General features: G+C 50.5%; 41 protein-coding genes. 21 read left to right on the forward strand and 20 right to left on the reverse strand.

Features of this window, described 5'->3' with window-relative positions; all coding sequences use genetic code 11:
* Positions 1-381: 381 nt before the first annotated feature.
* From AC4QZR_RS19465 to AC4QZR_RS19480, 4 genes are all read left to right on the forward strand, one after another.
* Positions 382-1,395 carry a Fic family protein gene (locus tag AC4QZR_RS19465; protein ID WP_494482406.1) on the forward strand — a complete coding sequence of 338 codons (1,014 nt, stop codon included), beginning with the start codon at positions 382-384 and terminating at the stop codon, positions 1,393-1,395.
* A 291-nt stretch (positions 1,396-1,686) separates the two neighbouring features.
* A complete protein-coding gene (locus AC4QZR_RS19470) occupies positions 1,687-2,925 on the forward strand; it encodes a gluzincin family metallopeptidase (RefSeq protein WP_494482407.1) in 1,239 nt (412 codons plus the stop codon).
* 46 nt (positions 2,926-2,971) lie between these two features.
* Entirely contained in the window at positions 2,972-4,000 is a 1,029-nt protein-coding gene (locus AC4QZR_RS19475; protein ID WP_494482408.1) for an OmpA family protein, read from the forward strand.
* A 15-nt stretch (positions 4,001-4,015) separates the two neighbouring features.
* Positions 4,016-4,468 (forward strand): GNAT family N-acetyltransferase, encoded by a 453-nt coding sequence (locus AC4QZR_RS19480; RefSeq protein WP_494482409.1) that lies wholly within the window; start codon positions 4,016-4,018, stop codon positions 4,466-4,468.
* Between the two features lie 8 nt (positions 4,469-4,476).
* Here AC4QZR_RS19480 and AC4QZR_RS19485 read toward each other — a convergent pair whose 3' ends face one another.
* The 3 genes from AC4QZR_RS19485 to AC4QZR_RS19495 form a co-directional block, all read right to left on the reverse strand.
* Positions 4,477-5,076, reverse strand: a complete 600-nt coding sequence (locus AC4QZR_RS19485; protein ID WP_494482410.1) for an NADH-quinone oxidoreductase subunit C — start codon at positions 5,074-5,076, stop codon at positions 4,477-4,479.
* 59 nt (positions 5,077-5,135) lie between these two features.
* Positions 5,136-5,759, reverse strand: coding sequence for an NADH-quinone oxidoreductase subunit NuoB (nuoB, locus tag AC4QZR_RS19490; RefSeq protein ID WP_494482411.1), 624 nt, complete (start codon positions 5,757-5,759; stop codon positions 5,136-5,138).
* Positions 5,760-5,894: 135 nt separating this feature from the next.
* On the reverse strand, positions 5,895-6,383 hold the full coding sequence (locus AC4QZR_RS19495) for an NADH-quinone oxidoreductase subunit A (protein ID WP_494482412.1): 489 nt from the start codon (positions 6,381-6,383) through the stop codon (positions 5,895-5,897).
* A 199-nt stretch (positions 6,384-6,582) separates the two neighbouring features.
* Between AC4QZR_RS19495 and AC4QZR_RS19500 the strand changes: the two genes are divergently transcribed.
* The gene (locus tag AC4QZR_RS19500) at positions 6,583-8,007 is read left to right on the forward strand and encodes a thioredoxin-like domain-containing protein (protein WP_494482413.1); all 1,425 of its coding nucleotides are present in this window, start codon (positions 6,583-6,585) and stop codon (positions 8,005-8,007) included.
* A gap of 4 nt (positions 8,008-8,011) precedes the next feature.
* On the opposite strand, the gene AC4QZR_RS19505 is transcribed toward AC4QZR_RS19500, so the two are convergent.
* Entirely contained in the window at positions 8,012-8,638 is a 627-nt protein-coding gene (locus tag AC4QZR_RS19505; RefSeq protein ID WP_494482414.1) for a YczE/YyaS/YitT family protein, read from the reverse strand.
* Between the two features lie 278 nt (positions 8,639-8,916).
* Between AC4QZR_RS19505 and AC4QZR_RS19510 the strand changes: the two genes are divergently transcribed.
* Positions 8,917-9,597 (forward strand): hypothetical protein, encoded by a 681-nt coding sequence (locus AC4QZR_RS19510; RefSeq protein WP_494482415.1) that lies wholly within the window; start codon positions 8,917-8,919, stop codon positions 9,595-9,597.
* A gap of 26 nt (positions 9,598-9,623) precedes the next feature.
* Here the strand turns inward: AC4QZR_RS19510 and AC4QZR_RS19515 are convergent, their stop codons facing one another.
* From AC4QZR_RS19515 to AC4QZR_RS19530, 4 genes are all read right to left on the reverse strand, one after another.
* The gene (locus tag AC4QZR_RS19515) at positions 9,624-10,181 is read right to left on the reverse strand and encodes a DinB family protein (RefSeq protein WP_494482416.1); all 558 of its coding nucleotides are present in this window, start codon (positions 10,179-10,181) and stop codon (positions 9,624-9,626) included.
* 86 nt (positions 10,182-10,267) lie between these two features.
* Positions 10,268-10,819 (reverse strand): Crp/Fnr family transcriptional regulator, encoded by a 552-nt coding sequence (locus AC4QZR_RS19520; RefSeq protein WP_494482417.1) that lies wholly within the window; start codon positions 10,817-10,819, stop codon positions 10,268-10,270.
* 7 nt (positions 10,820-10,826) lie between these two features.
* Complete coding sequence (locus AC4QZR_RS19525) at positions 10,827-11,840, reverse strand: type II restriction enzyme NmeDI-related protein (RefSeq protein WP_494482418.1); 1,014 nt, start codon at positions 11,838-11,840, stop codon at positions 10,827-10,829.
* A gap of 66 nt (positions 11,841-11,906) precedes the next feature.
* Positions 11,907-12,194: an acylphosphatase gene (locus AC4QZR_RS19530; protein WP_494482419.1), complete on the reverse strand. Its 288-nt coding sequence runs from the start codon at positions 12,192-12,194 to the stop codon at positions 11,907-11,909.
* Positions 12,195-12,396: 202 nt separating this feature from the next.
* Here AC4QZR_RS19530 and sdaAA point away from each other — a divergent pair, with 202 nt between their 5' ends.
* The 3 genes from sdaAA to AC4QZR_RS19545 all read left to right on the forward strand — a co-directional run bounded on the left by sdaAA (position 12,397) and on the right by AC4QZR_RS19545 (position 16,548).
* Positions 12,397-13,305: an L-serine ammonia-lyase, iron-sulfur-dependent, subunit alpha gene (gene sdaAA / locus AC4QZR_RS19535; RefSeq protein ID WP_494482420.1), complete on the forward strand. Its 909-nt coding sequence runs from the start codon at positions 12,397-12,399 to the stop codon at positions 13,303-13,305.
* Between the two features lie 281 nt (positions 13,306-13,586).
* The gene (locus AC4QZR_RS19540) at positions 13,587-14,762 is read left to right on the forward strand and encodes a DUF4407 domain-containing protein (protein WP_494482421.1); all 1,176 of its coding nucleotides are present in this window, start codon (positions 13,587-13,589) and stop codon (positions 14,760-14,762) included.
* Positions 14,763-15,291: 529 nt separating this feature from the next.
* Entirely contained in the window at positions 15,292-16,548 is a 1,257-nt protein-coding gene (locus AC4QZR_RS19545; protein ID WP_494482422.1) for a pyridoxal phosphate-dependent aminotransferase, read from the forward strand.
* A 76-nt stretch (positions 16,549-16,624) separates the two neighbouring features.
* On the opposite strand, the gene AC4QZR_RS19550 is transcribed toward AC4QZR_RS19545, so the two are convergent.
* The gene (locus tag AC4QZR_RS19550; RefSeq protein ID WP_253401882.1) at positions 16,625-17,089 is read right to left on the reverse strand and encodes an Lrp/AsnC ligand binding domain-containing protein; all 465 of its coding nucleotides are present in this window, start codon (positions 17,087-17,089) and stop codon (positions 16,625-16,627) included.
* A gap of 154 nt (positions 17,090-17,243) precedes the next feature.
* On the opposite strand from AC4QZR_RS19550, the gene AC4QZR_RS19555 reads away from it, so the two are divergent.
* Positions 17,244-18,197: an asparagine synthetase A gene (locus AC4QZR_RS19555; RefSeq protein ID WP_494482423.1), complete on the forward strand. Its 954-nt coding sequence runs from the start codon at positions 17,244-17,246 to the stop codon at positions 18,195-18,197.
* 99 nt (positions 18,198-18,296) lie between these two features.
* Here the strand turns inward: AC4QZR_RS19555 and AC4QZR_RS19560 are convergent, their stop codons facing one another.
* The 9 genes from AC4QZR_RS19560 to AC4QZR_RS19600 all read right to left on the reverse strand — a co-directional run bounded on the left by AC4QZR_RS19560 (position 18,297) and on the right by AC4QZR_RS19600 (position 27,584).
* Positions 18,297-19,673: a LutB/LldF family L-lactate oxidation iron-sulfur protein gene (locus tag AC4QZR_RS19560; RefSeq protein WP_494482424.1), complete on the reverse strand. Its 1,377-nt coding sequence runs from the start codon at positions 19,671-19,673 to the stop codon at positions 18,297-18,299.
* A 149-nt stretch (positions 19,674-19,822) separates the two neighbouring features.
* Entirely contained in the window at positions 19,823-21,478 is a 1,656-nt protein-coding gene (locus AC4QZR_RS19565) for a M28 family peptidase (RefSeq protein WP_494482425.1), read from the reverse strand.
* Between the two features lie 34 nt (positions 21,479-21,512).
* Positions 21,513-21,998, reverse strand: a complete 486-nt coding sequence (gene ispF / locus AC4QZR_RS19570) for a 2-C-methyl-D-erythritol 2,4-cyclodiphosphate synthase (protein WP_494482426.1) — start codon at positions 21,996-21,998, stop codon at positions 21,513-21,515.
* Positions 21,999-22,181: 183 nt separating this feature from the next.
* Entirely contained in the window at positions 22,182-23,297 is a 1,116-nt protein-coding gene (locus tag AC4QZR_RS19575; protein ID WP_494482427.1) for an alkene reductase, read from the reverse strand.
* Positions 23,298-23,574: 277 nt separating this feature from the next.
* Positions 23,575-24,402, reverse strand: a complete 828-nt coding sequence (locus AC4QZR_RS19580; protein ID WP_494482428.1) for an aldo/keto reductase — start codon at positions 24,400-24,402, stop codon at positions 23,575-23,577.
* A gap of 59 nt (positions 24,403-24,461) precedes the next feature.
* Complete coding sequence (locus AC4QZR_RS19585) at positions 24,462-24,911, reverse strand: MarR family winged helix-turn-helix transcriptional regulator (protein ID WP_253401897.1); 450 nt, start codon at positions 24,909-24,911, stop codon at positions 24,462-24,464.
* Between the two features lie 110 nt (positions 24,912-25,021).
* Positions 25,022-25,462, reverse strand: a complete 441-nt coding sequence (locus AC4QZR_RS19590; protein ID WP_494482429.1) for a PepSY-like domain-containing protein — start codon at positions 25,460-25,462, stop codon at positions 25,022-25,024.
* A 238-nt stretch (positions 25,463-25,700) separates the two neighbouring features.
* Entirely contained in the window at positions 25,701-26,153 is a 453-nt protein-coding gene (locus tag AC4QZR_RS19595; RefSeq protein WP_494482430.1) for a PepSY-like domain-containing protein, read from the reverse strand.
* Between the two features lie 165 nt (positions 26,154-26,318).
* On the reverse strand, positions 26,319-27,584 hold the full coding sequence (locus tag AC4QZR_RS19600; protein WP_494482431.1) for a M16 family metallopeptidase: 1,266 nt from the start codon (positions 27,582-27,584) through the stop codon (positions 26,319-26,321).
* A 297-nt stretch (positions 27,585-27,881) separates the two neighbouring features.
* Between AC4QZR_RS19600 and AC4QZR_RS19605 the strand changes: the two genes are divergently transcribed.
* From AC4QZR_RS19605 to AC4QZR_RS19650, 10 genes are all read left to right on the forward strand, one after another.
* Positions 27,882-29,861, forward strand: a complete 1,980-nt coding sequence (locus tag AC4QZR_RS19605; RefSeq protein WP_494482432.1) for an alpha-ketoacid dehydrogenase subunit alpha/beta — start codon at positions 27,882-27,884, stop codon at positions 29,859-29,861.
* Between the two features lie 35 nt (positions 29,862-29,896).
* Positions 29,897-30,100, forward strand: coding sequence for a hypothetical protein (locus tag AC4QZR_RS19610; protein WP_253401906.1), 204 nt, complete (start codon positions 29,897-29,899; stop codon positions 30,098-30,100).
* Positions 30,101-30,154: 54 nt separating this feature from the next.
* Positions 30,155-30,505, forward strand: coding sequence for a hypothetical protein (locus AC4QZR_RS19615; protein WP_494482433.1), 351 nt, complete (start codon positions 30,155-30,157; stop codon positions 30,503-30,505).
* A gap of 16 nt (positions 30,506-30,521) precedes the next feature.
* Positions 30,522-30,863, forward strand: a complete 342-nt coding sequence (gene ytxJ / locus AC4QZR_RS19620; protein WP_494482434.1) for a bacillithiol system redox-active protein YtxJ — start codon at positions 30,522-30,524, stop codon at positions 30,861-30,863.
* A 157-nt stretch (positions 30,864-31,020) separates the two neighbouring features.
* Complete coding sequence (locus tag AC4QZR_RS19625; RefSeq protein ID WP_253401912.1) at positions 31,021-31,749, forward strand: hypothetical protein; 729 nt, start codon at positions 31,021-31,023, stop codon at positions 31,747-31,749.
* Positions 31,750-31,883: 134 nt separating this feature from the next.
* A complete protein-coding gene (gene lipA / locus AC4QZR_RS19630; protein ID WP_229733858.1) occupies positions 31,884-32,786 on the forward strand; it encodes a lipoyl synthase in 903 nt (300 codons plus the stop codon).
* A gap of 495 nt (positions 32,787-33,281) precedes the next feature.
* A complete protein-coding gene (locus AC4QZR_RS19635) occupies positions 33,282-37,388 on the forward strand; it encodes an ice-binding family protein (protein WP_494482435.1) in 4,107 nt (1,368 codons plus the stop codon).
* Positions 37,389-37,419: 31 nt separating this feature from the next.
* Positions 37,420-38,355 (forward strand): PorP/SprF family type IX secretion system membrane protein, encoded by a 936-nt coding sequence (locus tag AC4QZR_RS19640; RefSeq protein WP_494482436.1) that lies wholly within the window; start codon positions 37,420-37,422, stop codon positions 38,353-38,355.
* A gap of 18 nt (positions 38,356-38,373) precedes the next feature.
* The gene (locus AC4QZR_RS19645) at positions 38,374-40,356 is read left to right on the forward strand and encodes an OmpA family protein (protein ID WP_494482437.1); all 1,983 of its coding nucleotides are present in this window, start codon (positions 38,374-38,376) and stop codon (positions 40,354-40,356) included.
* Positions 40,357-40,730: 374 nt separating this feature from the next.
* Positions 40,731-43,031: a TonB-dependent receptor domain-containing protein gene (locus AC4QZR_RS19650; protein ID WP_494482438.1), complete on the forward strand. Its 2,301-nt coding sequence runs from the start codon at positions 40,731-40,733 to the stop codon at positions 43,029-43,031.
* A 1-nt stretch (position 43,032) separates the two neighbouring features.
* Here the strand turns inward: AC4QZR_RS19650 and AC4QZR_RS19655 are convergent, their stop codons facing one another.
* Together AC4QZR_RS19655 and gcvP are read right to left on the reverse strand one after the other, a co-directional pair.
* Positions 43,033-43,620 (reverse strand): DUF4136 domain-containing protein, encoded by a 588-nt coding sequence (locus AC4QZR_RS19655; protein ID WP_494482439.1) that lies wholly within the window; start codon positions 43,618-43,620, stop codon positions 43,033-43,035.
* 147 nt (positions 43,621-43,767) lie between these two features.
* Positions 43,768-46,686 carry an aminomethyl-transferring glycine dehydrogenase gene (gcvP, locus tag AC4QZR_RS19660; RefSeq protein WP_494482440.1) on the reverse strand — a complete coding sequence of 973 codons (2,919 nt, stop codon included), beginning with the start codon at positions 46,684-46,686 and terminating at the stop codon, positions 43,768-43,770.
* A 255-nt stretch (positions 46,687-46,941) separates the two neighbouring features.
* On the opposite strand from gcvP, the gene AC4QZR_RS19665 reads away from it, so the two are divergent.
* Entirely contained in the window at positions 46,942-48,162 is a 1,221-nt protein-coding gene (locus AC4QZR_RS19665; protein WP_494482441.1) for an NAD(P)-dependent oxidoreductase, read from the forward strand.
* The last annotated feature ends 467 nt before the right edge of the window (positions 48,163-48,629 follow it).

The following is a 48,629-nucleotide window of genomic DNA, read 5'->3' on the forward strand; positions in this document are numbered from 1 at the left end:
AGAGCAGGCAGTCTGGATAAGGGTAGGCTCTTTTTTTTCATCTTAATTAGAAGTTAAATGTGAATCCAAAAGATAGCCCTTATCCGCTGCTTTTTAAAACCAGCTACCGAAGGTTTAGTGCAACCCTGCACAGGCTCCATCCTCGGCTGCGCCTCGTTCGCAGCCTGTACTAAGCCGTTGTTCTTCAGGCAATGTATGAATGCCCTACAGGAGTAATAGTTACCTCTGAACGAACAATAGGTGTAATAAGTCACTATTTTTACCTTCGTTTTTATAATAAGAGTAATTGTTGCCTTCATTATGCCCAAATTTCACACAGAAATACCTTATAATAATTTACCTCTGCTTCCTCCTAAGACAGATCTGGAAACAAGGGAAGTTATGCGAAAGACCGTAAAAGCGAGCAGGGCCCTGGCGCAGCTGAACGGAGCCATCATCAACCTGCCCAACCCAAGTCTTTTCCTGGACACAATTCATCTGCAGGAAGCCAAGGCGAGTTCTGAGATAGAAAACATTATCACCACGAATGATGACCTCTACAAATCCGTTGTGGCTGAAAAGAGGTATGAATCCACGGCAGCAAAAGAGGTTATAAGCTACAAAGAGGCGTTATGGTACGGCTTGGAAAAGCTCAAAGAGCGGCCATTCATCACAACGAACCTTTGTGTAGAGATCATGCAATGCATCAAGCAGAACACATCGGGTATCAGGGCTACTCCGGGTACGACTTTATCCAATACGCAGGGCGAAGTGATCTATACCCCGCCGTCGGGGGAAGCAATAATACGCGAGAAACTGGCTAACCTGGAGCGCTTTATTAACGAGGAAAGTACCCTGGACCCGCTCATCAAAATGGCCGTAATGCACTACCAGTTCGAAGCTATACACCCATTCGTAGACGGCAACGGACGTACCGGAAGAATCCTGCTTCTACTCTACCTGAAAATGGAGAAACTCTTAGATGTGCCTGCGCTATACTTGAGCGAGTATATTATCCAGAATAAGTCGGCTTACTACCAGAAGCTAAGGGGCGTCACAGAAACCGGAGATTGGGAAGGCTGGGTGCTGTACATGCTGGACATGATAGAAAAAACAGCTATCAGCGGACTAATAAAGTTGGAGGAGATCATGGCTGTCATGGAGACCACTTCGGAAGAAATAAGAGAGAAACTCCCCAAAGTATACTCGAAGGAGTTAATAGAGATACTATTCAGGCTGCCCTATACAAAGCGTCAGTTTCTGATTGACGCAAATATGGGAACACCAAAGACGGTAGGCAATTACCTGATAGCGCTTGAGCAGGAAGGTTTCTTAAAAGCAAGCAAGGTAGGAAAAGAAAAACTATACCTAAACCAGCGATTAATGGAAGTACTGGAGAATAAAAGAAATGCATGAAAGCACAACACTAGTTATGGTGCATAAACGCACCATAGCCCAGTCTATTAAACCCGACATTGGGAATATTATCTATCCAAAGCATGACTTTTTCTCACAAACAGCATCACTGCCACTTATCCAGCCAGTAAACTAACTATGAAATTTTACCGCAGTATAGTATTTACGACAGCTTTCCTCTTTGTTTTAATAGCTCCCCTTCTGGCACAGCCTCATATCAAAGGACATGTAGAAATAGAGATGAAAACAGGTTTGATTAACTGCCGCTTTAGGTTGACTAATGTTCCCGCGTTGGAGAAGTATAGCATCTTGCTTAATAAGGGCATGAATGTGAAGTATTTTAAAGACAATGAGGATAAACTGATGGATTATGCCGGGCACTTTGGCGGCAAAACTAACGGTGAGGCCATTGCTTATGCCTTTACAAATGCAGCTAACGATACCGTGGCGCTACCTTCGGCTTTTAAGGTAGAGTACAAAGGTGCTTTTCCGGTATATGCCAAAAACGACCTGAATATTTTTGACTACAAAGGTATAATTGCTTTTAATGGTCAGACTGTACGGGCTACTGAGCAAACCAAATGGTACCCAGTCATTTATGACGCTGCCAATGACAAATTGCTGCATGACTATACCTACGACCTCACTATTAGTATAAAAGATGGCTCTTCAATTTTTATAAACGGCAGCGCCCCGCAGAAAAAGCAAAAAGCACGTTTCACTTCAACCAAAGCTTATCCCTTACTGCTTTTCGCCGGCAACTATAACTTTCTGCACAATGGCGGCGACTACATCCTGAACACTGACATCAGCCAGCAAACGGCAGAAAAAATATTCGATAATATCGGAAGGATAAAAGCGGTGCTGGCCGCTAACCTGCAACTTGATTTTACGGACAATATTTACCTGATTAACCACAGTCCCGTGAACGAGCGGCCCAAGGGCAGCAGTTGGGGATTTAACACCTATCCTAGCTTTGCTTTTACCGGACTTAACTTCGAAGACCTGATCACGAAGGAGAATAAATTTCCGGATAACATCTACAAGTACTATGGCCACGAGTTTGGACACAACTACTTTGGTAACAATGTGTTTTCTGGTAAATTAGGCTGGTTTTGGTTAGAGTCCTTTGCCGAGTACCTGTCCTATAACGTAGCCGAAGATATAGTTGGCCAGGACTTCCTGAATCAAACGCTACTCAAGCAGGCCAGGCAGCTAGAAGGCAAAACGTTTACTCCCTTAAATGAAGTGAAGCAGCGCGAAGACATTGACAACACTTACCGGTATGTGCTGGCGCCACTAATGTTAAAGTGCTTTGAGGATACATTCGGGCGCGAGAAAATGAACGGTGTAATAAAATCGTTGCTACGCGCATCTAAATCCGAAACCCTGACGCTGGAACATTGGAAACAGGCAGCGCTGCAACAAGGCATACCTGAAAAAGACTTCCGTGATTTTGAGGAGGCATTTGTGGAGAGCAAAGACTTTAAGCAAAATATCGTGAATGCGATCGTAAAGAAACACAGCTAAACGAAGTAGGTATAACGCGACATTGTATACCCTAAATAAAACAAAAATGAAAAAGACATTTATCGCACTATTATCAATGCCATTGTTGCTTGCCTGCAATAATGAAAAAGGTAAAACCAACCAGACTTCGCAACAAGAAACCGTGCTTGCTCCCGAAGAAAACGTTGCGGCAGAGAGCCCAGCTGTAGCCAATCAACCTACAGAAAGTCCGGTATTTGATATCAGTGCTATACCTGTTTCGACGGAGGATATAGGCGATTTTCCGTTTTTCACCGCTCCACAGGGTGCTGAGTACATCAACAATGCTAAAGTAATCGATTTTGATTTTATCGTGTTTGTCACTCCGGAAAGCATCTATGAAGTAGAGGGCAAAACGTTCAGAGCGCACGTGCATCCGGACCGTAAAAGTGAGACGAGAATGAGCGGACGTTTCCTGGAGAAGAGTTTTGAAGATGCCATCATCAAAGCCGGCGGCGTGAAGGTGTTTGAAGGAAAGCTGGAGGGAGAGCGAAAAGATACTTACAAAAACCTATGTACTTATGCAGGAGACAATGGCAGTATAGACATCTGGAACAATCCGATTGTCACTTATGTGATCAGACGCAACGACGGCAATGTTTACATCGCAATGGGTAAAGGAATGCCAAGCTCTACCTCTATCCAGATTGTGCAGGAAAAGCCATTTGAGCAGACCATCACCAAAATTACCTCCGAAAAGATAAAGCAAGACCTTCTGGAGAATGGCAAAACCGTTCTGCACATCAACTTCGACACCGATAAAGCCACGCTAAAGCCAGACGGAATGGAAGTGGTCAGCGAAATTGTAAAGGTGCTGAAGGAAGATCCCGCGCTCAGAATTGCGATAAACGGCTATACAGATAATTCAGGAAACAAGGAGCACAACCAAAACCTCTCCGAAAGCAGAGCCTCAGCTGTCAGAGCTGAAGTATCGGGAGCCGGAATAGCCCCAGACCGCCTAACATCAAAAGGATTCGGGCAGGAAAACCCCATCGCCGACAATAGCACGGAAGAGGGCAAAGCGCAGAACAGAAGGGTAGAGCTCGTTAAGATTTGATTGCCACAATAACCTATGCTATACCTGAAAAGAACCGATTCGGACGATCCTGACTTTGTGGCCTTAGTAAAACTGCTCGATGCAGATCTTGCTATTCGGGACGGAGAAGAGCACGCCTTTTATGCGCAGTACAACAAGATCGACAAGATAAAGTATGTGGTGCTGGCTTACGAAGACGAAGAGCCTTTGGGCTGCGGCGCGATAAAGGAATTTGAGCCGGGCACCATGGAAGTAAAACGTATGTATGTTTCACCGGAAGGCAGAAATAAAGGTATAGCAACCATCATACTGGCTGAACTGGAAGTATGGGCACGTGAACTCTCTTTTCAAAAATGTATCCTAGAAACCGGGAAAATGCAGCCCGAAGCCATCGCGCTCTATAAAAAGAACAGCTACCAGCAAATCCCGAACTACGGGCAGTATGCCGGCGTGGAGAACAGTGTGTGCTTTGAGAAGGTGCTAAACTAAATTATTCTCTACGCTTCCGGCTTTTCCCGCTTATCGGTAAACGGATCTTCATGTGAGGTCAACTTAACAGGTTCGCCTCGAAATCCGCTGTTTTCGTTGTGGTTGTCGTAAGGCACCTTGATGCCGTGGTAGTAGTCCTGTAGCTGGTAATCTTTGCGGAGCGGGTGGCCCTCCCAGTCGGCGGCGCAGAGGATACGGCGCATGTCGGGGTGGTCGTTGAAAAGGATGCCCACCAGGTCGAAGATCTCGCGCTCCTGCCAGTCGGCGGTGCGCCAGATGTGGCTGACAGTAGGTATAGCAGGTATAGGCTCTGCCGGTGTGTTGTTGCGCGGCACAATCACTTTGAGCATCAAATGGTGGTCGTAAGGTATAGAGTAGAGATTATACACTACCTCCATGATGCCGGCTTCAGGGCCATTGTCTATACCTGTCACGCTGGAGAGAAAGTCGAGATAAGTCGCTTCGTTGTCGTGCAGCTCCAGGCATACCTCCGCCAGTCGCTCCGTTTGAAGCACCAGGTAAGACTGCACGTTGTCGGTATGCTCCGAAACGATCACCTCCGCACCAAACTGCGCTGCTATAAAATCCTTTATCTCTCCGAAGTGCATATTATTGAGTGAATGAGTGATGGAGCGAATGAGTGATTGATGGTTAGTGACCGATGGATTTATGCGGTTGGAATTTGCTGATCATTCATTTCTGGCCCTGCTTGATCATTTGCTGTTAGCTCCTTATTCGCTACGTCTGTTTCCTCCTTCTTAGCTTCCGTATTACTCATTCTTCTCGCCATGATCTGCTGCACGGCTCTTGGCTCGCGGATGGTTTCCTGGCGGATAATTTCCTGCAGGCGCAGGAAACCCCCGATCAGTGACTCCGGCCTTGGCGGGCAGCCAGGTACGTACACGTCAACAGGTATAATGCGGTCCACGCCTTTTACCACATGGTAGCCGTGCTCCCAGTAAGGGCCGCCGCAGTTGGAGCAGCTGCCCATCGAAATCACGTAGCGTGGTTCCGGCATCTGCTCGTAAAGGCGGCGCACGCGGTCGGCCATCTTAAAGGTAACCGTACCGGCCACAATCATCACATCCGACTGACGAGGCGAGGCACGGGGTATAATGCCGAAGCGGTCGAGGTCGTAGCCGGAAGCGTAAGCCCCCATCATCTCGATCGCGCAGCAGGCCAGACCAAAACCCATCGGGAACAGCGAGGTTAGTCGCGCCCAGTTGAGCAGGTCATCCAGTTTGGTGATGATCACACCGCCTTCTCCCGTCTTGTCCTGTGGAATGTTCAAGTTTAAATGATCAGTTAAATATTGTGGAGTAAGGTACCTAAAACTAGCTCCTGGCTATACCTTCCGTCATACTTTTTGTCCTTTGTCAAATTGTCTTTTGTCACAAAGTCCTTCATCAAGAACCCCTGCCAAAAACTATTTCTTTACCTTGTATTTCCGCTCGTTCACGCGCTGGTATACCTCATTAGGTATACGGGATCGGCTTTGCGGCACTACAGGCTTCGGTTTGATCCAGTCGAGGTGGCCTTTTACCCAAGCGTAAGCCAGGCCCAGCGCCAGCACACCAATAAAGATGAACATCTCGATCAGGGCAAACCAACCCCATACGCCGTCAGTCGCTTCAGTCAGGTCGCGGCGGCCGAACACCGTAGCCCACGGAAACAGGAAAGCCAGTTCCACATCAAAAATGATGAAAATAAGCGCCACCACATAAAACCTCGGATTGAACTGCACCCAGGAGTTGCCGATTGGTTCTTCGCCTGACTCGTAAGTCGTCAGCTTCTCGGGGTTAGGTCGGCTGGGGCGTATAAGCCGGGCGGTAAACAGACCGATCACCACGAAGATTGCTCCCCCGATCAGGAAAAGCAGGATAGTTCCGAAGTCAGAAAGGTAGGTTTCCTCCATAGCGCCGCAGCAGTTTTAGACAAATTTACGATAAAATAACTTCTTGGCATAGGTGCTGTTCTGGCAGCAGGCAAAGGCTGCTGTCAGGTGTAACGGGGCAGCCACAGCGATCATACACAAAAGCTTCCCGCTGGCGTTATACAAACAACCTTTCCCGATCTATACCTGTACGAGATAATCCACACTAAACCAAAAGCAAATGCTCACCGGACGCGTCAATGCACCAGAGATCAATACCCCGCACGGCTGGCTCAACACCGACCGGAACTGGTCTATCAAAGATTTCAGAGGCAAGATCGTGTTGCTAGACTTCTGGACCTTCGGCTGCATCAACTGTCAGCACATTGTGCCGGACCTGAACCGGCTGGAAGAAGAGTTTGCGGATGTGCTGGTGGTGATCGGTATACACTCCGCCAAGTTCGATGCCGAGAAGCAGTCGGAAACCATCCGGCAGGCCATACAGAAATTCGGGATAGAGCACCCGGTGGTGAACGATGCCGACTACGCCATCTGGAACCAATACGGCATAAAAGCCTGGCCAACGACTGTGCTCATCGACCCGAACGGGAAAGTGGTGGGGCAGCATGCCGGAGAAAGTGTATACGATACGGTGCGGCCCTACATCCAGCGCATGAAAGAGGAGTTTAAAGACGAGCTCAACCAGATGCCTATACCTGTGCAGCCGGAAAAGTTCGAGACGGATGTTCTGTCTTTCCCTTCCAAACTGATCAGCGACCCCGAAGGCAACCTATACCTGTCTGACAGCGGGCACAACCGTATTCTGAAGCTGAACCAACAGGGACAGGTGCTCGAAGTAATCGGCAGTGGTGAAAGGGGTTTCAACAATGGCGGTTATGCTGAGGCAACCTTCAACGAACCACACGGACTGGCCCTGCACGGAGCGATACTCTATGTAGCCGATGCCAAAAACAACGCTATCCGCAAAGTAGACCTGCAGCACCAACTGGTAAGTATCGCCGCCGGCACCGGTGAACTCGAATATTACTTCCACGACGACAAGCGCAGCGAACCTGTGAACCCCAACAGTCCCTGGGACCTGCTCATACACGGCAAAAGTATGTTCATCGCCAACGCCGGCAACCACCAGATCCTGCGCATGGATCTGGAGACCGAACAGGTATACCGCTTTGCCGGAAGCGGTCGCGAAGCACTCACCGACGGCCTCCTGGACGAAGCTGCTTTCAACCAGCCCAGCGGACTTTCCATCCGGGGAGAAGTGCTTTACGTGGCCGATGCCGAGGCCAGTGCCATCCGGACCGTCAACCTCAAAACAGGTATGGTGCTCACCCCGCTCGGCCAGGGATTGTTCGATTTTGGTGATGTGGACGGCCACGTAGACGATGCCCTGCTGCAGCACTGCGTCGGGCTGGAGGTGATCGACAGCGACGTGTACATCGCTGATACCTACAATGGCAAAATTAAAGTGCTCGACATGGAGCGCCACCGCGTACGCACCCTCACCGCCGGCCTGCACGAACCCAACGACCTGCTATACCTGAATGGCCGCCTCTGGGTCACCAGCACCAACAGCCACCAACTCTACAAGATCGATCTGCACACAGGTGAAAAAGAAGAAGTGAAAGTGAGGGAGTTTGGGAGTTGAGGAGTTACGCCGTCACTTTTGCCTCGATCAGGTTGTTGCGCATGCGTTGGAAGAAACGCAGCGTGACCTGGAAGATCGGGCTCATGATGAAGGTATAGAAGAAGGTGGCGATGAAGATCGGGCCGCCCAGCACATAGCCTATACCTAAAATCGCGCACTCCACCGCAATGCGGGTACGGCTCACAGACGCGTTCAGCCGCTCCGACAAAGCCAGCATAAACCCGTCGCGCGGACCGGCGCCCACACCGCCTGCTACATACAGTCCACCGGCTATACCTCCAATAATAACGGAAGCGGCCAGGTTCAGGTAGTCGAGCGAGGTGTTGGTAGCCGACGGCAGAATGTCGAGCCAAAGGAACATGTCCATGAAAGGCCCGATGAGCAGCGCATTGAGGAAAGTTCCCACATTGATGTACTTCCGGTTAACGAACCACGAAATGACCACAAAAAGCAAGCCCACGATCACGCTCCAGGTACCGATGGTAAAGCCCATGTGTTGAAAGAGGGCCACGTTCAGTACCTCCCAGGGGTGCAGGCCCAGGTACTTCACCTTCACGGCAATGGCGTTGGCAAAGCCGAACAGAAGCAATCCAAGAAAGAAGAAACTATAACTAACTATTTTTTCGCGCATGATGAGGCAGTCCGTTTTACTGAGGGACTGAGTAAGAACAAAATCGGGCGCAAGAAAGTTAATTTTGGCCGCATTAAGAAAAGCTCAAAATGCACTTCACATTATTCCGGAAGCCCAACTGCAATTATTCACAAGAAAGTCTTATATTCATCCACTGTTTAGCTTTATTTTATTGGCTAGGCGGTACCTTAAAGCCAACCGGCTGGGCCAGGTATGACAAAGCTGGTGATGTGTTTATCTCTTTGAAAACGAACCTCTTATTTAAAATCCTCAGGTATATGAAAACAGTTGTTTTACGTTTCGGTCTGGCTATGCTGGTAATCTGCCTGTTTAGTGCGAGTGCAGCGGCGCAGTTCACGCATACCAATAACATGGAGGCTCGTCCGGTGCACGAGTACAACACCATCACGATGACAGGCTCGCCATACCTGCATAAGGAGTGGGCGAAAGGCTCCCTGACGCTCAAGAACGGCACCGTATATCAGGGCATCGACCTGATGTATGACCAGGTGAAGGACGCCATTATCTTTAAGACGAAGAACGGAGACGTGAAGGAGCTGCTGGAGCCGGTGCAGGAGTTTAAGATCGGCTATATCGAAAACAATCAGCTGGTTGAGCGCACCTTCCGCTTGGGGTATAGCGGCGATGGGGTGCAGCCTAATGCCTTCATGGAAGTGCTGGCCGATGGCCAGGTGGTGCTCCTGAAGCGTACCTCCAAAAAGATTTTTGACCGCAAACACTACAGCTCGGCTACCATCGATAGAGAGGTGCAGGAAAGCGAAGACTACTACATTGCCGTGGGCGACAAGGCAGTAAAAGTGAAGAAATCGAAAAGCTCCCTGCTGGCTGCTATACCTGACAAGAAAGACTACCTGGAAACGTACATCAAATCGAATGCGCTGAACCTGCGCGACGACAACGACATGGCCAAACTCGTGGCTTACTACAACTCGCTGTAGACTTTCGTAAAGCTTGTTGACAATATTTAAGCAGCTGCCTGGTTGACGGGTAGCTGCTTTTTTACTTTCAGGGCCTGCTGCAAGTGCCGCTCCTGGTGCAGCACCACAAACTCCAGCGTCTCCCCGATGCGCAGCTTCAGCAGCTTGAAGAACTCCACAGGTATAGCCTTCTTGTTCAGATTTGCTCCTTTGGCTTTGTCGAGGAGTTGCAGCAATTCAGTCTGGTGGTCCAGAAACTCCTCCAGCGTCTGGCGGCTCAGTTGGCTGTTGTTCGGGTTCATGTGCCGCACGGTTTTGCTCTTTTTGCCATTGTCCGGCCGCACCATGTCCAGCGACTTTTTGCCAAGCCAGCTATACCTGATTGTTTGCTCGGCGTTGCCATCGGCGTTAGCGGTGATGGCCTTCGCCAGAACCGGGTTGTAGTAGCGGCTGTAGCGGTTCAGGTGCTCCAGGCACTCGAGTATGCTCCAGATGTCGGGGGCAGGTTTGTAGTTGAGGAGGGAAAGCTCCAGCGGCACAAAAGCTGCGATAACAGTGTGCTTCTGGTTTTCGACGGTGCGGGAGATTTGCTCTAAGGTGTTCATAGCGTTCATCGTTTTAGATTGTACGCACCAAAGGTATAGCATGGCCTAACCCCAATCCTTGACGGGCATCAAGATTTACGCAGCAGCTACCTGATCCGGCTTAGCGTTTCGGGCGACATGCGCAGGTATGAGGCGATGTACTTTTTGGGGATGTGCTGGAACAGGTGCGGGCTCCGCTGCATAACGCGCTTCAGGCGTTGCTCCGGCTCGGGCAGCAGCAGGTCTACTTCCCGCTCAATCTTACCAACCAGTGCCTTTTCGAGTTGCTCGTACCAGAAACGCCTGATGTTCGGCCGCTGCTCTATCAACTGCATCAGATCGGCTTTGCTTATACCTAGCAACTCACTTTTTTTGAGGGCTTGTATGTAATAGTCAGAAGGTTTGCCATCGACAAAAGACGGAAACGACACCAGCAAGGTATGCGGGTAGCCGAAGCCCACACAAATCTCCTCGTCAGGCAGCGGGTAGTAAATACGCAGCGCCCCACTCGCGACCAGGTATAGCCCCTGCTCCACCTGCCCCTGCCGTATCAGAAAATCATACCGGTTCAGCTGCACCTTCTTCTTCCAAAGCGGAAGGAAAGCAGCTAAGTCTTCGGGAGTGAGGTATGAGATTTGGTTGAAAAGGGAGAGGGGCATGGGGAGGTTAAAAAACTAGGGTCTCCTTGGCTGATTCAGAAATGTCTTCGATCACGGCATCAGTCATAAACTTCAACCTCTTTTCTTTTGCCAGATCCTCAACCGCATTGTATGAAATAAAAGAACACGAATGGGCCAAAAGCAGTCGGAATACAGGTCTGGACAGTTCCTGCATCACTTTTCCTCTTCTCTCTTCCGGAGCAACAATGTGCGCTTTTATGTTGAGGTTCGGCTGCAACGCCATCAGATCGGCCATCCTGAGTATTCCGGAATAGATCGAAGTAGTATGCTCCACTTCATAAGCACGAACAATGGTGCGACCTTTTATCCAAAGTACATCGATGTTCTCGATTGTGCGGATGGTATCAAGATCATAATTGAGGGGCAAATCATTCAAGACAGAACTTTTCTTTGACTGCCATACTTCCAAAACCCGGCTTCTGTCATTTCTTGGGAGCCAGATGCTATACCCCATGCGGTCGCCAATATCAGCCAGCATCGCTTGAATCCTGATGGAATCGCGCATAAGCGGTGCTTCGTCCAGTACTTGGTAAGCTGGAGCAGGTATAGGCTCAAGAGATTTAACAGGTATAGGTGGAGCAACTTCAGGTGGAGTAACTTCAAAAGGAATGAAATGGTCTGTCTTTTTTGACTTGAATTCGCGGTCTAATAAATCACGTGCCTCCTGGTCAATGATAGGTTTAGAGGATTGCACATACCTGATACTCCAATGTTTTCCTCCTGCTTCTGACAATATAGATATGTCGAAGGGCTGGCAAAACTCAACTTCTTTGATGCTTAAAGTATGTACATATCGCTCACTATCCGGCCAAGGCTTATGGTTTGTTACCTGATCTAACTTAAAGCGTGCACCACATAAAGTTTTCTTCCCTACTTTAACAGCCAGGTATACCAGGTCATTTTGTTGTGGCCCTCTATGTGAAAAACCCGCAACATTATGCTGAATGCAGATATTGTAGTTTTCAACAGATATCGAGCAATGGAGGATTCGTGTGCTCATAGTGGTGGATTAAGCTAGGTATGTATAGGATAAAGTTAATGTATAATTATACATCATCCAATTCTTTTACCGCCTCTGCTCAAACCTTTCAAACCCCTTCAGCCCCTCCTTTTCCTCTACTTCTACTTTCTCCACCCGCGCACGGTCAGGGCCTTGGTTTGCCCATTTTTCCAATTCTTTCAGTGCTTCGGGTTTTCCTTCGGCTTCCAGGTATACGGTGCCGTTGGGATCGTTCTGCACGAAACCGTACAGGCCTAATTCAAGTGCTTTTCCTTGAGTACTGGCTCTGAAAAATACGCCTTGCACCCGGCCATGTATGCGCATGGCCACTCGTTTTTTGTCTTTGTTTTCCATCAGGTATAGGTATAGCTCGTTTATTCAGAAAACGGAGGCGGCAGGTATAGGTTGAGGTAGGCAGAAGCGCCAGCCGAAACAGAACGTTTAACCCCGTGTGCCGTGTTATGAAATGGAGCAGGAGTTTAGCTGATTCCTGAAATTTAGATTATCTTTAACACGTCCCCGCGCCATGTTGCAGGGCAGGTATACCCCATACGATATGTCATTACTATTCAACGATTTTAAGAGCTGGGAAAAGCATTGTGCTGAAACCGGCGAACCACTATACCAGCCCGTGCTGGACTACGAAATAGAGCAGAAGGGCCGCACCGAAGAGTTTATCTGGGAGAATATCGCCAAGGCCTACGAGGTGATGAAGGACGCCGTACACACGGGCCTCACCGAAGACATGACCTCCCGCTCGGGTATGGTGAACAACAGCGCCAAGAAAGTGGCCAAATCGCCGGTAACCGTGCTGTCGCCGGAGTTTCAGATGCTGGTGTCGCGTGCGCTGGGAGCCAAAGAAGTGAATTCCTGCATGGGTCGTGTGGTGGCCGCTCCAACAGCCGGTGCTTCGGGTATACTGCCCGGTACGCTCACCACACTACAGGAACTACACGGACTCGATGACCGCAAAATACACGAAGGCTTGTTGGTAGCGGCAGGTATAGCGCTTATCATCGAGCAGAATGCTTCTTTAGCCGGTGCTGTGGGTGGTTGTCAGGCTGAGACGGGTAGTGCGGCAGCCATGGGGGCAGGTGCCATTGTGTACTGCCTCGGCGGCAACGTGGACCAGGTGTTCACGGCAGTCGCCATTACGATCCAGTGTATGCTGGGCCTGGTATGCGACCCGGTGGCGGGGCTGGTAGAGGTGCCTTGCATTGTGCGCAACGCCAGTGCGGCTGCTATTGCTTATTCTTCATCGCAGCTGGCCATTGCCGGTGTCAATGCTGTTATACCTGTCGACCAGTGTGTGGCTGCCCTCGGCGAAGTAGGCGAGAGCATGGAGCGCAAGTACAAAGAAACCGCCCTCGGCGGACTGGCCAACACGCCAAGAGCGCGCGAAATAGAAAAGTTCGTGCTGGTGCAGGATGTAGAGATACTTCCGGACGAAGACGAGCACAGCTAACAAGTTTGAGAATTCAGGAATTTAAGAGTTAAAGAGGGATTACAAAAAGATCTCACTCAATAAAAAAGGCAGCGGCTGGATAAGTCGCTGCCTTTTCGTTTTAATAGTTATACCTATTTCCCGTTAGCTTTTGAGCCACTGTTGCCGCTTAAGTGCCCGTGTTCATCACATTTTAGAGGCAGTTCGTCACATTTTAAAGGGTAAAAGTATTAAAGTCAGTAAGTTAGGCGTTGTTATTGCATACTGTCTTTGCGTCAGTTTTAACCTGTAGAGGATTATACATGAAGAAATTTTTTTGGTGGTGCGCTGGTGCCGACGACACTATACTTGAGAAGTGCTCTAAGTCAGAGCATATAAAATATGCCGGTGTCGGCGCGACCGTTCTATTCACGGGTGTGCTAGCCAGTTTGTCGGGCGGCTATGCCCTTTACACGGTGTTCGATTCCGTGCCGATGGCCGTGGGCTTTGGTTTACTGTGGGGTGCCGTTATCTTCAACCTCGACCGCTTTATCGTTTCCACTATCCGCAAAGAAGGCAAATTCTGGAGAGAGCTGCTGATGGTAACGCCGCGTATCTTGCTGGCGCTGGTGCTGGCTGTGGTAATTTCCAAACCGCTGGAGCTGAAGATATTCGACAAAGAGATACAGGCTGTTCTGAAAGAAAAGCAGGCGGAGCTCGCTATTCAGCATAAAACTCTGGTAAATAAGCAGTTTGTCGAAGTAGACTCCGTGAAGTCAGAGATTGCAGGTATACGGGCAGAAGTGGAAGCCAAAATACAGGAGCGCAACAAGCTCTACGAGCAGGTAGCAGCTGAAGCCGATGGTACTGGCGGTACAGGCAAAATAGGCAGAGGCCCCATCTACGAAGAGAAAAAGCAGCAGTACGACAAGGTAGACGAGGAACTAAAACTCCTGCAGGCCAGTGCCGCCGACCGCATTCTGGTAAAAGAGCAGCGCATTGCCGACCTCATGAAGCAGTACGACAGCACCGTGGCCGAAGGGCAGGAAAGCTTTTCGAACTACGACGGTCTGATGGCCAGAATTGATGCCTTGAACCAGTTGCCGTGGCTGCCGGTGTTCTTCATTACGCTCCTGTTTGTCTGTCTCGAAACAGCCCCTATTTTTACCAAGCTGATCACGAGCAAAGGTCCTTACGACGACATCCTGAAAGGTTTGGAGCACGAGCGTACGACACAGGAGATGTACCGGGTACAGGAGCGCCAGAAACAGTACGATACCCGTCAGGCTGTAGCCGAAGCCAAATTCGCAGCTCGTCAGGAATTTGAAATCGACGCCAAGCGTGAAGAAGAGCGCCTGAAATCAGATGCGCACCTCGACGTAGTCCGCGAGTCAGCCGCCGTGTGGCGCGAGCGCAAACTGGCCGACATCAGCCGCAGCCCCAACACCGCCGCCGATATTCTGAATGACGGGGAGGAGAGTAGTTATTATAAGTGGTAGGCAGGTTCTTGAGATTGTTCTATACCTGAGTAAGATATATGGTTCACGTTCTGGTTCTATACTTAAAGCGCAAGTACTTTATCTTCTCCCATATTTCTTGGTTTAGATGCATCTCTTTCAAGCAACTGTCTCCTTGAGGGATAGCCTGTTGCAATCTCAGAGACTATCCCCTTGAGGGGATTATAGGGGTGTAACTTTCGAAGTTAAATTGCCATTGGTTGACTAATCTGCAATTTGTACGCAGCTGTAAACACCCCTCTCGCTCCCCTCAAGGGGAGAATCTGCCAGAATGAAATGACTCTGTCCTCAAGGGGATAGTCATGATGTGTGTGCTATACATCCTCAGGGCCTCAAATCTGAAATTTATGGTTGAGCATAAAGTGAAGATGCTCCCGCAAGTCATGCAGCATAAGGTATAACCCTACAGCACCGGATCAACTCAACGGTGGTATAAATCAGTTTTTGTACCGCGTTTGGGCCATACTTTTTCCAGAAGTTAGTATCTTGTCGCGTACTAACTTACTGGCGCATGAACGTTTCAAAAATGGCGCAAAACCTCATCGGCTCCGAGATTATCAAACTCGCCGGTGAAGTAAACGCAATGATTGCCAAAGGTGAGCAAATCTGCAACCTTACCATCGGCGACTTCGATCCAAAGATATTTCCTATACCTGGCGAACTGCGGGCTGGCATTGCCGAAGCCTACGCCGAAGGACATACTAATTACCCGCCCGCCAATGGGGTGGCCGTGCTACGCAAAGCGGTCGCCGATTTCACCCGCGACCGACTGGGCCTGACCTACTCCGAAAATGACATTCTGATTGCTGGTGGCTCCCGTCCGCTGATTTACGCAACTTACCTGGCCCTAGTGGATCCGGGCGACAAAGTGATTTTCCCGACGCCATCGTGGAATAACAACCATTACTGCCACCTTTCCAGCGCAACGCCTGTGATGGTAGAGACCAGTCCGGATAATAATTTCATGCCAACGGCTGCCGATGTAGCCTCCAGCCTCAAGGGCGCGACGCTACTGGCTCTTTGCTCTCCGCTCAACCCAACGGGCACGATGTTCTCCAAAAAAGATCTGGAAGACATCTGTGACCTGGTGATTGCCGAAAACAAAAGCCGTGGAGAGGGCGAAAAGCCACTTTACATCCTGTATGACCAGATCTACTGGATGCTAACCTTTGGCGAGCACAAGCATTATGACCCTGTTAACCTGCGCCCTGAACTGCGCGACTATACCATTTACATCGACGGCACTTCCAAATGCTTCGCTGCTACCGGCGTGCGGGTTGGTTACGCTTTCGGCCCAACGGTGGTAATTGATAAAATGAAGGCGATTCTGGGTCACGTAGGTGCCTGGGCTCCAAAAGCCGAGCAAATGGCTACCGCCCGATTTCTGCACCAGAGCGATGCGGTGGATGTGTTCCTGGACGAGTTCAAGCACAACGTGTGCGCGAGTCTGGACATGCTTTACCACGCTTTCAGAGACCTGAAAAACGAAGGGTATAACGTGGATGCCATCGAGCCGATGGGTGCTATTTACCTTTCTGCCAAACTCGACCTGGCCGGCAAAACCACGCCATCTGGCCAGGTGCTGCAAACCAGCAAAGACATCAGCTTCTACATACTTCAGGAAGCCAAACTGGCCGTTGTTCCTTTCTCTGCTTTCGGTTCTGATCCGGCGCTAGGCTGGTTCCGACTGTCAGTTGGCGGTGCTTCGCTGGAAAGTATAAAAGACTCGCTGGGCAGGTTAAGAGAAGCGCTTCAGAAGTTGAAATAAGGTATAACGAAATCACATTAATAGACTCAGGTATAGCAAAGCCGCTTCAGATCAGTTTGGAGCGGCTTTGCTATACCTACTCAACTCCTACCGAAATCTGCCGCGTAATACTCTCCTCCAGCGAAATGAACGTTTCGGTGCGATGCACGCCCGCTATACCCTGCATTTTCTCATTGAGCACTTCCCGGAGGTGTTTCGTGTCGCGGCAGATGATTTTGACGAACATGCTGTAGGCGCCGGTGGTATAGTGCAGTTCTACAATCTCAGGTATGAGTCGCATTTTCTCCACCACTTCCTTATAGGCAGAGCCCTTCTCCAGAAACACCCCGATAAAGGCGCAGATATCATAGCCAATGGCCGCCGGATTAATCAGCAGTTGTGCACCCTGCACAATGCCCATCTCCGTCATTTTCTTGAGTCGTACGTGTATCGTGCCGCCTGAAACGCCTAGTTCTTTGGCAATATCCGTGTAGGCGCGGTTCACATTCTGCATGAGCAGGTGCAGAATCTGACGGTCGAGATTATCAATTTTTAAATCCATACCCTATATGAAAGCTAAATTTTAGAGGTTCAGTAAAAACAAATGATATATATTAGTCAATTTTCAACAAATCTATTTAAATGTTAAATAATTTTCAACAAAAATAATGATTAAGTATGTTTGCAATACACCAATTCATTAATAATTAGATAGAATGGAATTGCAGACACTCATAGAACCGACGGCACTCGAAGCTACGATGAAGCACCTGAGCCGTCCGTCCCTGCCCAAAGTGCTTAAGGTACAGCAGGGTATCATTCGTGCCACGCACGACTTCATGTTCAAGAAAGGGCTTACGCAGCTGATGCCGCTGATGCTTTCGCCTATTACCGATCCGCTCAATCATGGCGTTGTGGATGCCTCTATCGGCTATGCGGACCAGCGTTGGAGCCTTACTAAATCGATGATTTTCCACAAGCAATTGGCCTTGGTAAACCCTGAACTGGAAAGCCTCTACATTGTGTCGCCCAACGTGCGCCTTGAGTTTTCGGATCGCGCTGGCACAGGCCGCCATTTGTTCGAGTTCACACAGGTAGACTTCGAGTTTCGTGGCAAAGACCGCTTTTTTGTGATGGAGTTTATGGAAGAACTGGTCAACTACATTTTCGCCAGCCTGAACAGAGATATTCCGGAGCTTTTGATTGAGCTGCGTGGTGAGTTGCTGCCGCAGTACGAGAAGTGGCCCGTATACCGCACCGAAAAGCTGGAAGCCGCACTTGGCCCGGACTATGAAGCGATTCAATCTGAAGAATCGACAGAGCCGTTCTGGCTGATCAACCACAAGCGCGAGTTCTACGACAAGGAAGACCCAAGCCGCCGCGGTACCTATCTGAACTACGACGTGATCTGGCCGGAGGGCTTTGGCGAGGGTTTGTCAGGTGCAGAGCGGGAACACGAGTACAAGCAGATTTTGAAACGCATGGCCGAAGTCGGCACCAATACCGAAACGTTTAAGCATTACCTGGAAATCGCCAGAGCGGGCTTGCTGCCTAAAACTGCCGGTGCCGGATTCGGTGTGGAACGTATGACGCGCTTTATCTGCCGTCTGAAAGATGTGAATGAAGTAACAGTATTTTCCCGTAAACCATGCACTCCTGCTATTTTTTAAAGGTATAAGGTATGGACGACGGTAATAATAATTGCCTGGGAGACCAGGCGGATAATGGAACATAAAAGGCCTGCAATTTGAGTTTGCAGGCCTTTTTGTTTACTTCCCTTGCCGCTCTTTCCAAAGCTGGTTAAATGACTTCGGCGCTACTTGTAGTGGCTCGCGGCGCTTGCTCCAGGTATCTTTCAGCACCTGCTTCAGTACGAAGTTTTTCACGCCGGCCGGCGCCATGTTCAGTAGCTTGCGGCTCTTCATGGCTTTTAACCAAAGCTTAAAGGTAGTGCGTTCGCTCTTTTCGGTAAAACCTTGTTCCACACTCTGGCGACGGTTAAGCAGCAATAGGTTGTGGATGTTGATCTTGACTGGGCAAACTGAAGTACAGGCGCCGCAAAGCGAACTGGCAAAACTCAGGTGCTTATTTTCGGCCATGCCGTTGTAATGCGGCGTGATTACCGAACCGATCGGGCCACTGTAGGTACTCTCGTAGGTATGGCCGCCAATGTTTTTGTATACCGGGCATACGTTCAGGCAGGCGCCGCAACGGATGCAATTCAAAGCCTCACGCTTCTCGGGTAGGGCTAATAATTCGGTACGGCCATTATCGAGCAGCACCACATACATCTCCTCCGGACCGTCCTTCTCGTTTGCCTGGCGAGGGCCTGTGAAAATGGTGTTGTAGATCGTCACTTGTTGACCGGTGCCGCTGGTGCTGAGCAAAGGCCAGAAGAGGTCGAGGTCCATCACCGAAGGAAGCATCTTTTCTATACCTACAATGGCAATGTGCGTTTTCGGGAATGCGGTGGACAAACGGCCGTTGCCTTCGTTTTCTGTAATCGCTATACCTCCAATGTCGGCCAGCAGGAAGTTGCCACCGGTTATACCTACTTCGGCCTCAGTATACTTGGCACGCAGCAAGCGGCGGGCAGTGGCTACCAGTTCTTCGGCACTATCGGTTGGCGCGATGTTAAGCTTCTTTACAAAGAGATCAGCAATATCCTTCTTGGACATGTGCATGGCAGGCGTCACAATATGGTAAGGCCTCTGCTCAGCTAACTGAACAATGTACTCGCCCAGGTCTGTCTCTACCGTCTCGATACCGTTCTTTTCCAGGAAGTTATTCAAATGAATCTCTTCCGTCGTCATCGACTTCGATTTCACCACCGAACGGGCGCGCTTGCGCTTCATGATCTGGCCGATCTCCTTCAAGGCCTCCTCGGCGTTGCGGGCCCAGATCACTTTGCCACCACGGGCCGTGAAGTTAGACTCAAACTCCATCAGGTACTTGTCTAGGTTGTTGATGGCGTTCGTTTTTATGAAAGAAGCCCTTTCGCGGGCGAGCTCGTGATCGCTGTATTGGGTAAGGCCACGCTGCACAGCGGCGTTGTACTTGCCGATGTTGAACTTAATGGTGGAGCGGTGGCCCAAATCAAATGATTTCGTTTCGGCGTCCTGCAGAAACTGTTTAAGTCTACTCATAAGTTAAACCCTATGGTCTTTCCCGAAAATGGCTGATTTCAGGAAGTGCTATTAAAAGGAAAACACCCTTAAAGTTAGGGTGTTTTCCTCAAAGCTAATAAAAGCGGATTGTTTTTATGATAAACGGCCGCTGGTGCGGGTTTAGTGTATTACTTTTTGTTGCTGTCCACTACAATGCGGTTGTCGCGGTTGGCAAGCTCCCAGGTCACGTGGAACGCCAGACGAGCAGCCTTTTCGGCTTTCTCGAAAAGGATCTTGTCCACTGTGTCGCTTTCCTTGTGATAGTCGGCGTGTACACCGTTGAAGTAGAACACGATCGGAATACCATGCTTGGCAAAGTTGTAATGGTCAGAGCGGTAGTAGAAACGGTTCGGGTCGTTCTCGTCGTTGAACTTGTAGTCAAGGCGCAGGCCTACGTGCTTCTGGTTTACCTCTTCGTTGATCTTGTGCAGTTCAGAAGAAAGTTTGTCAGCACCGATTACATAGATGTAGTTCTGGTCGTTGGTCTTCTCAGCGTCGAAGTCCATGCGGCCGATCATGTCGATGTTGATGTTGGCTACCGTGTTCTCCAGCGGGAATACCGGGTTGTTGGCATAGTACTCAGAACCCAGCAGGCCTTTTTCTTCAGCTGTCACGAGCATGAACAGGATGCTGCGGCGTGGCCCGAATCCGTCTTTCTTGGCTTGCGCAAAAGCCTCGGCCAGTTCAACCACAGCCACGGTGCCAGAGCCGTCGTCGTTGGCGCCGTTAAAGATCTGGCCGTCCTCTATACCTACGTGGTCGTAGTGAGCGGTTACAACAATCACTTCGTCTTTCTTGTCAGTGCCCTCAATGTAGCCCAGTACGTTGTCAGACGGAAGCGCTGTGCTGTTACGCTCAGTCTTCACCTTCACGTCTTTCACAGCTGTGAAAGTACCGGCAGTTGGTTTGCCTGCTTTGGCTATAGTGTTGGCATAGGCCAGCATTTTCTCAGGTGTAGTACCCAGCAAAGCTGCGCCTACCTGTGGCGACACCATCATGGCAGCCGTGGCTCCTCCCTGTGCACCGTTGCCCTTCAAACCGATGGACGGACGCGTCAGGAAGTTGCGGTAGCGCTGGGTCATGGTCTTGAATTCATCGGCGTTGTTGCCTGTTACCATCAGTACGCTTTTAGCGCCACGCTTGGTAGCGGCGTTGCGCTTGGTGCGGAAGTCGTTGCCCCAGTCAGAAGCCTTTTCAGTGCCGCTCACCAGGAACTTGCCGTCGGCGCTTTTAGGCTCTCCGCCCAGCACCACAACCATTTTACCGGTCACGTCGAGGTTAGCGTAGTCAGAGTAGGTATCAGCATCGATGCCGTAGCCTGCAAAAACTACTTCAGCAGTTTGCTCGGTCTGGTATGGCGAAGCGCCCAGCACGAAGAAGTCCTGACCCATCATGAACTTTTGCTTGCCGATCATGATGTAGCCTTCGCCCCATTGGCTGCGCTCCAGATTAACTGGCTGATAGTATGGGTTGGCGTTGTTCTTTACAGGTCCGGCCAGGCCGTCTTCTTTAAATTCGCGGGAGATGTACTCAGCGGCCATCTGCAGACCCTTAGATCCCGTATCGCGACCTTCGTACTCGTCTGAAGCGATGATGTTGAGGTGCTTGGACAGGTCAGCGGCGGTGATAGTGGCTGCATACTTAGGGGCAGCTTCGCGGAGGCGGTCAGCATCTGCAACCGGGGCCTCAGCTGTGGTGCTGGTGGTTGTTGTAGTAGGCGTCGTGGCGCAACCTGTGGTCAGGAAGGCGGCCAGCGCATACACATAAAACTTGTTATACTTCATGTTTGTGGTAGGTGAAGGAAAGGGTTAGTGATTGTTATTGCTTATAGATAAGTACAGTTGCAAAAGCGGCCACGCCTTCTTTTTTACCCACAAAGCCCAGGTGCTCGGTGGTGGTGGCCTTAATGGAAATGTCGTGCTCCGGTATACCCATCACGTTGGCCAGACAAGCCTTCATATCAGGTATATGCGGATTCACTTTCGGTTCTTGCAGGCAAATGGTCGAGTCGATGTTGCCGATCTCGTAACCTTCGCGGGAGAGCAGGTGCACCACTTCTTTGAGCAGGATCTTGCTGTCGATGCCTTTGTACTGCGGGTCTTTGTCAGAGAAATGGTAGCCGATGTCGCGCAGGTTGGCAGCACCCAGCAGCGCATCGCAGATAACGTGCGTCAGCACGTCGGCGTCAGAATGGCCGAGTGCGCCGTGCGTGTGCGGAATCTTAATGCCGCCGAGCCAGAAGTCCAGCCCTTCCTGCAGTTGGTGCACGTCGTAGCCAAAGCCCGTTCTTATTTTAAATTTCATAGTGCGTGTTGAAGGTATAGCGCATGCCTGATAAGGCAGGTATAAAAAGTAAATATAGTTTCTTTTATGCTTTAGTCATTAATCGACAGACTCATTTTTCAAGGGTATAGACTTAAATCAGACAGAAAGGTTTAAAAAGAAAGAGCCAGCTACCGGTAAGGATAGCTGGCTCTTGCCTATGTTCTATTTAAGAAACGCTAAGGCTTCCACTTCTGCCAGGGTCGGGTAATCCACATAGCCTTCAGGGCCGGGCGCATAGAATTTGCCTGGGTCTGCCTGCTGCAGCTCCGCATTCTCGGCAAAGCGCTCCACCAGGTCAGGGTTGCCAATAAACGGCACCCCGAAAGCCACCATGTCAGCATCGCCATCGGCAATCACCTGATTACCTGTCTCCTGCTTAAAGCCTCCGTTGATGATCAGGTTGCCGTTATACTTCGGACGGTAGCGCTTAGCCACTTGCGGCTCAATGTGCGGTACATCCTTGTTGGCCGGCGAAGCTTCGGTCAGGTGCAGGTATGCCAGGCTATACTTGTTCAGCTGCTCTACAATGTAGTCGAAAGTCGGGATAGTATCCTCGTTCACCGTGATGCCGAAACCACCGTGCATGCTTGGGTTCAGGCGCACGCCGATACGATGCTGCGGCACCACTTCCTTAATGGCATCCAGTACCTCGAACAGGATGCGGGCGCGGTTCTTTACAGAGCCACCGTAGTCATCGGTGCGCACGTTGGCTGTGCTCACAAAGAACTGGTGCAGCAGGTAGCCATTGGAGGCATGCACTTCCACACCGTCAAAACCGGCATCGATGGCGTTGCGGGCAGCCGTTTTAAAGTCCTGCACAATCTGCTTGATTTCAGGTATAGTGAGTTCGTGCGGGGTAACGGTATCTTTGAAGCCCTGCGGCGTGTAAGCCTTGTCGTTCGGGTTGATAGCCGATGGAGCAACCGGCAGCTTTCCGCCATGGAAGTCAGGGTGCGACATGCGGCCCACGTGCCACAGCTGCGCGAAAATCTTGCCTCCTTCTTTGTGCACGGCGCTGGTTACTTTTTTCCAGCCCGCTACCTGCTCCTGGCTGTGAATGCCGGGCGTGTTGATATACCCTACGGCCTGCTCTGAGATTTGAGACCCTTCAGAGATGATCAAACCGGCGCTGGCGCGTTGGCTATAGTAGGTTGCCATCAGGTCGTTGGCTACGTTGCCTTCGTTGTTGGCGCGGCTGCGCGTCATGGGTGCCATGATTACGCGGTTCTTCAGCTCTAAATCGTGAAGCTTTATGGACTTTAAAAGTGGTTGTGACATTTTTATGAATTGTTAAATTATTGGATTGTTAAATGGTTAGGTGCACGATTCTGTTAATCATAATCCGTTGCTTGATCATGGATTTTTCGTGCACGATTCGGACAGGTCGCAACCTGTCCTACAAAATCTGTTCTATGCCCTCACTCACCTTTGGCGGGTGTTTGTTATCGTGCTGACTCTGATTGCTTCTTTTGTTTGTCCAGGTACAGGTGGAGAAAGGCTAGCGAAGTCGTATTTAGTAAGTTTATAATTTCAAACTTCTCAAATTCCTGAATTCCTAAACTACCTGGTCCCAGTCAGGTGCAAAAGAAGGATTAACTACCCGCTGGTTATCTTTTTTCAGTTGATCTATCTGAGCGATGTCTTCAGTTGACAGTTTAAAGTCGAATATGTTCAGGTTGTCTTTCAGGCGCTCTGTTTTGGAAGTTCTAGGTATAGCCATTACACCGTCCTGCTGCACCAGCCAGCGCAGCGATACCTGCACTTCGTTTTTCCCGTACTTTTCGCCTATCTCTTTTAAGACAGGGTTGCCAAGCACTTTACCTTGCGCGATCGGACTATAAGCCGTCAGCGAAATGCCATGCTTGCGCAGGTAGGTATAGAGCTTCGTCTGATTGATAAGCGGATGGTACTCTACCTGGTTAGTGATGATGTCGGCGCCCGTGGCCAGCACCTCGTCGAGGAGGGCGGTGGGGTGGTTGCTGACGCCGATATGTTTGGTATAGCCTTTTTGCTGGGCTTCCATCAACTGGTCCATGTACTCAGCCACGGGCACGTTGCGGTTCGGCCAGTGAATCAGCAACAGGTCCACGTAGTCGGTTTTGAGTTCGCGCAGGCTTTGCTCTACCGAAGGCATAAAATCCTTCTTAGCCAGGTGCTCCCGGAAAACCTTCGTGGTCAGAAAAATCTCGCCGCGGTCTATACCTGCATCTTTAATGGCGGAGCCAACACCAGACTCGTTCTTGTATGCCTGCGCCGTATCGATGTGGCGGTACCCTGCTGAAATGGCGGCTGCCGTTATCTCGCGGGCCAATTCGTTCTCTAACTGAAAAGTGCCCAGCCCGAGGGCAGGTATAGTCGCGTTTTTTATGGTGATGTTTTTCATAGGTATAATTTCAGTGTGTACATTATTTGTGCATACAAATATTTAGATAAAAAAATAGCTTAGCCTCTGAGCTTATCCAGCAACTTGCTCACTAAAACAGCCTCATCCTGCGTCAGGTTATGGAAGCGCTGAAAGAAGGCGGGCATTTGCTCGTCTATCTGGTTCATCAAATCGGTTCCTTTCGAGGTTAGTCGTAACTCGATCATGCGGCGGTTGGCCTGGCAGATGTCGCGGGTCACGTAACCTTTCTCGATTAGCTTGTCCACGAGGCGGGTTACATTGGAGTTGCGGTCTACCATGCGTTCCTGCACCTCGCCGAAGCAAACCGGTTTCGGTTGCTGCCCACGCACAATACTCAATACATTGTGCTGCTGCAGCGTTAGCCCAAACTGCTTAAAAAAAGGTATAAACTGCTGATTCAGCCAATTGTTTGTGAACAACAGATTAACCACCATCCGACGGTGATCGTCCTTGAAGTCTTTCTGCTGTATTTCGTCTTCTATCCGCATAGGCTGGTTGTTTGTGCAAAGTTAACCTTGTTGTTTGTATATACAAATGTTATGCCTGAAAAGTTGCACCTGGCAATTTGTCCGACTCAGGAATAGAAAGAGGCTTTTCCCTAGTCCCAATAAGGTTGCCGGAGTTGCTGGCCGTCTGCTGAAAAAACAGCTTCAATTTCTGCTGTCTGGCTTTCAAGGACGATCTGGTAAGAAGTGGTGTGGTTTTTTACGAAGGCTTCTGCTTCCTTAAGCTTATACCTTGGATAGTTTTTGGCGATAGCACTAGCAACGACTTCTGGTAACTCTGATATAGGTATAGCGCGCTTATACTGCGTCAGTGCTCCTGCATTTTGGAAAAGCGCACTGTGCTCGGCGGCATGCACGGTAAAGTCAGCTTCGTAGTCTTTGCCACTTTTTTCCCAGACTATATCGAAGGCAAGCGGAAAAGTAGTCAGCAAATTTTGACGCACTTCCAGTGGTACTTTCTCAGGCATGACGTCGTCATCACAGGAAATCATAGTTGCTGACAACAGAACGGTGGCGATGAGTTGCTGCTTCATAAATAGGCTGTAATAAAGGACAAGTAGGTAATTAGGAACTAAGATTACAAAGTAAATCTGAAGAAAATTTGTAGGATACTTATTTTAGGACATTTAAAGCTTTTGAGGCCGATGTATAGGTATAAAGGCTGGCAGAGAAAAGCAGGAACAAGACAAGCAGAGATTGATCAATCATTATTTAAAAAAAGGCCCAAGGCGTATTGCCCCGGGCCTTCTTTAAAATGCGTTCGACAGGAAATTAATCCCAATAAGCCTGATCTACCTTTTGGCCGTCGCTCGAGAAGACGAGTTTTTCGTCCGTACTGGTCGTATGGTCCATTTCTACCTGGTATAAGGTATCGCCGTTCTGCACCAACACTTCCGGATCGTCTATTTTATGGTCAGCGTAACTCTGGCTGATGGTTGCCCTGATTGCCTCCGGAAGTTCGGTTTCAGGTATATCGTACTTATGTTTCATCACAGTGCCGGATGCGTTGAGCATGGCGTTGTAGTCCACCCTGTCTACATCAAAATCGGCTTCGAAGTCTTCTCCCTTTTTCTCCCAGTCTATACCTGTTGCGTCCGGGAAGCTGCTCAGCAGAGCTTCGCGCACAGTAGCAGGCACATCCTCAATCTTCATATCATCATCGTTGTTATCACAAGACAGTAAGGTGCCGGTCATTAAAAGGAATGCAAAAGCGGTTGCTCTCATGGTATTAAGTTTTATGTTTAAAAAATTACTTATACCTAGTTACTGAGCGATTTTGAAGGAAATCTGGAGTAGGAGAGTTTTTGCAAACCATGGGCAACAAAAAAGCGGCTGCCATATACCTGGCAGCCGCTTTTTAAATTTTTTAAAATAATTGCTATACCTTGCCTACGCCTCCTGCTCCACTGCCTGCTCTTTTTTCTCAGCTTTATAAAGTAACGTGGAGCAATTGTTCGGGTCAAGCACCTGTTTGGCGCAGCGCAAAATATCCTGCGGCGTGATGGCCTGAATCTTCTCGCCTTCGGTGTTCACGAAGTTCGCATCACCGAGGAGTTTGCCATAAGCCAGGTTCATTGCGCGGTTCAGGAGCTCAATTTCGGAGAACACGAGCGAGGTTTCGGCCTGGTTCTTCACCTTGTTAAGCTCTTCTTCGTTCACCAGTTGCTCCATTAGTTCTTTATTAATGGCCTCAATGGCGGCGTTGGCTTCCTGCAGGTCTATACCTTCGTTGAGTTTGCCCTGGATGATCAGCAAGCCTGGTTCAATGGAGCCTGTCACGGAAGCGGAAATAGAGTTGAACAGTTTCTGCTCCTTCACCAGCTGCTCGTACAGGCGCGAGGACTTGCCACGGCCCAGTATATCGCTGATCAGGTCGACGGCATAGTAGTCTTCGTGGTTGCGGTGCGGCATATGATAAGCCTTATAGATGGCGCTCAGTGGCACGTCGGCGCTGGTTTCGAGCACGCGCGGCGCCTGCTGCTTCGGCTCATGAGGTATAGCGCGCTCGTATTTCTCTCCGGCAGGTATAGGGCCGAACCATTTCTCAGTTAGTTCTTTCGCCCTGTCAAAGGTCACGTTGCCGGCTACCACCAGTATGGCGTTGCTCGGGGAGTAATGTTTCCTGTGGAACGCTTTCACGATGTCCATGGTCGCGTCTTCGATGTGCGCGATCTCCTTGCCGATGGTCGCCCACTTGTAAGGGTGCTGCTCGTAGGCCAGCGGGCGCAGCTTCAGCCACACGTCGCCGTAAGGTTGGTTGAGGTAATTTTGCTTAAACTCCTCTACAACCACCTTGCGCTGCACTTCGAGTCCATGGTCGCTAAAGGCCAGGTCCAGCATGCGGTCCGACTCCAGCCAGAAGCCCGTCTCGATGTTCTGGGCCGGCAGCGAGAGGTAATAGTTGGTGATATCAGGGCTGGTGAAGGCATTGTTTTCGCCGCCCACGCGCTGCAGGGGCTCGTCGTATACCGGTATGTTCTTAGAGCCGCTGAACATCAGGTGCTCAAACAAGTGCGCAAAACCGGTGTGCTGCTCTACCTCATCGCGGGAGCCCACGTCGTACAGCACGTTCAGCACGGCCATAGGTGAGGTATGGTCTTCGTGCACGATCACACGGAGGCCGTTATCCAGCGTAAATTCCTCGAAATGTATCATAGTCTTCTTCTCTTTAAAGGATGGCAACTGACGTTACCTTAGCCTGATTTCTTTCCTGTCATTTCTTTTTCAACAGGTATACCTTGTGTCCTGTTCAAGCAAAACCGGCAAATACTTGCAGGCCTGACAGGTTTTCTGTAGCTTTTGCTCTCTTTACGGGCTTTCGGTTGCCGCTTGTTGCGAATGCCGGTGCCGCTAAGGCACGAAGTACCGAACAAATTTATAAATTAGCACCATAATCGGCGGCTAAAGCAAACGTTATGCTGCCATACCACAACGAATTTTTCGCATCATAAGATGAACTATAACCGCAAAGAATATTCCGACGACGAACTGATCGCACTATATAAAGGTATCCTGAAACCCCGCATGATTGAAGAGCGCATGCTCGTACTGCTGCGTCAGGGCAAGGTGAGCAAATGGTTTTCAGGTATAGGCCAGGAGGCTATCTCCGTAGGTTCGGCCATGGCTTTGGAGTCAGACGAGTACATTTTGCCGCTGCACCGCAATCTGGGTGTATTCACGGGTCGTGATGTGCCGTTGGACAGACTCTTTGCCCAGTTTCAGGGTAAAAAGACCGGCTTCACAAAAGGACGCGACCGCTCTTTCCACTTCGGCTCCAACGAGCACCACATTGTAGGTATGATCTCGCATTTAGGTCCGCAGTTGGCGGTGGCCGACGGTATAGCCCTGGCTGACCTATTGGATAACAAAGAGAAAGTAGCGCTGGTGTTCAGTGGCGACGGCGGTGCTAGTGAAGGAGACTTCCACGAGGCGCTGAACGTGGCAGCTGTCTGGAACCTGCCGGTGATCTTCATGATCGAGAACAACGGTTATGGTCTGTCTACGCCAAGCAACGAGCAGTTCAAGTTCAAGCACTTCACAGACAAAGGCCCCGCTTATGGAATAGACGCCCTGCAGATCGACGGCAATAACATCATTGAGGTATACGACACGGTGCGGCAGGCTGCCTACAGCATGCGCAAGAACCCGCGTCCGATGCTGATCGAGGCCATCACGTTCCGCATGCGCGGGCATGAAGAGGCCAGCGGCACTAAGTATGTGCCGCAGGAGCTGTTCGAGAAGTGGTCGAAAAAAGATCCGGTAGAGAACTTTGAAAAGTACCTGCTGGATGAAGTGATTCTGACGCCAAAAGCGATAGAAGGTATACGCGAAGAAATAAAAGCCGAAATCGAAGAAGGACTACAGACCGCCTTCGCCACGCCAATGCCAGAGGCTAATCGTGAGGAAGAACTGGAAGACATGTACCGTCCTTTCGAGCAGGAAGTGATCAAACCGGAAACAGATGCCAAAACCGAGCGACGTTATGTAGATGCCATTTCGGACGGGCTGCGCCAGAGCATGGAGCGCTATCCGGAATTGGTGCTGATGGGGCAGGATATCGCCGAGTATGGCGGTGTGTTCAAAATAACAGAAGGCTTTGTTGATAAATTCGGCAAAGATCGTGTGCGCAATACGCCGCTTTGCGAATCGGCCATTTTAGGTATAGGCCTGGGTATGTCGGTGAAGGGCAAGAAGAGCATGGTCGAGATGCAGTTTGCAGATTTCGTGAGTGCCGGCTTCAGCCAGATCGTGAACAACCTGGCCAAGAGCCACTACCGTTGGGGCCAGAATGCCGATGTGGTGGTGCGGATGCCAACAGGTGCCGGTACGGCCGCCGGACCGTTCCACTCACAGAGCAACGAAGCCTGGTTCTTCCATACCCCAGGCCTCAAGGTTGTATACCCGTCATCGCCTTACGATGCCAAAGGTTTGCTGAACGCAGCCATCGAAGACCCGAACCCGGTGATGTATTTTGAGCACAAGATGCTTTACCGTTCCATCTCGCAGGAGATACCGGACGATTACTATACCGTGGAGATCGGCAAAGCCAGGTTGGTAGCCGAGGGGTCCGATATTTCCATCATCACCTATGGTATGGGCGTGCACTGGGCCAAGCAACTGCAGCAGGAGATGACGGATATCAGCTTCGACATACTCGACCTGCGCTCGCTGCTGCCCTGGGACAAAGAAGCCGTGCGCGATACTGTGGCCCGCACCGGGCGCGTTATTGTATTGCACGAAGACACCATGACTGGCGGCATAGGCGGCGAGATTGCAGCTTGGATCGGCGAGCATTGCTTCGAGCTGCTGGACGGACCGGTGACACGGGTTGCCAGCCTGGACACAGCCGTGCCGTTTGCGCCGCCACTGGAGCAGGAGTTCCTGCCAAAGCAGCGTCTGCGCGAGAAGGTGGAGAGCATCATGGCGTTTTAAGGAAATTAGCTTAGATAAACTTATATTGCAGTGTGATGCAGAAAAGTAGATATTGGGTAATGGGCCTGCTGTGCATGGCGCTGCTATTCGGAACGGGCTGCCAGCGCAAGGGTATACCTTGCCCGAAACCTGGAAAAACAGCCAAGGTATCGGGTAAGAATGCTTCCGGACTGGAGTCGGTGAAGGTAAGCATGGACAAGAACGGTCGTGTGAAAAAGAAGCGCATGGGAATTTTTTAGGGGAGCAACCCCTATTCCCGAATTCAGTATAACAACTGTAGACGGAAAGCTGTTATGAAGAACCTGGGATTTGATAAACAAACGAAGCGTTTGGTGGTAATGACAGGTATGCTGCTTTTAGCGGCTTTGCCTGCCTTTAGTCAGATCACCTATAACATGACGGACAAGCATGGGCGCCTGATGCGGAAAGCGCTGCGCGATGCCGACCAGGTAGAGGCCACCACCTACAAGGAAACCCACCTGAACATGGATGCCTATACCTTGAAGAAAGGCGAGTCCGGCAAAGTGCGTAAGCGTCAGGGTTTGTTCAAGCCAAAGCACTCCAGCACGAAAGAGGCTGTGCAGCAAGGCCCAGCCGAACGTGAAAAAAAGAAATTCAGGCTTTTCCGGAAGAAGGAAAAGTAAACCTAACCAGATAGCAATGAATTGGCATCCGCTTACAAGCGTAGAACAGTTAGATAATATAATTGAAGAGTCGAAGCACACCCCGGTGGTGATATTCAAGCACAGTACGTCCTGCTCTATCAGCTCCACTGCCAAAAGCAGACTGGAGCGCCAGTGGGATGGCGCCAACGTAGACCATATCAAGCCCTATTACCTTGACCTGTTGCGCTACCGCCCGGTTTCAAACGAAATAGCGGAGGTGTTCCAGGTACAGCACCAATCGCCCCAGTTGCTGCTGATCCAGGATGGTATGTGCACGTATGATGCCTCGCACCTGGGTATCAGCATTGACTCTATGAAAAAGAGCCTGGCGGTTTAATGCGCAGCTGCGTAGACGGTAAGCTTTAGTACGCATTTATAAGTAGCCCTACCTGCCTGGGGTTTTGTGCCGGGCTGTATGGCTTCGAACGCCTGATACCTGCCTGCTTTTGGATCTGGCTTTTTGATAGAACATACCTAACCCAAACTGTATAAAGGTGGCTAGAAACCTGGTACTCACAATTGCCATGACGCTGCTGCTGGTGTTGCCGGCAACAGCGCAGTCTGACGATGACTTTAGCAATGAGCTAAGCTACGGCATCAACCTGAACTCGAACGGCGGTTTGCTGGGCGGTGCTTTTGTGCGTAGTTCTTGGTTCATGAAAGAGCGACTCTACCGTTTCGGCGGACTCGAGGTCGTGGAAATCAAGCATCCAAAAGAGAACAGACTTTATAACCCGGGCTCCGGCGACCATTTCATTGCAGGTAAGCAAAACCACTTCTTTTCAGTGCGCCCACATTACGGTCTGGAACATGTACTGTTCCGTAAGGCAGCTGAAAGCGGTGTGCAGGTGAACGCCCTGGGAGCTGTAGGTCCTTCACTCGGCCTGCTTATACCTTACTACATACGGTACGACTACGGCAGCGGCTTGGGCAATGACGTGCGCACTGAGGCCTATGATCCAAACAAACACCTGAGCTTTGAAAACACACTGGGGAACGCCAACGTGCTGACCGGTCTGGGCGAAACCAACATCAACCTGGGTGTGCATGCTAAGTTAGGTATGAGCTTCGAATACGGCCGCTACCGCGAGAGCATCACAGGTATAGAACTGGGTTTTATGGTGGAGAAATTCTTCAAAGACATGGTCATGATCCCGCAGACCGAAAACTACAGTACCTTCACCTCCGTGTACCTGAACATCTACTACGGCCGCCGCAAATAACAAGCACCAAGAACATTTCCATGCAACCGTTTGTTGAGAAAGAAGTGCCCGGGGCATAGGCAGTATTGCCTTAATTTCCTGGCGCATTTGCTGAAGTCTTAACGCATTATACCTATCTTTGCAGCATGGATGAAATGATGACACTTCCGGTAATACAACCCAACGCTAAGCCCGAGGGGCTCAACGCTTTGGGTCAGCCCCGCAAGCCAAACTGGCTGCGCGTAAAGCTGCCGGTAGGGAAAGAGTATGCGAAGGTAAGAAACATCGTAGACGAGTATAAGCTGCATACCATCTGTGAGAGCGGTAACTGCCCGAACATGGGCGAGTGCTGGGGAGCCGGCACAGCCACTTTCATGATTCTGGGCAATGTGTGTACGCGCAGCTGCTCTTTCTGTGCCGTGGCCACGGGCCGCCCTAACGAATACGACGTAGACGAGCCACGCCGCGTAGCTGAAGCCATTCAGCTGATGGGCGTGAAGCACGCCGTGATAACTTCTGTGAACCGCGACGAACTGAAAGACCGCGGTGCTGCCATCTGGCACGAGACCGTGCGTATGGTAAAAGAACTTTCTCCTGCCACTACCATCGAAACCCTTATACCTGATGTAAAAGCCAGCTGGGACGCGCTGATCACAATGATCTCGCCGGGCCAGGAAGTGGTTTCGCACAACGTGGAGACGGTAAAAGAGCTTTACCGCCGCGTGCGACCGCAGGCTAAGTATGAGCGAAGCATCGAGCAAATCCGCCGCACCAAAGAATATGGCAAACGCACCAAGACTGGCATTATGCTGGGCCTGGGCGAAACGCGCGAGCAGGTATACCAGGCCATGGATGACCTGGCTGCCAATGGTTGCGACATCCTGACACTGGGCCAATACCTGCAGCCAACCAAGTTACATATTGAAGTGGCTGAGTTCATTCACCCGGACCTTTTTGAGCATTACCGAGAAGAAGGCCTGAAGCGGGGCATCAAGTATGTCGAGTCTGGCCCGTTGGTGCGGTCATCGTACCATGCTGAGCGTCATGTGAATGTGTAAAAAAAATTGCGTATAAACTTTTAAAGAATTTTTAGAAATTTTTTCTTCAATACTTGGAGTGCCCTATTGATAAGCAAAAATCAATAGGGCACTTTTTTATTGCACTGATTCCATTCCCTAAATTTCCCTATTTTAATTAAGATTTTTTCAGTTCCTTTGCCCACCTATATAACAAAAGGTGTATAAAATAAGCATTCCTGCAACCAAAGGGCATTAAATTAGTATATCCAGATATTCAAGTAATAATACACCGCTATATGCCCGTACTCAAATCTTTGCACTGGAAATCTTCTTTTCTGAAAAAAATATTGGCCTCCATTATATTAGAATAGTATTACATAATCGCTGTTATAACATTTTATTCCAGGCTATATATTGTATTTTTTATATTGTACTAAACTTATCTTCAATATATAAGTATCAGGATATAGTAAAAATTTATGGAAATACTTTTATATTTATGCCTGATTTATTACGCTTTTTTACATATTTCCTATGAGTAGAATTCTACTGCTTCTCACCCTTTTTCTGACTGCGACCAACACCCTTAGCTTTGGGCAGACAGAAATCAACCTAGGCCGCGTAAACAGGTTCATTGCATTGGCCAATGAGCAGATTGTCGTTAAAGGCCCTGACAAAACATGGATCCGTGGTGATATCGGCATCAGCCCCGGCAAGGTCATTATCGGAGAAGAATTTCTTGAAGTAACCGGTAAGAAAGAAAAAGGAACTGAAATAGCGGCGGAGGCGATGGCTGACGCTAACAGGCTGTATCAGGAACTGATGGGCCTTCAGGAGATAGAAAACCTGAACCCTAACCTGGGCAATGGCCGCGAAATTTATCCGGGTGTTTATAGCATTACAGGCGATGCCGCCATTAGTGGCATCTCGCTGCTGGTAACGCAAGGAGGCAGCTCCCCTATCTTCGTATTTAAGATCAGCGGTAACCTGAAAGTAAACCCAGGCGCCCTCAGCCTTTCCGGCGTGGGGGTTGAAACCAAGAATATCTACTGGGTTGTCGACGGTGATGTGGAGATTCAGGCCCCAAGTAGCCTGTATGGCAATATCATCGCCACAGGCAACATCACCTTTGGCAAAGGCGTGTCGCTTTATGGTCGAGCGATTTCACTTGGCGGCACCATCTATTTTGAAAATAACCCAACGGTGCTGCAAAACGTGACGAACGCCGACCTGACCGTAAAGAAGAATGTTGATAACACAAACGTGTCGCTGGGCGCACGCGTGACCTATACCATTACTGCTACAAATAACGGCCCGGGTATTGCCCGCAATGTGGCCGTGAAGGAGCGCATCCCAACCGGATTGAAGCTGGTGGAAGTAAAGCCTGCTACAAAAGGAACATACGACCAGGTGAAGAATGAGTGGGTGATTGGCGACATGGCGGTGTTTGAAACCCAGACCCTCCGCCTGGTATTTGAAGTGACTGGCACTGGTAATATTACGAACGAAGTCATTATTATCGGTGATGATCCCGATCCGAACCCGGATGACGATAAGGATGATGAAGAAATAGTGCTGCCTAATCTAGGGCTTACAAAACGCATTATCGATCCGAAATCGAGCTATAACCTGGGCGACGTGATTGCCTATGAGATCAAGGTCGTAAACACGTCTTCCAAAGAGGAAAAAAATATAAATGTTAGTGAGCAGCTGGCAAGCGGACTTAAGTATGTGCGGCACGAGGCGACTCCGGGTACTACTTATACCTTAGCGACAGGCATTTATAACATCCCTGTGCTAGCAGGCAATGCGACTGCCACACTCATTGTATATGCCGAGATCGTGGGCACAGGCAACATCCGCAACGTGGCCACCATCATCGACCGCCCTGATGACAAAGATCCGGATGACAACGAAGAAGAGGTAGTGATCATCCTGCCTGACCTGGGCGTAACCAAGAAAATTGTTGATCCGAAACAAGAGTACAAGGTAAACGACGTGCTGGCTTTCGAAATCAAGGTTTCAAACAACGCCTCCACGCCTCAGACCAATATAAATGTACGTGAGCAGTTGCCGAAGGAACTGGCCTTTGTAAGGTATACAGCCACCAGCGGAACTACTTATGATGCAGCGACAGGCATTTACAACATCCCAACACTGGCTGGAAAGACCACTGCTACACTGATTGTTTATGCTAAGATTGTGGGCACGGGTGCGATTCGTAACGTAGCCACCATCATCGACCGCACCCCGGACAATGACAAGGACCCGGACAACGACGAAGACGAAGTCGAGATCCTGCTGCCAGACCTGGGCGTGACCAAAGAACTGGTAAATGCGAAGGCGGAATACATGGTGGGCGAAACGGTGCAGTATCGCATAGTGGTGACAAACCATGGTGCCAAGGCCGAGAAAAACATCGTAATAGGCGAGAAGTTGCCTGCAGGCCTTCTGTTAGTAGACTTTAATGTAAGCAACGGCGCTTCGTATGATCCGGCAACTGGAGCATTCAAGATTCCTTCGCTGGAAGCAAAAGCAACAGCTGAGCTTGTGATCAATGCCCAGTTAGTAAAGGCGGGTCAGGTTCGCAACATTGCCCGTATCATCAGCAAAGATAAACCAACGCCGACTGACCCGACTGATCCTACCGACCCGACTGATCCTACCGACCCGACTGATCCTACCGATCCAACTGATCCGACTGATCCAGGAGACCCCAATAACCCTAATAACCCTGGTGACTCTGATCCGGACAACGACGAGGATGAGGTGGTGATCCCGGATGTGAAATGCAATCCAAACATTACGCTGTCAATTGTAGAAGCGCCAACTTCCGTGTGCCGTGGTGGTGAGCTCACTTTCAAAGCAACGTCGGATGTGATTGGGGCTACTTATACCTGGTCTCTGCCAGCAGGCTGGAAAACGGTTAGCAAATCAGCTGACGGTAGCACTATAACTGTTACTGCGGGCACCACACTGAATGCTCAGACTGTAAAAGTAACCGTGAACACACAGTGTAAGGATGTTAACAAGACAGCCGAAACCACTGTTAATGTGATCGGCGAGCCAGCTAGAGTAGCAATTACTGGGGAGGCTGCCCTGTGCTTCAACAGCACTACAGGTATAGCGCTGAGCGCCGCTGCTGTAGATGGACTCACTTATAAGTGGACACTGGACAATAACCTGGAGTTTGTGGAAGGCACAAACGATGCCGGCACTAGCGTAAGTGTTCGTTCGAAAGGCCAGAGCCTACTTGGCGGCAAGGTATACCTGACCGTGACCAACGCTTGCGGTTTCAGCACCACAACCGAGAAGTTGCTGATCGTTACGCCAACACCAGCTATACCAAAGGTCATCACGGGTAACCTGGATCTGTGCGAAGGAGAAGAAACAACTTTCAGCACACCTATAATAACCGGAGCTACCAGCTATACCTGGAGCTTCCCGGCAGCTGACTGGACAGTTGTGAGCGAAACGGAGAATGGCAGAGTAGTAAAAGTGAAAGTTGGTAAAACAGGTGGTCCGATCACGGTAAAAACTGGTAATGACTGTAATATAAGTGCAGCCTTCGAAGTGATAGCAAAAGTGACTCTGAAACCTGTAGCACCATCTATTGCGAACACTGCAACCACAGGCTGTATCGGGGCAACGCTCACGTTCAGCATAGCATCACCGGAAGCAGGTATGGCCTATACCTGGACAGTGCCGCAGGGCTGGAGTGCCGACAAACTGACGGGTACCAGCATTACCGTAACAGTAGGTGAGACGAGCGGAGAAATTGAGGTATACGCTACCAACACGGTGAAGAACTGCGGTGCGGGCGCTGTAGCCAAGCTGGCTGTTTCACCATCGCTGAAGCCGGCAGCTCCGGGAGCGATCAAGAGCAACATGAATGTGTGCCTGAATAGCACAGGCAATGCCTTCAGCATCGAGGCTGTACCTGGCGCGACCGCTTACGAGTGGGAAGCGACCGGTGGCCTGACGATTGAAGGAGTTAGCAATGGTACCAGCATTACAGTGAATGCTGCCGAAACGGGCGGTACGGTGCGGGTGCGAGCCATCAACGGTTGCGGCATCAGCGACTGGTCTAGCCTGAATGTCGACATTACCATGCCTCCTGCTCCTGTTACCCGCATCACGGATAACAGTAGCGTCTGCGAAGGCTTGATCTATACTGCCGACGCTGTAGAAGGAGCGACATCTTATACCTGGACGGTAACAGAGGGCTTCACCATTGAGTCTGGTCAGGGCACTACAACTATTAAGGTGAAGGCCAACAGCCCGACTGCAATCGGCCGCGTGAGTGTGATTGCCTACAATGGTAGCTGCGCAGGCTCTGCCGAGTATAGCATCGCCATGGACGCCAGTCTGGCAAACGGACAGCTTGACTTCCCGAAAGCCTTTAGCCCGAACGGCGATGGCAAGAACGACGAGTGGCTGGTGAAGAACCTGGACAAGTTCCCGGACAATGAAATGGTGATGTTTAACCGCTGGGGATCTGAGGTATTCAAGCAGAAGAACTACAAGAACGACTGGGCCGCCAAAGGACTGGAACAAGGTACTTACTTCTACAAAGTAAGGGTGAAGCTATGCGACGGCAAGTACCAGGACTACACCGGCTACGTGACCATCTTCCGATAAGCGAGTGCATTCATTAGAAAATTTTATTACCATGAGAATACTTTATACCCTGCTGGCGCTGCTCTTCACCTTTGCCGCGAACGCCCAGCAAAACCCGCAATACTCGCAGTACATCTTCAACAGTATGGCCATTAACCCGGCTTATACCGGCACCAAAGGTGTGCTCAACATCAACGCCTTCCACCGTTCGCAGTGGACGGGTATAGACGGAGCGCCCACCACGCAGGCGCTGAGCGTAGACGGCCTGACCAGCCACGAGCGCCTGGGACTCGGCCTGAACTTCACACGCGACAAGATCGGTGCCTACTCCACGACTTCGGCTTATGCCAATGCGGCAGCCCGCGTATCGGTGAGCGCCCGCGGCACGCTGAGCCTGGGTATAGCAGCCGGGGTGGTGCAGAGCGTGGTGGATGGCTCCGAGCTAGGTATAGTAGATGATCCGAGCATACCTGCAGGAAAGGATGTGTTCTACCGTCCGGATGTGAAACTAGGTGTATACTTTAACACGACGCGCTTCTACGCAGGTATATCTGCTTCTGATCTGATCCAATACAAAGATGTCTTCCAGATCGAACCGATTCGCCATTATTACTTCACGACAGGCTATGTGTTTGACGTGAGCAGCTTTATAAAACTGAAGCCAAGTGTGCTGATTAAGGAAGACTTCAATGCACCAGCCAACGTGGACCTGAATGGCTTTGTGCTGCTGGGCGACCGCCTGTGGCTGGGCAGTTCTTACCGCACCAGCATGAACCTGTTCAACAAAAACGAGGAGGCGGATCCTGTGACGAAGCGTACGGCCATGGCTCTGATCGCGGAACTGCAGGTAACCAACGCCCTGCGCCTGGGTTACTCTTACGACCGCATGCTCAACGACCTGAATGGTTTTCACTCACACGAGATCTCGGTAGGTTACTACTTCTTTAAGAAGCAGGACACGAAAATGCTGACGCCGCAATACTTTTAATATTAGCTCTTACCGCATATGAATTTCAGACATATACCCTTATACCTTACTGCTGCCCTGTTGCTGGGCGCAGCACCTGTAGCCGAAGCGCAGCAGGAGCTTCGCAAAGCTAACAAGCACTACGAAAAGTTTGAATTTGCGCTGGCTTTAGAGCAGTACAAAAAAGCAGCTGAGAAGCGCAAGCCGGATGTGAAAACAGCCGAGCGCATTGCCGACTCTTACCGCCTGACACGCCAGACCGTGGAAGCGGAGCGCTGGTATGCCCAGGTGGTGGCCATGCCGGGCCGTGATCCGCAGAACATTTACCATTATGCAGAGGCGCTGCGCAGCAATGGCAAATACGACGAAGCCAAGCAGCAATACATGCTGTGGGCCGAGGAAGTGCCGGCTGCAGAGGAACGCGCGCAATACCTGATGGCATCCTGCGACAAAGCCATGAACTGGATAAACCAGAAAATGCCGCTGGCCGAAGTACAGCGCCTGAGCGGACTGAACGCCCAGGGTTTCTCTGACTTCAGTCCGATGAACTACGGCAAAGACGCGATCATTTTCACATCAGACCGTGGTGTAGATCAAGTAGGGAAAACCACCGGCACCTACGGCTGGACGGGCCGCCCGTACCTGCAGCTCTTTATGGCCAGCCGCGATGGCAGTGGCAACTGGGGCAAACCCACAGCACTGCACGAAATGATCAACGACCAGTACCACAACGCCACGGCATCGGCCACGGAAGACGGTCAAACGCTATACTTCACCCGTACGCAACTTGTGCAGCAGCGCAAGGCTGGTAACTCCGACCCAACTAGTTGGGTGGACAAGTCGCAGGTGCAGGAGTACATCAACCGTCTGGAGATTTACTCATCTCAAAGACGCGGCACTACCTGGACAGAGATCCAACCATTCGCATTTAACAATGTAGCAGAATACTCCGTAGGTCATCCGGCGCTTTCACCTGACGGCAAGATCATGTACTTCGTGTCGGATATGCCGGGCGGTGTGGGCGAGACGGATATCTACTATACCTTGCGTCAGGCTGATGGCAGTTGGGGAGAGCCTGTGAATGCCGGTATACTGATCAATACGCCGGGCCGCGAGAGCTTCCCTTACGTGGATCAGAATGGTAAGCTCTACTTCTCTTCTGACGGGCACCAAGGTATGGGAGGACTGGATGTTTTCTCGGCCGAGGGCCAGCATGCTGCCTGGACGGCCGTGAACAACATGGGCCACCCGATCAACTCATCGAGGAATGATTATGGCATCATGTTCAACGAAGATGAAGAAACCGGCCTGCTGTCGTCTAACCGCGAAAGCAGCAACGGTACCGATGATATCTATAGTTTCAAAGTACTGCAAAAGCCTGTCGTGATAGCTGTAACCACGCTCGAGCGCAAGCAGAACGACCAAAAGAAAAACGTGCAGTTACCACTGCCACAGGTACAACTCCTGATCGCACAACAAAACCAAAGTGACAGCAGTACAGTCTTGACAAACACAAAGGGGCAGTACTTTATGGATGGTCGTAAAGGAAACTCTTATGTCATGCAAGGCTCCAAGCAGGGCTTCCTGAATCAGCACGCGCTGGTAGTCGTGCCGAAAACCGCTCCGGATACCTTGCAGGTGGCCATGGTGTTCGATAGGGACGAGAAGAACGTAGCTATTGTGCTGGAGAACATTTACTACGACCTGGATAAGTGGGATATCCGCCCGGATGCAGCCAAAGAGCTCGACAAGCTGGCCGAAGTGCTGGTGGCAAACCCGACGATCAAGATTGAGCTGAGTTCGCATACTGATAGTCGTGAAAGCCTGAACTACAACCAGGTACTTTCAGAACGTAGAGCGCAGGCTGCTGTAGATTACCTGATCGGGAAAGGTATAGCAAAAGACAGGCTGACTGCCAAAGGTTACGGTAAGGCAAGGTTGGTGAACAAATGTACCGATGGCGTGTCTTGTCCGGAGGAAATGCACCAGCAAAACAGAAGAACTGAATTCCGGATCAGGTAAGAACTCCTTTAAAGAGAATTAAAAATTTCATTAGCTTTCATAGTTTGGAAAGGCTCCGCAGATTCTACGGAGCCTTTTTTCATTTGTAACCAATTGGAGATTTATCGTTTGCTGCGCTGATGGTTGCTGTGGTAGAAGGCACTGTCAAGGCCTAAATTGCGAGTGGCGTATACCTGGAATGATTGCTAGGGCTTTCCTTGCCTTTGCCAACATAGGTGTAGGAACTGCCATAGTCAGCGCCTTTCAGACAGTGACAATTTGTAGTCACGTTCAATCCAATGCCTGCAATGGTTATTGTAAGCCAGCGGAGCAAATTCTGCAAAATCTAACCCTTGCGAGGTGTAAGCCGTTTCGTTAGCAGCTAACTTGCACCCATGAACCCAACTTCACTTCTGATACGCCCATTTTTCCTGACTATCCTGCTGCTATTGCCGCTACTGGGTTTCGCTCAGCAACAGATAGCAGGGCAGGTGCTGCACAATCAGACCCGTCAGGCACTGCAGGGCGTGACTATCACGGCCAATAGCGGCGAGCAAACGCTAACCAACGCCGCCGGCCGATTTGAGCTGTCTGTCGCAAACCAGGCGACTTTCATTCTGATCTCGCACATCGGATTCAAACCTGACACTATTTTGGTACAAGGTATGCAGCCAGGTATAGCACTGCGCGTATACCTGGAGCCACTGGTGGCCAGCCTTTCAGAAGTAGTCGTGACGGGTTATGAAAGCAACCGGCCTTTGCTCGAAACAGCGGGTGCCCTGAGTGTGATAGACCGGGAAGTGATCCGGCGTTTTGATGAAAGTTCGTTGGTGCGGGCTGTGAATACGGTGCCGGGAGTGCGCATGGAAGAAAGGGCTACGGCCAGTTATCGCCTCTCCATCAGGGGCAGCAGTTTGCGATCTCCTTATGGGATTAGAAATGTGAAGCTATACCTGGGTGAAATTCCGCTTACCGAATCAAACGGCATCACAAACCTGAACCTATATGATGCAGCCAACTTCAGCAGTATGGAAATTCTGAAAGGTCCGGCAGGCAGTATTTACGGTGCAGGTACAGGTGGCACGATACTACTCGAACCACGCAGCGCTGTATCCGGGGAGAAGGTTTTTCAGGTCGGCACTACCATCGGTTCTTTTGGTCTGCAACGCTATACCGCCAGTGCCAGTGTGGGCGGCGAGAAGCAGAGCCTATACCTGCAGTATACCCGCCAGCAACTCGACGGTTATCGGGAGCAATCAGGTATGGACCGCGAGACGCTGCTGCTCACCTCTACTTTCAACCCATCCGACAAAAGCACGATTCAAGCCAACCTGATTTACTCCGACTTGTTCTACCAGTTGCCCGGCGGATTGACGCAGGAACAGTACGAGCAGGATCCGCGGCAGGCACGTGGTGGGATGTTCGGGAGTGTGGCCCAAAATGCTTCCATGAATCAGCAAGGTATAAATATCGGTTTGTCGCAGGAGTACCGCTTCAGTGACAGCTGGAAAAATACGTCTGCCCTGTATGGCCTGTTCAGGTATAGAGATCACCCTTTCAACACCGACTATGAACGCAACACCAACCAGGAGTATGGCGGCCGAAGCCGTTTTGTCTATAATACTAACTTAGGCCAGGTAGGAACTACGATTACTTTCGGGGGCGAATACCAGCGCGGTTTTGAAGCGGCCCGTACCTACGACAACAACCGCGGTCGCACCGATTCGCTGCGAACTGATGACGAGGTGCTGGCCAAAACCGGCTTGTTATTCACCCAAGCTGAATTTGAGTTGCCCGGCAATTGGATCGCGACTGCCGCCCTCAGTCTAAATGACACCCGATATGAAATTACCCGTCTGCACCAGGCCCTGGGTGGGGGTCCATACCAGTATACCCGCGATTTCAGTGCAGTTCTTTCGCCAAGGCTAGCTTTACTGAAACGCTTAACAGAGCAGGTATCGGTGCATGGTAGCGTTAGTGCGGGCTTTTCCCCTCCTTCCGAAGAAGAACTGCTGACCTCCGACGGTGCCCTCAACCAGGAATTGGAAGCAGAGAAAGGTATCAACTATGAGGCAGGTGTACGCGGCTATACCTTAGGACGCAAGCTGAACTTTGATGTGGTGGCTTTTCACTTCCGGTTACGTGAGACGATTGCGAGTCGGCAGGATTTGTCGAGTATTGCCGTGTTCCGGAATGTAGGGGCTACTTCGCAAAGCGGACTCGAAGCAGCCTTGGGCTATACCTTACTCGAAGACGCAACGCAACTTGTTAGCCTGCTCAAGGTATGGAGCAGCTATACCTACAGCCATTTCCGTTTCCGGGATTATCAGAAAGACGATACTGATTTAAGCGGCAACCAACTCACCGGTGTGGCCCCGCATACCTTAACTGCCGGCCTCGACCTGGAAACTCGCTTCGGGCTATACCTGCACCTGACCGCCAATTACGTGGATGAGATTCCGCTGACAGACGAAAATACCGTTTATGCCGATACCTACCTGGTAGCAGGCGCAAGGCTTGGATTTAGGCGTGAGTTGGGACGACAGTTTGCACTCGACTTATTTGCCGGTTCCGAAAACCTGACAGACCAAAAGTATAGTCTCGGCAACGACCTGAACGCTTTTGGCGGGCGCTACTTTCAGCCGGCATCGCCACGGAATTATTACGGCGGCTTTAGTCTGTCGTATCGCTTGTAAATTACCTCGTGGCGGGCTGGTTTGGTGGGTATAGTGACAAGATACTGATGATAGATCTTCTGATTTTGCCTTCGTCGGTCTGCGCTACCACAATATCGCCTTCTGCCACGCCGCGCCATACCAGTTCGTTGGTACTGGCCGATACCAGATCAATGAGCATGGTGCCGGGCGTGTATTGAGCTACCGGTCTGTAATTGGGGAAATCGGCGGTGTTGTAGTTAAAGCGGTAGCCAAACCAATAGGCATAGCCAAAATCCGGCGAAGCAGTCGCTGCATCCTGCGCGACAGACACATCATAACCAACCAGCAGATCCGGGCTTTCCGCATCGAGTGTCAGGCCTTTTTTGACCAGCTCGGCAGCAATGGCATCCCGCACCCGCCTATCCAAAAGCGGTTCGTACAGGTTCGGGTCAGCGGAGGTATTGGCCATTGTCGGCTCCAGCAAAGCAAAAGTGCGGTATATCTGGAAGTCCACGCTGCGGTCGTAAGTGCTGTCTGCTACTATAGAAGGTATACAACTGCTTAAACCGAGCAGCAAAGCAGGTATAAGGTATAGCCAGAGTTTCAGGTTAGGTATAGCGTTTCGCATAGAACTGTTGGTTTAGGTATAGGACCATTGCTACAACAGGTATACGGAGCGAGGCAATCAGTAGGTATAGCTGCTAAATCCCGGGCCACCAAAACAAAAAAGCCTGACCATTGTGGCCAGGCTTTTCAGGTATAAGATGAAGACGGATTAGCCGATGGCTACCATCTCACTTTCATTCTCGTTGTATGCTTCGATTGGAGCGCAAGAGCATACCAGGTTGCGGTCTCCGTAAGCGCTGTCGATGCGGCTAACCGTTGGCCATACCTTGTTGTCGCGCAGGTATGCCATCGGGAATACAGCCTTCTCACGAGCGTAAGGTCTTTCCCAGTTCTCCACCATCACCACTTTCAGGGTATGCGGCGCGTTCTTCAGCACGTTGTCTTTCTGGTCAGCCTTGCCAGCTTCAATCTCACGTATCTCCTCACGAATCGAGATCATCACCTCGCAGAATCTGTCCAGTTCTTCCTGTGCTTCTGACTCTGTTGGCTCCACCATCAACGTACCCGCTACCGGGAATGACACGGTTGGCGCATGGAAACCGTAGTCCATCAGACGCTTCGCGATATCCTCTACCTCTACACCGAATTTCTTGAACTCGCGGCAATCGAGGATCATTTCGTGTGCGCAACGGCCGTTAGCACCTACATATAGCACCGGATAATGTTTCTCCAGACGCGCCTTGATGTAGTTCGCATTCAGGATCGCCATTTTCGTAGCTTCTGTCAGCCCTTCGCCGCCCATCATCGCGATGTAGGCATAAGAGATTGGCAGGATAGAGGCAGAACCCCAAGGCGCAGCCGAAATTGCATGGATCGCTTGCGGACGACCTAAGTCAACCACCGCGTGACCCGGCAGGAACGGAGCCAGATCTTTTACCACACCGATTGGGCCCATGCCAGGACCACCGCCACCGTGAGGTATACAGAAGGTCTTGTGCAGGTTCAGGTGACACACGTCAGCACCAATATGCGCCGGCGAAGTAAGACCCACCTGGGCGTTCATGTTGGCACCGTCCATGTATACACGGCCACCGTTGTCATGAATTATCTGACAGATCTCGACAATAGACTCCTCGTAAACACCGTGTGTAGACGGGTAAGTCACCATCAGGCAAGACAGCTCATTCTTATATTGCGCGGCTTTAGCACGCAGGTCAGCTACGTCGATGTTACCTCTTTCGTCACACTTCACGATTACCACTTTCATGCCGGCCATTACTGCCGAAGCTGGGTTGGTACCGTGTGCAGAAGAAGGAATAAGCGCAACCTTACGATGATGATCACCACGGGATTCATGGTAAGCACGGATCACCATCAGGCCAGCGTACTCGCCCTGTGCACCAGAGTTTGGCTGCAGCGACATCGCATCGAAACGGGTGATTTCGCAAAGCCAGGCTTCCAGGTTCTTAAAGATCTCGGCATAACCCTGTGTCTGGTCGGCAGGAGCAAATGGGTGCAGCTGCCCGATCTCCGGCCAGGTGATCGGAATCATCTCGGCCGTAGCGTTCAGTTTCATGGTGCAAGAGCCTAAAGAGATCATGGAGTGAACCAATGAAATGTCTTTGTTCTCGAGGTGCTTCATGTAGCGCAGGATCTCGTGCTCGGAGTGGTGCTTATTGAACACTTCGTGCGTCATGTACTCGCTCGTGCGGATCAGTTTCTCAGACCAGGTGATTTCAGTTTCCTCTGGCAGTTCGTCTATACCTAAAACATCAGCAGATTTGCCAGCTACTTTTGCAAACACCGTCAGGATGTCCTGCACATCTTCCAGCTCTGTGTTCTGGTGCAGGGAAATACCAATGAAGTTCTCTTCGAAATAACGGAAGTTTATACCTGCCGCCTCAGCCTCTGTACGGATGGCGTTTTTCATATCAGCACTCTCCACCGCGATTTTCAGCGTGTCGAAGTAAGCTTCGTTCAGCTGCTCGAAGCCTAGCTCCTTCAGGCCTTTTTCGAGTTGCTGCGCCAATGCGTGTGTGTTCAGACCGATGTACTTCAGGCGACGTGGGCCATGGTACACGGTATACATACCTGCGATAACGGCCAGCAATACCTGTGCAGTACAGATGTTGGAGGTGGCTTTCTCACGACGAATGTGCTGCTCACGTGTCTGAAGCGCCATACGGTAAGCTCTGTCACCGGCGGCATCTACCGAAATGCCGATGATACGGCCCGGAATCACACGTTTGAAAGCATCCTTTGTGGCAAAGTAAGCCGCATGCGGACCACCGAAGCCCATCGGTACACCGAAGCGCTGGGTAGTACCAACCACCACGTCGGCGCCCATTTCACCCGGAGGTGTCAGGAGTGTTAAAGAAAGAATATCAGCGGCAACAGCAACCAGCATGTCCTGCGCGTGTGCCTTGCTGATGAAATCTGTATAATCGAAAATGGCACCGTCGGCAGCAGGATACTGCACCAGGGCGCCAAACAATGTTTCGTCAGAGAAATCTACTTCGCGGTGGTCGCCGATTACCAGCTCAATGCCGATTGGCGTAGCACGTGATACCAGCACGTCAAGCGTCTGTGGCAGCACCAGGTTCGATACGAAGAAGCGGGTGGCGTTCTTGCGGGCACCTTTGCGCTGGGCGTAGAACATACCCATGGCCTCAGCGGCGGCAGTACCTTCGTCAAGCAAAGAGGCGTTGGCGATTTCCATACCAGTCAGGTCCATCACCATCGTCTGGTAGTTGATCAGTGCCTCCAGACGGCCTTGCGCAATCTCAGCCTGGTATGGGGTATAGGCAGTATACCAACCCGGGTTCTCCAGAATATTACGCTGGATCACCGGTGGCATAATGGTGTCGTTGTAGCCCAAGCCGATATACGATTTGTATACCTTGTTCTTTCTGGCGATCTCACCGAATTTCTTCAGGAATTTGGTTTCAGAAAGAGCCTTTGGCAGGTTCAGCGGCTTCTTAAGTCTAATGGCGGCCGGTACGGTCTCCTCAATCAGTTGATCCAGCGAGTCTACCCCGATGGTTTTAAGCATGTCCTGCATTTGCTCTTTATCAGGACCGTTGTGGCGCTCCTTAAAAGTGTCAGCAGGTTTTGTTTTAAGTATCATAATGATGAAGTATTGATTGGGAATTTGGGTTTTTACTTTCCAGTGGAAGACAAGCCAAAGGCTAACTTTCAATAATTTCTACAAAAGTAATAGTAATTGTTTATTATATTGAAGCATGAAAGCTAAATAGTTCGGGGTGTGGCAAGTGCAGTTTTACATTATAAACGAGGCGCTCCTATATATAAGGTATAGCAGGCCGCTTTCCTCAGACTTTTAAACACAACTTCAAGCAGAACAATTCACAAACACGCATCTATGAATAAAGTTAAGATCGGCATTATTAAAGAAGGCAAAATACCAGTAGACAAGCGCGTGCCGCTCACTCCTAAAAAGTGTGAAGAGGCCATGCAGGAGTTTCCGGGAGCAGAGGTAGTGGTGCAGCCCAGCGAGGTGCGCTGCTTTACGGACGAAGAATATGCCGAACTAGGTATAGCCCTGCAGCAAGACCTGACCGATTGCGACGTACTGATGGGAGTGAAGGAAGTGCCCATTGACCAGCTGATCCCGAACAAGACGTATTTCTTCTTCTCACATACCATCAAGAAACAGCCGCACAACGCCAAACTCCTGCGCGCCGTGCTCGACAAGAACATCACCTTAATAGACTACGAGCTACTGACCAATGCGCAAGGACAGCGCGTAGTAGCTTTTGGAAGGTATGCAGGTATAGTGGGGGCATATAACGGCATCCTCACCTATGGCAAAAAGTGGAAGCTCTTTGACCTGAAGCCCGCCTACCTCTGCCACGAGATGGAAGACATGCAGGAAGAATACTTTAAGGTGAAACTGCCGCCGATAAAGATTGCCATAACCGGTGGTGGCCGCGTAGCAGGTGGCGCCATGGAAGTGCTCGACAAAATGGAGATAAGAAAAGTGAGCGTGTTCGACTACCTGTACAAGCAATTCAACGAGCCCGTATACGCCCAACTCCACTCCGGCGACTACAACAACCGTCCCGACGTGGAGGTATGGGACTCCCCTGATTTCTATGCCCACCCGGAGCTATACCAGTCCACCTTCCGCAAGTTCACCAAAGTAACCGACCTGCTGCTGGCCTGCGCCTACTGGGACCCACGCGCTCCGAAGCTATTCTCTGAAGAAGACACCCGCCAACCCGATTTCAAAATCGACACTATCGCTGATATCACCTGCGATGTAGATGGCTCTATACCTACTACCAAGCACGCCACCACCATACCTGATCCTGCTTACGATTACAACCCGGAAACAGGAGAGCTCGAGCCCGCCTACAGCAAAAGAGACAACATCACGGTAATGGCCGTCGACAACCTGCCATGCGAATTACCGCGTAACGCCTCCCGCGACTTCGGCCGCAACATTATAGATTATGTCTTCCCGCAGTTCTTCAATAACGATGAAGGCGGCATGCTGGCACGGGCTACCATAGCAAAAGGAGGGAAGCTGACAGAAAGGTATAAGTATCTGCAAGAGTATGCGGAAGCAGCAGCTGTGTAGTAAGTGCTACTATATATAATAGAGTATTAGCGAACGAGGTATAGACTAAACAAGAGTCTATACCTCGTTTCCATTTAAAGATGTAGTAAAAAAAGGGAATAGCAGCGAAAAACGATACAATAAGAAGACGATTGAAGCTGTAGCAAGAAACTTTTAAACTAATTTAAAGATTTTGATGGTGCCACACAGATAGTTAGGCGAAACCCTCTCAGTACGGGGGTCAAAGTTGTTAGGGACTGCTTGCATGTTCGGAAATTTTGTGGACCTTTGCACTCCCAACCCGGTCAAACGGGGGCGGGGGAAGGGAGTAAAGCGGCAGCCGGCAGGGCGGCCACGGGTGCGGAAAGCTGAGAGGCCAGGCACTCCGGAACGAGACTGAAAAAAAACTTTGGCCGGGGCCTTGCAACTTAAAAAAAGCTGCTTACCTTTGCCACCCGCTTCACAAGGAAGCGTTCCTGGAAAGGCTG

Source organism: Pontibacter sp. YIM B11418 (assembly GCF_059278805.1).

Coding starts and splice junctions, on each gene's coding strand:
- AC4QZR_RS19550 (WP_253401882.1), bottom strand. CDS start 17,089: ATGGATTTAAAAATTGATAATCTCGACCGTCAGATTCTGCACCTGCTC.
- AC4QZR_RS19500 (WP_494482413.1), top strand. CDS start 6,583: ATGCTCACCGGACGCGTCAATGCACCAGAGATCAATACCCCGCACGGC.
- AC4QZR_RS19530 (WP_494482419.1), bottom strand. CDS start 12,194: ATGGAAAACAAAGACAAAAAACGAGTGGCCATGCGCATACATGGCCGG.
- AC4QZR_RS19505 (WP_494482414.1), bottom strand. CDS start 8,638: ATGCGCGAAAAAATAGTTAGTTATAGTTTCTTCTTTCTTGGATTGCTT.
- AC4QZR_RS19655 (WP_494482439.1), bottom strand. CDS start 43,620: ATGCGAAACGCTATACCTAACCTGAAACTCTGGCTATACCTTATACCT.
- AC4QZR_RS19615 (WP_494482433.1), top strand. CDS start 30,155: ATGAAGAACCTGGGATTTGATAAACAAACGAAGCGTTTGGTGGTAATG.
- AC4QZR_RS19540 (WP_494482421.1), top strand. CDS start 13,587: ATGAAGAAATTTTTTTGGTGGTGCGCTGGTGCCGACGACACTATACTT.
- AC4QZR_RS19585 (WP_253401897.1), bottom strand. CDS start 24,911: ATGCGGATAGAAGACGAAATACAGCAGAAAGACTTCAAGGACGATCAC.
- AC4QZR_RS19510 (WP_494482415.1), top strand. CDS start 8,917: ATGAAAACAGTTGTTTTACGTTTCGGTCTGGCTATGCTGGTAATCTGC.
- AC4QZR_RS19520 (WP_494482417.1), bottom strand. CDS start 10,819: ATGCCCCTCTCCCTTTTCAACCAAATCTCATACCTCACTCCCGAAGAC.
- AC4QZR_RS19475 (WP_494482408.1), top strand. CDS start 2,972: ATGAAAAAGACATTTATCGCACTATTATCAATGCCATTGTTGCTTGCC.
- AC4QZR_RS19600 (WP_494482431.1), bottom strand. CDS start 27,584: ATGATACATTTCGAGGAATTTACGCTGGATAACGGCCTCCGTGTGATC.
- AC4QZR_RS19495 (WP_494482412.1), bottom strand. CDS start 6,383: ATGGAGGAAACCTACCTTTCTGACTTCGGAACTATCCTGCTTTTCCTG.
- AC4QZR_RS19565 (WP_494482425.1), bottom strand. CDS start 21,478: ATGAAGTATAACAAGTTTTATGTGTATGCGCTGGCCGCCTTCCTGACC.
- gcvP (WP_494482440.1), bottom strand. CDS start 46,686: ATGATACTTAAAACAAAACCTGCTGACACTTTTAAGGAGCGCCACAAC.
- AC4QZR_RS19650 (WP_494482438.1), top strand. CDS start 40,731: ATGAACCCAACTTCACTTCTGATACGCCCATTTTTCCTGACTATCCTG.
- AC4QZR_RS19610 (WP_253401906.1), top strand. CDS start 29,897: ATGCAGAAAAGTAGATATTGGGTAATGGGCCTGCTGTGCATGGCGCTG.
- AC4QZR_RS19525 (WP_494482418.1), bottom strand. CDS start 11,840: ATGAGCACACGAATCCTCCATTGCTCGATATCTGTTGAAAACTACAAT.
- lipA (WP_229733858.1), top strand. CDS start 31,884: ATGATGACACTTCCGGTAATACAACCCAACGCTAAGCCCGAGGGGCTC.
- AC4QZR_RS19560 (WP_494482424.1), bottom strand. CDS start 19,673: ATGAGTAGACTTAAACAGTTTCTGCAGGACGCCGAAACGAAATCATTT.
- AC4QZR_RS19545 (WP_494482422.1), top strand. CDS start 15,292: ATGAACGTTTCAAAAATGGCGCAAAACCTCATCGGCTCCGAGATTATC.
- AC4QZR_RS19645 (WP_494482437.1), top strand. CDS start 38,374: ATGAATTTCAGACATATACCCTTATACCTTACTGCTGCCCTGTTGCTG.
- AC4QZR_RS19575 (WP_494482427.1), bottom strand. CDS start 23,297: ATGTCACAACCACTTTTAAAGTCCATAAAGCTTCACGATTTAGAGCTG.
- AC4QZR_RS19480 (WP_494482409.1), top strand. CDS start 4,016: ATGCTATACCTGAAAAGAACCGATTCGGACGATCCTGACTTTGTGGCC.
- AC4QZR_RS19515 (WP_494482416.1), bottom strand. CDS start 10,181: ATGAACACCTTAGAGCAAATCTCCCGCACCGTCGAAAACCAGAAGCAC.
- sdaAA (WP_494482420.1), top strand. CDS start 12,397: ATGTCATTACTATTCAACGATTTTAAGAGCTGGGAAAAGCATTGTGCT.
- AC4QZR_RS19590 (WP_494482429.1), bottom strand. CDS start 25,462: ATGAAGCAGCAACTCATCGCCACCGTTCTGTTGTCAGCAACTATGATT.
- AC4QZR_RS19640 (WP_494482436.1), top strand. CDS start 37,420: ATGAGAATACTTTATACCCTGCTGGCGCTGCTCTTCACCTTTGCCGCG.
- AC4QZR_RS19580 (WP_494482428.1), bottom strand. CDS start 24,402: ATGAAAAACATCACCATAAAAAACGCGACTATACCTGCCCTCGGGCTG.
- ispF (WP_494482426.1), bottom strand. CDS start 21,998: ATGAAATTTAAAATAAGAACGGGCTTTGGCTACGACGTGCACCAACTG.
- AC4QZR_RS19635 (WP_494482435.1), top strand. CDS start 33,282: ATGAGTAGAATTCTACTGCTTCTCACCCTTTTTCTGACTGCGACCAAC.
- AC4QZR_RS19465 (WP_494482406.1), top strand. CDS start 382: ATGCGAAAGACCGTAAAAGCGAGCAGGGCCCTGGCGCAGCTGAACGGA.
- AC4QZR_RS19555 (WP_494482423.1), top strand. CDS start 17,244: ATGGAATTGCAGACACTCATAGAACCGACGGCACTCGAAGCTACGATG.
- AC4QZR_RS19595 (WP_494482430.1), bottom strand. CDS start 26,153: ATGAGAGCAACCGCTTTTGCATTCCTTTTAATGACCGGCACCTTACTG.
- ytxJ (WP_494482434.1), top strand. CDS start 30,522: ATGAATTGGCATCCGCTTACAAGCGTAGAACAGTTAGATAATATAATT.
- AC4QZR_RS19665 (WP_494482441.1), top strand. CDS start 46,942: ATGAATAAAGTTAAGATCGGCATTATTAAAGAAGGCAAAATACCAGTA.
- AC4QZR_RS19485 (WP_494482410.1), bottom strand. CDS start 5,076: ATGCACTTCGGAGAGATAAAGGATTTTATAGCAGCGCAGTTTGGTGCG.
- AC4QZR_RS19605 (WP_494482432.1), top strand. CDS start 27,882: ATGAACTATAACCGCAAAGAATATTCCGACGACGAACTGATCGCACTA.